Annotated in this window: 58 protein-coding genes and 1 tRNA gene (2 of these 59 running past the window's edge); 37 read left to right on the top strand and 22 right to left on the bottom strand. The window is 62.3% G+C overall.

What is annotated here, in order from left to right; genetic code table 11:
- The 6 genes from CHC01_RS28360 to CHC01_RS28335 form a co-directional block, all read left to right on the top strand.
- Positions 1-340 carry the final stretch of a tetratricopeptide repeat protein gene (locus CHC01_RS28360; RefSeq protein ID WP_089267685.1) on the top strand. Its footprint begins 662 nt before the window's first position, so only the last 340 of its 1,002 coding nucleotides appear in the window; the start codon falls outside the window, past its left edge; it ends in the stop codon at positions 338-340.
- Between the two features lie 72 nt (positions 341-412).
- Positions 413-877: a tetratricopeptide repeat protein gene (locus CHC01_RS28355; RefSeq protein WP_176454732.1), complete on the top strand. Its 465-nt coding sequence runs from the start codon at positions 413-415 to the stop codon at positions 875-877.
- 65 nt (positions 878-942) lie between these two features.
- Positions 943-2,853 carry a propionyl-CoA synthetase gene (locus CHC01_RS28350; protein WP_089267683.1) on the top strand — a complete coding sequence of 637 codons (1,911 nt, stop codon included), beginning with the start codon at positions 943-945 and terminating at the stop codon, positions 2,851-2,853.
- A gap of 149 nt (positions 2,854-3,002) precedes the next feature.
- On the top strand, positions 3,003-3,269 hold the full coding sequence (locus CHC01_RS28345) for a hypothetical protein (protein WP_089267682.1): 267 nt from the start codon (positions 3,003-3,005) through the stop codon (positions 3,267-3,269).
- A gap of 180 nt (positions 3,270-3,449) precedes the next feature.
- Positions 3,450-4,142: an OmpW/AlkL family protein gene (locus CHC01_RS28340; protein ID WP_089267845.1), complete on the top strand. Its 693-nt coding sequence runs from the start codon at positions 3,450-3,452 to the stop codon at positions 4,140-4,142.
- A gap of 144 nt (positions 4,143-4,286) precedes the next feature.
- A complete protein-coding gene (locus CHC01_RS28335; RefSeq protein WP_011665834.1) occupies positions 4,287-4,505 on the top strand; it encodes an alkylphosphonate utilization protein in 219 nt (72 codons plus the stop codon).
- A gap of 12 nt (positions 4,506-4,517) precedes the next feature.
- Here CHC01_RS28335 and CHC01_RS28330 read toward each other — a convergent pair whose 3' ends face one another.
- From CHC01_RS28330 to CHC01_RS28320, 3 genes are all read right to left on the bottom strand, one after another.
- The gene (locus CHC01_RS28330) at positions 4,518-4,724 is read right to left on the bottom strand and encodes a type II toxin-antitoxin system HicB family antitoxin (protein ID WP_089267681.1); all 207 of its coding nucleotides are present in this window, start codon (positions 4,722-4,724) and stop codon (positions 4,518-4,520) included.
- A complete protein-coding gene (locus tag CHC01_RS28325) occupies positions 4,724-4,918 on the bottom strand; it encodes a type II toxin-antitoxin system HicA family toxin (protein ID WP_089267680.1) in 195 nt (64 codons plus the stop codon). Before CHC01_RS28325 ends, CHC01_RS28330 begins: the two co-directional genes overlap by 1 nt.
- A gap of 91 nt (positions 4,919-5,009) precedes the next feature.
- The gene (locus CHC01_RS28320; RefSeq protein ID WP_089267679.1) at positions 5,010-5,339 is read right to left on the bottom strand and encodes a potassium channel family protein; all 330 of its coding nucleotides are present in this window, start codon (positions 5,337-5,339) and stop codon (positions 5,010-5,012) included.
- 166 nt (positions 5,340-5,505) lie between these two features.
- Between CHC01_RS28320 and CHC01_RS28315 the strand changes: the two genes are divergently transcribed.
- Positions 5,506-6,096: an SMI1/KNR4 family protein gene (locus CHC01_RS28315; RefSeq protein ID WP_170849602.1), complete on the top strand. Its 591-nt coding sequence runs from the start codon at positions 5,506-5,508 to the stop codon at positions 6,094-6,096.
- Between the two features lie 100 nt (positions 6,097-6,196).
- Here the strand turns inward: CHC01_RS28315 and CHC01_RS28310 are convergent, their stop codons facing one another.
- Positions 6,197-6,892 carry a DUF1013 domain-containing protein gene (locus CHC01_RS28310; RefSeq protein ID WP_089267677.1) on the bottom strand — a complete coding sequence of 232 codons (696 nt, stop codon included), beginning with the start codon at positions 6,890-6,892 and terminating at the stop codon, positions 6,197-6,199.
- A 245-nt stretch (positions 6,893-7,137) separates the two neighbouring features.
- On the opposite strand from CHC01_RS28310, the gene ispH reads away from it, so the two are divergent.
- Genes ispH through rnhA form a run of 3 tightly spaced genes read left to right on the top strand, consistent with a single transcriptional unit; the run spans position 7,138 to position 9,535 of the window.
- Positions 7,138-8,103 carry a 4-hydroxy-3-methylbut-2-enyl diphosphate reductase gene (ispH, locus tag CHC01_RS28305; protein ID WP_089267676.1) on the top strand — a complete coding sequence of 322 codons (966 nt, stop codon included), beginning with the start codon at positions 7,138-7,140 and terminating at the stop codon, positions 8,101-8,103.
- Between the two features lie 5 nt (positions 8,104-8,108).
- Positions 8,109-9,089: a homoserine kinase gene (locus CHC01_RS28300; protein WP_089267675.1), complete on the top strand. Its 981-nt coding sequence runs from the start codon at positions 8,109-8,111 to the stop codon at positions 9,087-9,089.
- Positions 9,086-9,535 (top strand): ribonuclease HI, encoded by a 450-nt coding sequence (gene rnhA / locus CHC01_RS28295; protein WP_089267674.1) that lies wholly within the window; start codon positions 9,086-9,088, stop codon positions 9,533-9,535. Before CHC01_RS28300 ends, rnhA begins: the two co-directional genes overlap by 4 nt.
- Positions 9,536-9,788: 253 nt before the next feature.
- Here rnhA and CHC01_RS28290 read toward each other — a convergent pair whose 3' ends face one another.
- The 6 genes from CHC01_RS28290 to CHC01_RS28265 form a co-directional block, all read right to left on the bottom strand.
- Positions 9,789-10,274, bottom strand: a complete 486-nt coding sequence (locus CHC01_RS28290; RefSeq protein ID WP_089267673.1) for a peroxiredoxin — start codon at positions 10,272-10,274, stop codon at positions 9,789-9,791.
- Between the two features lie 205 nt (positions 10,275-10,479).
- On the bottom strand, positions 10,480-11,025 hold the full coding sequence (locus CHC01_RS28285; RefSeq protein WP_244558552.1) for a DUF924 family protein: 546 nt from the start codon (positions 11,023-11,025) through the stop codon (positions 10,480-10,482).
- A gap of 54 nt (positions 11,026-11,079) precedes the next feature.
- A complete protein-coding gene (locus tag CHC01_RS28280) occupies positions 11,080-12,768 on the bottom strand; it encodes a long-chain fatty acid--CoA ligase (protein WP_089267671.1) in 1,689 nt (562 codons plus the stop codon).
- 135 nt (positions 12,769-12,903) lie between these two features.
- Complete coding sequence (locus CHC01_RS28275; RefSeq protein WP_089267670.1) at positions 12,904-14,400, bottom strand: D-alanyl-D-alanine carboxypeptidase family protein; 1,497 nt, start codon at positions 14,398-14,400, stop codon at positions 12,904-12,906.
- 207 nt (positions 14,401-14,607) lie between these two features.
- Entirely contained in the window at positions 14,608-16,404 is a 1,797-nt protein-coding gene (locus tag CHC01_RS28270) for a glucan ABC transporter ATP-binding protein/ permease (RefSeq protein ID WP_089267669.1), read from the bottom strand.
- 105 nt (positions 16,405-16,509) lie between these two features.
- The gene (locus CHC01_RS28265; protein WP_089267668.1) at positions 16,510-17,583 is read right to left on the bottom strand and encodes an ABC transporter substrate-binding protein; all 1,074 of its coding nucleotides are present in this window, start codon (positions 17,581-17,583) and stop codon (positions 16,510-16,512) included.
- A 235-nt stretch (positions 17,584-17,818) separates the two neighbouring features.
- Here CHC01_RS28265 and CHC01_RS28260 point away from each other — a divergent pair, with 235 nt between their 5' ends.
- The 4 genes from CHC01_RS28260 (at position 17,819) to CHC01_RS28245 (ending at position 20,082) form a co-directional block, all read left to right on the top strand.
- A complete protein-coding gene (locus CHC01_RS28260; RefSeq protein WP_089267667.1) occupies positions 17,819-18,250 on the top strand; it encodes a hypothetical protein in 432 nt (143 codons plus the stop codon).
- A gap of 150 nt (positions 18,251-18,400) precedes the next feature.
- Positions 18,401-18,799 carry a phosphoribosyl-ATP diphosphatase gene (hisE, locus tag CHC01_RS28255; protein ID WP_089267666.1) on the top strand — a complete coding sequence of 133 codons (399 nt, stop codon included), beginning with the start codon at positions 18,401-18,403 and terminating at the stop codon, positions 18,797-18,799.
- A gap of 67 nt (positions 18,800-18,866) precedes the next feature.
- Positions 18,867-19,448: a YqaA family protein gene (locus tag CHC01_RS28250; RefSeq protein WP_089267665.1), complete on the top strand. Its 582-nt coding sequence runs from the start codon at positions 18,867-18,869 to the stop codon at positions 19,446-19,448.
- Between the two features lie 46 nt (positions 19,449-19,494).
- Positions 19,495-20,082, top strand: a complete 588-nt coding sequence (locus CHC01_RS28245; RefSeq protein WP_244558551.1) for a hypothetical protein — start codon at positions 19,495-19,497, stop codon at positions 20,080-20,082.
- A 2-nt stretch (positions 20,083-20,084) separates the two neighbouring features.
- Here CHC01_RS28245 and CHC01_RS28240 read toward each other — a convergent pair whose 3' ends face one another.
- On the bottom strand, positions 20,085-20,648 hold the full coding sequence (locus CHC01_RS28240; RefSeq protein ID WP_089267664.1) for a TetR/AcrR family transcriptional regulator: 564 nt from the start codon (positions 20,646-20,648) through the stop codon (positions 20,085-20,087).
- Positions 20,649-20,803: 155 nt separating this feature from the next.
- Between CHC01_RS28240 and CHC01_RS28235 the strand changes: the two genes are divergently transcribed.
- The 8 genes from CHC01_RS28235 to CHC01_RS28200 all read left to right on the top strand — a co-directional run bounded on the left by CHC01_RS28235 (position 20,804) and on the right by CHC01_RS28200 (position 29,994).
- The gene (locus tag CHC01_RS28235) at positions 20,804-21,448 is read left to right on the top strand and encodes a glutathione S-transferase (RefSeq protein ID WP_089267843.1); all 645 of its coding nucleotides are present in this window, start codon (positions 20,804-20,806) and stop codon (positions 21,446-21,448) included.
- 235 nt (positions 21,449-21,683) lie between these two features.
- Positions 21,684-22,652, top strand: a complete 969-nt coding sequence (locus CHC01_RS28230) for an NAD(P)H-dependent flavin oxidoreductase (protein WP_068729293.1) — start codon at positions 21,684-21,686, stop codon at positions 22,650-22,652.
- Between the two features lie 24 nt (positions 22,653-22,676).
- Positions 22,677-23,450: a thioesterase family protein gene (locus tag CHC01_RS28225; protein WP_089267663.1), complete on the top strand. Its 774-nt coding sequence runs from the start codon at positions 22,677-22,679 to the stop codon at positions 23,448-23,450.
- An 82-nt stretch (positions 23,451-23,532) separates the two neighbouring features.
- The gene (locus tag CHC01_RS28220; protein ID WP_089267662.1) at positions 23,533-25,029 is read left to right on the top strand and encodes an ATPase domain-containing protein; all 1,497 of its coding nucleotides are present in this window, start codon (positions 23,533-23,535) and stop codon (positions 25,027-25,029) included.
- Positions 25,030-25,088: 59 nt separating this feature from the next.
- A complete protein-coding gene (locus tag CHC01_RS28215) occupies positions 25,089-27,083 on the top strand; it encodes a hybrid sensor histidine kinase/response regulator (protein WP_244558550.1) in 1,995 nt (664 codons plus the stop codon).
- Positions 27,084-27,199: 116 nt separating this feature from the next.
- Complete coding sequence (locus CHC01_RS28210) at positions 27,200-27,448, top strand: hypothetical protein (protein WP_068729285.1); 249 nt, start codon at positions 27,200-27,202, stop codon at positions 27,446-27,448.
- A gap of 103 nt (positions 27,449-27,551) precedes the next feature.
- Positions 27,552-28,229 carry a hypothetical protein gene (locus CHC01_RS28205; protein ID WP_089267660.1) on the top strand — a complete coding sequence of 226 codons (678 nt, stop codon included), beginning with the start codon at positions 27,552-27,554 and terminating at the stop codon, positions 28,227-28,229.
- Between the two features lie 136 nt (positions 28,230-28,365).
- A complete protein-coding gene (locus CHC01_RS28200; protein WP_089267659.1) occupies positions 28,366-29,994 on the top strand; it encodes an inorganic phosphate transporter in 1,629 nt (542 codons plus the stop codon).
- Between the two features lie 244 nt (positions 29,995-30,238).
- On the opposite strand, the gene CHC01_RS28195 is transcribed toward CHC01_RS28200, so the two are convergent.
- Positions 30,239-31,399 carry a patatin-like phospholipase family protein gene (locus CHC01_RS28195; protein WP_089267842.1) on the bottom strand — a complete coding sequence of 387 codons (1,161 nt, stop codon included), beginning with the start codon at positions 31,397-31,399 and terminating at the stop codon, positions 30,239-30,241.
- A gap of 205 nt (positions 31,400-31,604) precedes the next feature.
- Here CHC01_RS28195 and CHC01_RS28190 point away from each other — a divergent pair, with 205 nt between their 5' ends.
- The 4 genes from CHC01_RS28190 (at position 31,605) to CHC01_RS28175 (ending at position 35,830) form a co-directional block, all read left to right on the top strand.
- A complete protein-coding gene (locus CHC01_RS28190) occupies positions 31,605-32,387 on the top strand; it encodes a 3-hydroxybutyrate dehydrogenase (protein WP_089267658.1) in 783 nt (260 codons plus the stop codon).
- 36 nt (positions 32,388-32,423) lie between these two features.
- Positions 32,424-33,197 carry an acetoacetate decarboxylase gene (locus tag CHC01_RS28185; protein ID WP_089267657.1) on the top strand — a complete coding sequence of 258 codons (774 nt, stop codon included), beginning with the start codon at positions 32,424-32,426 and terminating at the stop codon, positions 33,195-33,197.
- Positions 33,198-33,431: 234 nt separating this feature from the next.
- Entirely contained in the window at positions 33,432-34,463 is a 1,032-nt protein-coding gene (locus tag CHC01_RS28180) for a transporter (protein WP_089267656.1), read from the top strand.
- A gap of 5 nt (positions 34,464-34,468) precedes the next feature.
- Positions 34,469-35,830: a carbohydrate porin gene (locus CHC01_RS28175; protein ID WP_244558549.1), complete on the top strand. Its 1,362-nt coding sequence runs from the start codon at positions 34,469-34,471 to the stop codon at positions 35,828-35,830.
- A gap of 5 nt (positions 35,831-35,835) precedes the next feature.
- Here the strand turns inward: CHC01_RS28175 and CHC01_RS28170 are convergent, their stop codons facing one another.
- The 3 genes from CHC01_RS28170 to CHC01_RS28160 all read right to left on the bottom strand — a co-directional run bounded on the left by CHC01_RS28170 (position 35,836) and on the right by CHC01_RS28160 (position 39,300).
- Entirely contained in the window at positions 35,836-36,849 is a 1,014-nt protein-coding gene (locus CHC01_RS28170; RefSeq protein ID WP_089267655.1) for an LLM class flavin-dependent oxidoreductase, read from the bottom strand.
- Between the two features lie 98 nt (positions 36,850-36,947).
- Positions 36,948-37,850, bottom strand: coding sequence for an alpha/beta fold hydrolase (locus tag CHC01_RS28165; protein ID WP_089267654.1), 903 nt, complete (start codon positions 37,848-37,850; stop codon positions 36,948-36,950).
- A 175-nt stretch (positions 37,851-38,025) separates the two neighbouring features.
- The gene (locus CHC01_RS28160; protein WP_244558548.1) at positions 38,026-39,300 is read right to left on the bottom strand and encodes a hypothetical protein; all 1,275 of its coding nucleotides are present in this window, start codon (positions 39,298-39,300) and stop codon (positions 38,026-38,028) included.
- Positions 39,301-39,559: 259 nt separating this feature from the next.
- Between CHC01_RS28160 and CHC01_RS28155 the strand changes: the two genes are divergently transcribed.
- Positions 39,560-40,777 carry an MFS transporter gene (locus tag CHC01_RS28155; RefSeq protein WP_089267653.1) on the top strand — a complete coding sequence of 406 codons (1,218 nt, stop codon included), beginning with the start codon at positions 39,560-39,562 and terminating at the stop codon, positions 40,775-40,777.
- 85 nt (positions 40,778-40,862) lie between these two features.
- On the opposite strand, the gene CHC01_RS28150 is transcribed toward CHC01_RS28155, so the two are convergent.
- Positions 40,863-40,947 (bottom strand) — tRNA-Leu (locus CHC01_RS28150).
- A gap of 177 nt (positions 40,948-41,124) precedes the next feature.
- Here CHC01_RS28150 and CHC01_RS28145 point away from each other — a divergent pair.
- The gene (locus CHC01_RS28145; RefSeq protein WP_089267652.1) at positions 41,125-41,664 is read left to right on the top strand and encodes a disulfide bond formation protein B; all 540 of its coding nucleotides are present in this window, start codon (positions 41,125-41,127) and stop codon (positions 41,662-41,664) included.
- A gap of 31 nt (positions 41,665-41,695) precedes the next feature.
- On the opposite strand, the gene CHC01_RS28140 is transcribed toward CHC01_RS28145, so the two are convergent.
- The 3 genes from CHC01_RS28140 to CHC01_RS28130 form a co-directional block, all read right to left on the bottom strand.
- Positions 41,696-43,963, bottom strand: coding sequence for a TonB-dependent siderophore receptor (locus CHC01_RS28140; RefSeq protein WP_089267651.1), 2,268 nt, complete (start codon positions 43,961-43,963; stop codon positions 41,696-41,698).
- A 189-nt stretch (positions 43,964-44,152) separates the two neighbouring features.
- Positions 44,153-45,217, bottom strand: a complete 1,065-nt coding sequence (locus CHC01_RS28135) for an AbrB family transcriptional regulator (RefSeq protein WP_089267650.1) — start codon at positions 45,215-45,217, stop codon at positions 44,153-44,155.
- Positions 45,218-45,332: 115 nt separating this feature from the next.
- Positions 45,333-45,608: a PsiF family protein gene (locus CHC01_RS28130; RefSeq protein ID WP_089267649.1), complete on the bottom strand. Its 276-nt coding sequence runs from the start codon at positions 45,606-45,608 to the stop codon at positions 45,333-45,335.
- Positions 45,609-45,809: 201 nt separating this feature from the next.
- Between CHC01_RS28130 and CHC01_RS28125 the strand changes: the two genes are divergently transcribed.
- The 5 genes from CHC01_RS28125 to CHC01_RS28105 all read left to right on the top strand — a co-directional run bounded on the left by CHC01_RS28125 (position 45,810) and on the right by CHC01_RS28105 (position 49,150).
- Positions 45,810-46,310 carry a hypothetical protein gene (locus CHC01_RS28125; RefSeq protein ID WP_244558564.1) on the top strand — a complete coding sequence of 167 codons (501 nt, stop codon included), beginning with the start codon at positions 45,810-45,812 and terminating at the stop codon, positions 46,308-46,310.
- 78 nt (positions 46,311-46,388) lie between these two features.
- Positions 46,389-46,772, top strand: a complete 384-nt coding sequence (locus CHC01_RS28120; protein WP_089267647.1) for a CidA/LrgA family protein — start codon at positions 46,389-46,391, stop codon at positions 46,770-46,772.
- On the top strand, positions 46,772-47,494 hold the full coding sequence (locus tag CHC01_RS28115; protein ID WP_089267646.1) for an LrgB family protein: 723 nt from the start codon (positions 46,772-46,774) through the stop codon (positions 47,492-47,494). Before CHC01_RS28120 ends, CHC01_RS28115 begins: the two co-directional genes overlap by 1 nt.
- A 165-nt stretch (positions 47,495-47,659) precedes the next feature.
- A complete protein-coding gene (locus tag CHC01_RS28110) occupies positions 47,660-48,439 on the top strand; it encodes a sulfite exporter TauE/SafE family protein (RefSeq protein ID WP_068729255.1) in 780 nt (259 codons plus the stop codon).
- A gap of 33 nt (positions 48,440-48,472) precedes the next feature.
- Entirely contained in the window at positions 48,473-49,150 is a 678-nt protein-coding gene (locus CHC01_RS28105) for a DsbA family protein (RefSeq protein WP_089267645.1), read from the top strand.
- 90 nt (positions 49,151-49,240) lie between these two features.
- Here the strand turns inward: CHC01_RS28105 and CHC01_RS28100 are convergent, their stop codons facing one another.
- Positions 49,241-49,456, bottom strand: coding sequence for a hypothetical protein (locus CHC01_RS28100; protein WP_089267839.1), 216 nt, complete (start codon positions 49,454-49,456; stop codon positions 49,241-49,243).
- Positions 49,457-49,590: 134 nt separating this feature from the next.
- Between CHC01_RS28100 and CHC01_RS28095 the strand changes: the two genes are divergently transcribed.
- The gene (locus CHC01_RS28095) at positions 49,591-50,247 is read left to right on the top strand and encodes a DNA-3-methyladenine glycosylase family protein (protein ID WP_089267644.1); all 657 of its coding nucleotides are present in this window, start codon (positions 49,591-49,593) and stop codon (positions 50,245-50,247) included.
- A 38-nt stretch (positions 50,248-50,285) separates the two neighbouring features.
- Here the strand turns inward: CHC01_RS28095 and CHC01_RS28090 are convergent, their stop codons facing one another.
- Entirely contained in the window at positions 50,286-50,705 is a 420-nt protein-coding gene (locus CHC01_RS28090; RefSeq protein WP_089267643.1) for a winged helix-turn-helix transcriptional regulator, read from the bottom strand.
- A 74-nt stretch (positions 50,706-50,779) separates the two neighbouring features.
- On the opposite strand from CHC01_RS28090, the gene CHC01_RS28085 reads away from it, so the two are divergent.
- Together CHC01_RS28085 and CHC01_RS28080 are read left to right on the top strand one after the other, a co-directional pair.
- On the top strand, positions 50,780-51,571 hold the full coding sequence (locus tag CHC01_RS28085; protein WP_089267838.1) for an SDR family oxidoreductase: 792 nt from the start codon (positions 50,780-50,782) through the stop codon (positions 51,569-51,571).
- A gap of 106 nt (positions 51,572-51,677) precedes the next feature.
- Positions 51,678-52,772, top strand: coding sequence for a DUF2855 family protein (locus CHC01_RS28080; RefSeq protein ID WP_089267837.1), 1,095 nt, complete (start codon positions 51,678-51,680; stop codon positions 52,770-52,772).
- A 10-nt stretch (positions 52,773-52,782) separates the two neighbouring features.
- Here CHC01_RS28080 and CHC01_RS28075 read toward each other — a convergent pair whose 3' ends face one another.
- Positions 52,783-54,537 (bottom strand): chloride channel protein, encoded by a 1,755-nt coding sequence (locus tag CHC01_RS28075; RefSeq protein WP_089267642.1) that lies wholly within the window; start codon positions 54,535-54,537, stop codon positions 52,783-52,785.
- A gap of 221 nt (positions 54,538-54,758) precedes the next feature.
- Between CHC01_RS28075 and CHC01_RS28070 the strand changes: the two genes are divergently transcribed.
- Positions 54,759-54,966, top strand: partial view of an HNH endonuclease gene (locus tag CHC01_RS28070; RefSeq protein WP_089267641.1) — the 5' portion only. It continues 350 nt past the right edge of the window; 208 of the gene's 558 nt are visible here — the first part of the coding sequence; its start codon is at positions 54,759-54,761; the stop codon falls past the right edge of the window.

Below are 54,966 nucleotides of genomic sequence, written 5' to 3'. Positions count from 1 at the left end.
GGATTTCGACGCGGCAATCAGGCTGGAGCCGAAGGCCAGCTATTTCGTGAATCGCGGAAATTCGTTCAGCCTCAGCGGCGCATATGATCGCGCTATCACCGACTACACGACGGCGCTGCAGCTTCAGCCCGAGCTGGCGATGGCCTACAACAATCGCGGCGTCGCCTGGCGCGATAAGGGTGACCCTGCGCGCGCTCTGGCCGATTTCGACGCAGCCGTTCAGATCGATTCAACGCTGGATATCGCTTTGCGACATCGCAAACAGCTTGAGAAATATCGGGTGGCGGCGCGCAAGCCGGCGATCGGATTGCATCCATCCGCCGATGCGAGCACGCGATAGACAATGACTTTTCGCAATTCATATGTGGGCAGCGGGCCATGCATCGTCAGCGTTCTGCTCGCACTATGTTGCGTGGCTCCCGACAGGGCATGGCCAGCGGTCAACGAGCCCGCAGCCACCGCGCCCGTCGATCCCGCGCTGTGCGTTGCAGCAGTTGTGTCAGGCGATGACGAGAAGATTCTCGCAGTTTGCAGTACGCTGATCGACAACGAAAAGACTGAGCGGGCCGACCGGCTGAAAGCGTTGATTGCGCGCGCGGGTGTTTACATACGCAAGGAGCAGACCGATCGCGCCATCGCCGATTATGACGCGGCGCTGCGGCTCGATCCGACGCAGGCCGTTCTGTTCAATGCGCGCGGCGAACTCTGGCGCAAGAAAGGTGATCGGCCGCGCGCAGTCCGCGATTTTGGCGCCGCGATCAAGCTCGATCCGCAACTGGACGTAGCGCGTGTCAATTACAAGGCGCTGGCGCAGGAGATCGAGCGGATCGGCGTCGAGATGTCAGTCAAGCCACAACCAAAGGCACCCTTGAAATAGCCGGCGATCCCGTGACAATCAGTGTGCAATGAACCCGGCGGTAAAGCTGGGGCGGGAGAGACGCCATGACAACCAACGCATCCAGCCGCTATCACGACGTCCACGCGCAGTCGCTGTCCGATCCGGAAGGCTTCTGGAGCGAAGCCGCGAAGGCGATCGACTGGATTGCGCCAGCGAAGAAGGTGTTCGATCCGTCCGTGGGTCTCTACGGCCGCTGGTTTGTCGGCGGCGTGCTGAACACCTGCTACAACGCGCTGGATCGCCATGTCGCCGGTGGCCGCGCCGATCAGGTCGCGCTGATTCACGACTCACCGCTGACGGGTGAGGTCCGGAAAATCACCTATGCACAGCTGCTGCATGAGGTGCAGGTGCTCGGCGCCATCCTGCAGGACCTTGGCGTCGGCAAGGGCGATCGCGTCATCCTCTATATGCCGATGGTACCTGAGGCTGTGGTCGCCATGCTCGCCTGCGCGCGCATCGGCGCGGTGCATTCGGTGGTGTTCGGTGGCTTCGCGGCGAAGGAACTCGCGACACGCATCGACGATGCGAGGCCGAGGCTGATCCTGTCCGCGAGCTGCGGCATCGAGCCCGGCCGCATCGTGCAATACAAGCCGCTGCTGGATGAAGCGATCGCGCTCGCCAGCGCGAAGCCCGATGCCTGCATCATCCTGCAGCGCCCGCAGCATGGCTGCGACCTGGTGGCCGGCCGCGATCATGACTGGGCCGAATTGCGCAGCAAGGCGATGGCGGCGAAGAAGTCCGCGGATTGCGTGCCAGTGCTGGCGACCGATCCGCTCTATATCCTCTATACGTCCGGCACGACCGGCAAACCGAAGGGCGTGGTGCGCGACAATGGCGGTCATGCCGTCGCGCTCGCCTGGTCGATGTGGAATCTCTACGGCGTGAAGCCGGGCGAAGTCTGGTGGTGCGGCTCCGACATCGGCTGGGTGGTCGGCCATAGCTATATCGTCTATGCGCCGCTGTTCCATGGCGCGACGTCGATCATGTATGAAGGCAAGCCGGTCGGCACGCCGGATGCCGGCGCGTTCTGGCGCGTCATCTCCGAACACAAGGCCGTTGCTTTCTTCACGGCGCCGACCGCCTTCCGCGCCATCCGCAAGGACGATCCGGACGGCAGTTTCATTCGCAAATATGATCTCTCGCATTTCCGCACGCTGTTCCTGGCCGGTGAGCGCGCCGATCCGCCGACGGTGGACTGGGCCGAGAAGCAGTTGAAGGTGCCGGTGATCGATCACTGGTGGCAGACCGAGACCGGCTGGTGCATCGCCGGCAATCCGGTGGGCCTTGGCCAGTTGCCGGTGAAGCACGGCTCGCCGACGGTGCCGATGCCCGGCTACAAGATCGAAGTGGTCGACGAAGCCGCGAGGCCGCTGCCTGCGGGGACCATGGGCTCCATCGTCATCAAGCTGCCGATGCCGCCGGCCTGTCTGCCGACATTGTGGGAGCAGGACGAGCGCTGCAAGGAAGCCTATTTCAACGAGTTTCCCGGCTACTACAAAACTTCCGATGCCGGCTATCTGGATGACGATGGCTATGTCTATGTGATGGGCCGCACCGACGACATCATCAATGTCGCCGGCCATCGCCTCTCCACCGGCGGCATGGAAGAGATTCTGGCCTCGCATCCGGACGTCGCCGAATGCGCCGTGCTGGGGATCAAGGATACCATCAAGGGCGAGGTGCCCTGCGGCTTCCTGGTGCTGAAGGCCGGCGTTGAGCGGCCGGTTGCTGACATCGAGAAGGAAGTGGTCGCGCTGGTGCGCGAAAAGCTCGGCCCCGTCGCGGCGTTCAAGCTCGCCATCGCTGTCGGCCGGCTGCCGAAGACGCGTTCGGGCAAAATCCTGCGCGGCACCATCAAGAAGATCGCGGACGGCGACAGCTGGACCATGCCCGCGACCATCGAGGATCCGAAGTCGCTGGACGAAATCGGCGCGGCGTTGAAGGGCAGGGTCTAAGCAGACCTTACAAATCCCGCATTTCGCGCTAAACACTCTCACGTCATGCCCGGGCTTGACCCGGGCATCCATCTTCCTTTCAAACGGCAAAGCTGGATTGCCGGGTCAAGCCCGGCAATGACAGAGAAGATCAAGTAACGGAACCATGCATGCGACTGACCTCGACCTCTCTCATCGCGCTTACGCTGGCCGCGACGCTGCTCAGCGCCTGCGCGCGCCGCACCGACATTCCCATGTCGAGCCTCGGCGATGACGATGACGCGATCTGCCGCGCTAATGGTGTCGCTGTCGGTTCGCCGGAATATGCGGCCTGCCGCAAGGACCGCGACGTTCAGCGCAGCAATGCCATCAATCGCGCCGACCGCGCGCAGCGCAATCTCGGCGAGTACATGCTGAACAATCCAAGCCGGCCGTAACGCCGCGGATTGATATTCCGCAACACTGTGTCTCCCAAAGGCAACGACCGCGCAGCGAGACGCTGTGCGGTCGTTTGCTTTTGATTGAGATCAACGTGTGAGCGCCGCGGCGAGCGTCTTTCGGATCTGATCGGGTGAGATCGTTCACCCCGAACGAATCGAAAGACAGGGCGCTTGGCGATGAAGAGAATCTTGACGACCATGTCGTTGCTGATGGCAGCAACGGCGATGACCAGCATGGCGACAACGGCGGACGCCGCCGATCTTCCGGCGGCGACGCCGTACACCAAGGCGCCGGTGGTTGAAGCGTGGAATCCCTGGATGATCCGTCTGCGCGTGCTCGGCGTCATTCCGGAGAATGGTGGTACGGTTCACCAGGTGCCGGGCTCCAGCCTGAAGACCTCCGATCAGGTCGTTCCCGAACTCGACATCTCGTATTTCTTCACGCCGAACCTCGCAGCCGAACTGATCCTTGGTGTCACCAAGCACCACGTCACCGGTGACGGCGCCATTGCCGGCCTCGACGTCGGCAAGGCGTGGCTGCTGCCGCCGACGCTGACCTTCCAATATCACTTCACGCAGTTCGGCGCCTTCAAGCCCTATATCGGCGCCGGCGTGAACTACACCTGGTTCTTCAACCAGAGTGCCAGCGGCGTGGGCGTGACGAGCAGCCGTCTGAAAGACACCGCGGCGCCGGTGCTGCAGTTCGGCTTCGACTACATGATCGACAAGCATTGGGGCTGGAACGTCGACGTGAAGAAGATGTGGATGCGCCCGGATTGGGAAGGCACGCTGGCCAGCGGCGCGGCGATCACCGGTCAGGTCAAGCTCGACCCGTGGCTGGTCGGCACCGGCATCACCTACAAGTTCTGATCCTTTCGATCTCTCACTGTGTGACGGAAGGGCCGATGTCAGTCGGCCCTTCTTTTTTGCGATTTTGCCGTGCCACTGTTGCTTTCGGCGCTCCCATCCTGTTGGGTGCCCCGCTCCACACCACCGCACCATCAGGACAACATCATGGACATCAAGGTCAGGGATTCGAACGGCGCGCTGCTCGCCGAAGGCGATACCGTCACGCTGATCAAGGACCTCAAGCTGAAAGGCTCGTCCACCGTGCTCAAGCGCGGCACCGTGATCAAGAACATCCATCTCACCGACAATGAAGACGAGATCGAAGGCCGCACCGACAAGGTGAAAGGCCTGGTGCTGCGCACGGAATTTCTGAAGAAGGCGTGACGGCTACGAGCTTCAAGTCTCGACGTAGTCTGCGATGCTGGTCGGCGCGGGCACCGGGAGCCCGTCTTCTCTGAGGCCTTCGATGTGAAAACGAATGGCCTCGCGGATTTCGCTCTCGACCATCTTCACGGTATCGCCGGTTGCAACGCAGCCGGGCAGATCCGGCACGTATGCGGAATAGTTGTCGTCGGTCTTCTCTATGACAACTGCATAACGCACTAGGGTCTCTCCGTCAGGACTGCCTGCTTCAAGATACTTCTAAATGTGCCGGGTGCAAGGTCGTCGGACGGCTTGCCGGCGATGGTGACGCGCCCGGGCTTGGTTGGATGTTTAAATTGCCGGTGGCTGCCGCGCGTCGCGACCTGAAACCAGCCGTCATCCTCGATGAGTTTGATGGCATCGCGGACTTTCATGGCACCAAACGCGTCCCCACAGCATTCAGAAGCGGCTATGATCGCTGTATTCTAAGTGCCGCCAGATCGGTAAGACAATCGATGTCTTCGGCTACTCCCGCCCTTCCTCATGCTCTCGGAACGTCGATAGCCGTGACAGAAATGCCAGCATCAGTCCGATGCCGCAGATCGAGAACAGCATCGTGAAGATCTTGGCAATGGCCGTGGTCGGCGACAGCGTGGCGTCGCCAACGGTGGTGAGCGCCATCGCGCTGAAATAGGCGGCGTCGATCCACGGCCAGCCTTCCACGGCGTGAAAGAACACGGCGCCGCCGGTCATGGCGATGGCCAGCAGAAACAGGATCGCGCGAAATTCCGGATCGCGCAGGCCGCGGCGAAAGCCGGCCAGCAAGCGCACCAGACCAAGCCAGAGAGATGCCATCGTCGCCACTCCATGCGTTGCCGTCCATGCGCGATGTCGCAGGATTCGATGGCGTTTGGAAAGTGAAGATTATGCGTCGGGCGCGGCCATGAACCTTGCCTTACCTCTGCAGCACCAAGGAAGGCACCGCTCAGGCGGGATCCCTTACGCATAAGCGGAGTACATGATGGCGAACGAGTTCAGGTTCGAAGACTATCCCGATGCGATGACATTCAAGCCGGTGATGGACAAAGCCATAGCGGCTTTTGCCGCGGAGCAGGGCATCGAATTCTCGTCCGATTATACGGCGTTTCTGAAAGCGCATAACGGCTTCTATTTCGATCTCGACACAGCCAGCCCGCTGGCCGATGGCGTCGAGACATTCGATTCGGTGCGCTACCTCCGCGGTCTCGACACCGGCTTCGAATACAACGACCTGCGCGTGTTCCTCGCCGACGCCGATCTCTGGGACAAGGCCTTCCGTGCCTTCTGCTATCCGGTGGCGGAAAGTCACGGCGGCGATCCGATCGTCGAAATCTACAAGGGTAAGGCGAAGGGCAAGATCTACTTCGTCGATCACGAGGTCATCCCGGACATCAGCGAACTGGCTGATGCAGGCGTGAACCTGGAGAATGCCGACGACGTCCTCGCTTACATGATCGACAGACAGGGCTGCTTCATCGAAGTCGCCACGTCGTTCTCGAATTTCATCGGCAAGCTGGTGGCATATGACGATGACGGCAGCATCAATGTCAGCATCCGTCGCCCGCTGGCGTAAGCGGGCGGCGCATCCCCTGAAACAAAAAAACGCGGCGGGATGAACCGCCGCGTTTTCAATTCTGTTATTACCGCCGCGCATCTGTGCGCAGCGCAGGCGCTTATTCGTCGTCGTCCTGCTTCTTGCTGCCGCCGATGCCCTTCAGCTTGGCGAACACGGCATCGACATTGAGGTCGCCGCTGCCGCTCTCGGCGGTCTCCAGCTCATCCTTGCGGGTGGTTTCCGAAGCGGGCAGCAGGGTCGCGCCGCCGTAAGCCTGGTCGGTCGGCTTTTCCTTGGCTGCGCGCTGCACTTCGAAATCGAGTTCGATCTGCGAGCACAGGCCGAGGGTCACCGGATCCATCGGGGTGAGAGTTGAGGCGTTCCAGTGGGTGCGGTCGCGGATCGAGGCGATGGTGGTTTTGGTGGTGCCGACCAAGCGCATGATCTGGCTGTCTTTCAGCTCGGCATGGTTACGCACCAGCCACAGGATCGCGCTCGGGCGCTCATGGCGGCGCGACACCGGGGTGTAGCGCGGGCCCTTCTTCTTGGCGGCCGGCGGCAGGATCACCTTGCTCTCTTCGAGCTTGAGCCGATAATTCTTGTCCTTCTCGCCCTTTTCGATCTCATCGCGGGTCAGCTGCCCGTTGGAAATCGGGTCCATGCCCTTGATGCCCTGGGCGGCGTCGCCGTCGGCAATGGCGCGGATCTCGAGCGGGTGCATCTTGGTGAAATCGGCGACCTGATCGAAGGTCAGCGCCGTATTGTCGACCAGCCACACGGCCGTCGCCTTTGGCATCAGCGGGGCATTGCTCATGGCACATCTCCTTTGCGCTTCGCCCACCTCTTTCGGAGGCGAAGCCGTCTGGTCATCGGTGATGACGGGAATTAAGGCTCTATATAATCTGTCAGAGGGCAACCGCGCAATGCCCGGCAGTTCGGCCTTGACAGCGCCGCAAACCGGCCCCAAGTCCTTATTCAGACAAGCTCTTTGGCTGAATTTTGCCAATCTGACCCATCGCACCTGCCATTTTGGTGCCCAGGCCCCTGGATCGCCCCGATATGACGACCAAACCGTCCCTGAAAATCGTTCTTTGTTCGCCGCGCGGCTTCTGCGCAGGCGTCGTCCGGGCGATCGATACGGTCGAACGCGCACTCGCCATCCATGGCGCGCCGGTCTATGTCCGCCACGAGATCGTCCATAACAAGTATGTGGTGGACAGCCTCAAGACCAAGGGCGCGATTTTCGTCGAGGAACTCGCCGAAATCCCGGACAACACCTCCGCGCCGGTAGTATTTTCCGCCCACGGCGTGCCGAAATCGGTTCCCGAGGATGCCCGTCAGCGCAATTTCTTCTCGCTGGACGCAACGTGCCCGCTGGTCACCAAGGTGCACCGCGAGGCGGCGATCCACTTCAAGCGCGGCCGTGAGATCCTGCTGATCGGGCATTCGCATCACCCGGAAGTTGTCGGCACCGTCGGCCAGCTGCCGCCAGGCGCCGTCCAGCTCATCGAGACCGCTGGAGACGCCCAGACCTTCCAGCCGAAGGATCCGAACAATCTCGCTTTCGTGACCCAGACGACGTTGTCGATCGACGACACCGCCGAGATCGTCGAAGTGCTGAAGAGCCGCTTCCCCACGATCAATGGGCCGCACAAGGAAGACATCTGCTACGCCACCACCAATCGCCAGCTTGCCGTGAAGAAGGTGGCGCCGGTGGTCGATGCGCTGATCGTGGTTGGCGCGCCGAACTCGTCGAACTCGCAGCGTCTGCGCGAAGTGGCCGAGCGCGAGGGCTGCAGGGTTTCGGTGCTGGCGCAGCGCGCCAGCGATCTCGACTGGAGCATGTTCGAAGGCATCACCAGCCTCGGCATCACCGCAGGCGCCTCGGCGCCGGAAGTGATTGTCGAAGAAATCATGGATGCCTTCGCGCAGCGTTATGAGCTGCATGTGGAGACGGTGTCGGCTGCTGAAGAAAACGAATTCTTCCCGCTGCCGCGTTCGCTGCGTCCCGAGGCCGCGGCGTAACCGCGATGGCGGTCTATACCGATGTTGCCGCCGATGATCTCGCGGACTTCCTGAAGAGCTACGATGTCGGCGAATTGCTCTCCTACAAGGGCATCGCCGAAGGCGTCGAGAATTCCAACTTCCTGATGCACACCTCCAAGGGCGCGTATATCCTCACGCTCTATGAGAAGCGCGTCGAAGCGGACGACCTGCCTTACTTCCTCGGTCTGATGGCACATCTCTGCGCGCGCGGCGTGAATTGCCCGCAGCCGCAGAAGAATCGCGACGGTGCGGTCTATGCATCGCTCGCCGGCCGGCCCGCCGCGATCATCAACTTCCTCGAAGGCATGTGGCCGCGTCGTCCCAACGCGATGCATTGCGCCGGTGTCGGCGAAGCGCTGGCGAGGATGCATGTCGCCGGGCGCGATTTCCCGCTGGTGCGCAAGAACAACCTGTCGGTCGATGGTTGGCGCGGTTTGCTCGACCTCGCAGCACCGCGCGCCGATACGGTTCAGCCCGGGCTGCGCGCTTTCCTGCAGACCGAACTCGACTATCTTGCCGCGCATTGGCCGAGCGATCTGCCTGAAGGCGTGATCCATGCGGATCTGTTTCCGGACAACGTGTTCTTTCTTGGCGACAAGCTCTCCGGCCTGATCGACTTCCCGTTCGCCTGCAATGACATGCTGGCCTACGACGTGGCGATCTGCCTGAACGCCTGGTGCTTCGAGCCGGATCTGTCGTTCAATGCCACCAAGGCGCGCGCTTTCCTCAATGCCTATGAGGCGGTGCGTCCGTTGACCGGTGCCGAGCGCGCGGCGTTTCCGCTATTGGCGCGGGGTGCGTCGATCCGCTTCCTGCTGACACGGCTGGTGGATTTCCTCAATGTGCCGGAAGGCGCCTTCGTGAAGCCGAAGGATCCGGTCGAGTATGTTCGCAAGCTGCGCTTCCACCAGTCGGTGACGTCGATGGCCGACTACGGCGTCGAAGCGGCGAGGCAGCCCGCGTGACCACTGCGACGCCTGTGACGATCTATACCGACGGCGCCTGCTCGGGAAATCCCGGCCCCGGCGGCTGGGGTGCGATCCTTCGTTTCGGCGATGCCGAGAAGGAATTGAAGGGCGGCGAGGCCCACACCACCAATAATCGCATGGAGCTGATGGCGGCGATCTCGGCGCTGGAAGCGTTGAAAAAGCCGTGCTCGGTGGATCTGCACACCGACAGCCAGTATCTGCGCAACGGCATCATGAGCTGGATTCACGGCTGGAAGAAAAACGGCTGGAAGACGTCGGACAAGAAGCCGGTGAAGAATGTCGACCTGTGGCAGCGGCTCGATGCTGCGCTGAAGACCCATGATGTGCGCTGGCACTGGGTCAAGGGCCATGCCGGCCATGCCGAGAACGAACGCGCCGATCAGCTGTCGCGCGACGGGCTGGCGGAGAACCGGGGCAGGTAGTTCTTTTCTTCCCCTCTCCCCCAGCGCAGCGGAGCTGCGCGCCGCGGGAGAGGGTGGATTGAACGCACGGAGTGCGTTCAAGACGGGAGAGGGGTAGCCGCAAGCGCTGTACTTTGTGGCTACCCCTCTCCCGCCTTCGCTTCGCCATAGCCGATGCTTTGCATCGGCGTCTCTTTTCAAGAACGGCGGCCAAAGGCCGCCTACGCACCCTCCCCCCCCCCCCCCGCAAGGGGGGGGGGGAAACCAGATCAGCTCAGAGCTGGCCGAGCAGCGTGTCGCCGCCGGAGACTTCGACCTTGCCCGGTGCCGGCTCGAGGTTGAGCTTGGTCACCTTGCCGTCTTCGACCAGCATCGAATAGCGATGCGAGCGGATGCCGAGGCCGTTGCCGGATGCGTCGAGCTCCATGCCGATCGCCTTGGTGAAGTCGGCATTGCCGTCGGCGAGGAACACCGCTTCGTCGCGCAGGTCGGTGTCTTTCTTCCAGGCGTTCATCACGAACACGTCGTTGACGGAGATGATCGCGATGGTGTCGACGCCCTTGTCCTTGATGGCGTAGGCGTTGAGGAAGATGCTCGGCAGATGCATCTTGTGGCAGGTGCCGGTATAGGCGCCGGGCACCGCGAACAGCGCCACTTTCTTGCCCTTGAAGATGTCGTCGGTGGTCTTCACGGCCGGACCTTCGGAGGTCATGACACGGAGCTTGGACTCGGGCAGCTTGTCGCCAACTTGAATGGTCATCGTCGATCTCTCCTGAAAGTAAGGGTAAGTGTGTTTAGACCGGCTGCATGACGCGGGCAATATTGAGGGGCGCTCAAAGGCAAGGCAGGGGCTTCTCATCTTCGTCATTGCGATCGTAGCGAAGCAATCCAGAAAGCAACAAGGGAAGACTGGATTGCCGCGTCGCTTCGCTCCTCGAAATGACGAAGAGGGTCGGAGGCCAATTTTACCCGCCGAAGCCGCCGGCATCCAGAAACGCCTGTTCCTCCGGCGTGGTGCTGCGCCCCAGCACCCGGTTACGGTGGGGGAAACGGCCGAAGCGTCGGATGATGTCGGCGTGCTCGTCGGCGAATTTCAGATTGTCGGTCTCGCCGGTTGCGCGAAACAGCGCGCAGCAGCGCTCCTGATCGGCGAGGTCTTCCGAATGCATCAGCGGCATATAGACGAACTGCTGCATCTGCTGGTCGACGCGCTGATCGACGCCGCGCGCGACGGCCCTGATCGTGAGGTCGCAAGCGAGGCGATCGCTGGAAAAAGCGCGCGGGTCGTTGCGGAACATGTTGCGGGGAAACTGGTCGAGCACGAGGATCAAAGCGAGCGTGCCCTCGTCACTGGCCTCCCATGACGCAAGGTTGCCTGCGACGGCCTCGTCCCACAGTGCGCGAAAGCGACGGGTGATCTCGGCATCGAAATCGTCGTTTTTGGCGTACCAGCGGTCCCAGCCGGCGTCTGTCCAGAAGGCGATGATGTCGGCGGGAATCGTTGCAGTCATGCTGAAATCCATAGGGTGGGCCATGCGAAAGCGGGCCCACCCTATAGCAGTGCGTCAGGCCGCTGAGGCCTGCTTCTTCTCGTCGCGGAGTTCGCGGCGCAGGATCTTGCCGACATTGGTCTTCGGCAGAGCGGTGCGGAATTCGATCTGTTTCGGCACCTTGTAATTGGTGAGCTGGGTGCCGCAGAACTTGATGATGTCCTCGGCGGTGACGTTCGGGTCCTTCTTGACGACGAAGGCCTTCACCGCCTCGGTGGTCTTCGGATCGGGCACGCCGATCACGGCGCATTCCAGCACGCCGGGATGGCTGGCGATGACGTCCTCGACCTCGTTCGGATAGACGTTGAAGCCCGAGACCAGCACCATGTCCTTCTTGCGATCGACGATCTTGGTGAAGCCATCGGGGCTCATGATGCCGATGTCACCGGTGCGGAAGAAACCGTCCGCGGTCATCACCTTGGCGGTCTCGTCGGGCCGGTTCCAGTAGCCCGACATGATCTGCGGACCCTTGGCGCAAATCTCGCCGGGCTCGCCGAGCGGCACTTCGTTGCCGTCGTCGTCGCGGATCGAGATCCAGGTCGATGGCACCGGCACGCCGATGGAGCCGTTGAACTGATCGACATCGGCCGGGTTGCAGGTCAGCGTCGGCGAGGTTTCCGACAGGCCGTAGCCTTCAGCGACGAAGCAGCCGGTCGTCTTCAGCCAGCGCTCGGCCACCGCCTTCTGCACCGCCATGCCGCCGCCGTTGGAAATCTTCAGCTTGGAGAAATCCACCTGGTCGAAACCGGGCGTATTCAGCAGGCCGTTATAGAGCGTGTTGACCGCCGGGAAGCTGTTGACCTGATACTTCATCAGCTCCTTCACGAAGCCTGGCATATCGCGCGGGTTCGGGATCAGGAGGTTGACGCCGCCGGCGCGCACGGCCAGCAGGAAGCAGGCTGTCAGTGCGAAGATATGATAGAGCGGCAGCGCGCAGACGATGAACAGCTGGTCCACATGCGGCGGCTTGCGCAGCGCCGGCTGCAGCCAGGCATCGTTCTGCAGCACATTGGCCAGGATGTTGCGATGGCGCAGCGTCGCGCCCTTGGAAACGCCGGTGGTGCCGCCGGTATATTGCAGGAAGGCGACGTCGTCGGGCCCGAGCACCGGCTTCTTCATCTTCATGCTGCGGCCGGCAGAGACTGCATCGTTGAACCAGACGGCGCCCGGCAATTCATAGGCCGGCACCATCTTTTTCACGCGGCGGACCACGAGATTGACGATCACGCCCTTGAAGCCGAGCATGTCGCCCATGCTGCCAAGGATGACGTGTTTCACATTGGTCTTGGCGATCACCTGCTGTACCGTAGAGGCGAAGTTCTCCAGCACGATGATGGCTTCGGCGCCGGAATCCTTGAGCTGATGCTCGAGCTCGCGCGGCGTGTAGAGCGGGTTGACGTTGACCACGGCATAGCCGGCGCGCAGCACCGCGGAGGTGGCGATCGGATATTGCAGCACGTTCGGCATCATCAGCGCGACACGGGCGCCCTTGGCGAGGCCCTTGCTCTGCAGATAGGCGCCGAGCGCCAGGGACATTTCGTCGAGCTCACGATAGGTGATCGACTTGTCCATGCAGATGAAGGCTTTGCGATCGCGGAATTTGGCAAAGCTCTCTTCGAGCAGATCAACCAGCGACGGATACAGGCTGACGTCGATGTCGGCTGGCACGCCTGCCGGATATTGTTTGAGCCAGATACGCTCCATGACACTTCCCCCTCGATTTGATTATTTCGTCGAAGTATTGAGCAAAGCTGCCCTTGATAGCAAGGCGCGGCGCAACATGACGCAGCCGGAAACCGGCCGCGTTAACGATGATAGTTGAGCCTTGTCGACGAAGGTCTAAGTGCGCGGAGCTGCCGCAGCCGGCTTGGCTTCGCCGGTGGTAGCCTTCGGTGCGGGTTTGGCCGCTGCCTTCGGCTTGGCCGGCGTTGTGGCCGGAGCGGCGGTGGCTGCCGTGGCAGGCTTGGCAGCTGCGGGCTTGGCGGCGGCTGGCTTAGCTGCAGCGGCCGGTTTCGGCGCGACTGCATCCGGTTTCACCGCTGCCTGTTTTGCAGCCGGTTTGGCCGCAGGTTTCGCGGCTGGTTTCGCCTCGGCCGATGCTGCGGTTTTGGCGTCCTTGCTGTCGGCGGCCGCATCAGGCTTCTTGGCGGCGGTCTTGGTGCCCTTCTTGGCCTTGGGCTTCGGCGTCTGCCGGGCTTCTTCCACCGCATTGGCGGCGATCAGGTCGGCACCGGTCTTCTTCGGCCCAATATAAACGATCACCGGCTCGACCGGTGCGGCGGCTGCGGCGATCATGTCGACCGGGCGCAGCGTTGGCGGCTGCAGGCCGGCGGTGAAGAACGACATGGCCTGGCTGCTGGCTTCGTTGCTGGCGACGACTTCATCATCGGCGTCGCTGGCCGGGCGCTTGCGTTTCGGTCCGCACATCTCGTCGCGCAGGTTGGGCGGCGCGGCGTCGATCGGTGCGAGGGCATCCACGGTGCCGAGCGCCGGCTGCAGCCAGGTCAGGCCGCCTGTGCCGGTGTTGAAGCCGCGTTCCAGCAGCTGCGCGGCCTTGACGGCGCGCGCCTGGCCGGACGAGGCGCCGAGCACCACCGCGATCAGCCGCTTGTTGCCACGGGTGGCGGTGGCGACAAGATTGTAGCCGGAGGCGCAGATGAAACCGGTCTTCATGCCGTCGGCGCCGGGATAGCGGCCGATCAGCTTGTTGAAGTTCGGCGTGATGCGGCGGCCGAATTTGATCGCGGGAATATGGACGAAATATTCGTATTCCGGCAGGTCGCGAATGATCGCACGCGCAAGGATCGCGAGGTCGCGCGCCGAGGTCACCTGTTCGTCGGCAGGCAGGCCGTTCGGATTGACATAGTGGGTCTGCGTCATGCCGAGCTTCTGAGCCGTGGCATTCATCATCGCGGAAAATCCGTCGACGGAGCCGCCGACGCCTTCGGCGAGCACGACGGCCATGTCGTTGGCTGACTTCACCATCATCATCTTCAGCGCGTTATCGATCGTGACCTGCGTGCCGGCCTTGAAGCCCATCTTCGATGGCGACTGTGCGGAGGCGATCGGCGACACTGTCACCACCGTGTCGAGGTTGATGCGTCCCTGCTTCACCGCCTGCAGCGTGACATAGGTGGTCATCAGCTTGGTGACGGAGGCGGGATGCCACGGATAGGTCGCGTTCTCGGCCTGCAGGACCTTGCCGGTATCGGCTTCGACGAGCAGAAGCGCTTCAGCACTGGCCGTACGCGGCGCGGTCACGCCCAGCGCAAGTGCCGCGGCGAGAATGAACCAGTTGAATGATAGCAGGCGGCGCGATGCGAAGTGAAACTGCACTATCCGATTCCGGTCCTTTGCGGCCCGCCTGCAGTGCTCCAGCACCGCGCGCAGCAATTCTTGGATTTGAGGTTCGGGGCTCTCATGTCGGTCTGCCGTCACGCGGTGACGGCTGCAAACCTATACCGGCCGAGAGCATCAGAACAGTGGCGAGCCGGTTAAATCGGTGATGAAAGGGGCCAAATTTCGACCGGTTCTCCAAAGACATCAAAGGGGTTCGGCGACATCGGGCAGGGCCATGCTGGCGCGTGCGTCCTCCTGAACCATGAACTGGGCGGCGGCCAGACTGGCGAAATAGCCGCCCTGCATCACGAGTTCATCGAAAGTTCCCGCTTCGATCACGCGGCCGTTCTCAAATACGAGGATGCGCGTGGCGTTGCGGATGGTGGACAGCCTGTGCGCGATCACGAAGGTGGTGCGGCCCTTCATCACTTCATCGAGAGCGACGTTGAGCTTGGCCTCGGTCACGGCATCGAGCGCGCTGGTGGCCTCGTCGAGGATCAGGATCGGCGGATCCTTCAGCAGAGCTCGCGCGATCGACAGCCGCTGCCGCTCGCCGCCGGATAGCATGCGACCACGCTCGCCGGCATTGGTGTTGAAACCGTTATCGCTGCGTTCGATGAAATCGAGCGCCTGGGCGCGGGCAGCGGCAATGCGCAACTCTTCGTCCGTCGCATCCGGCTTGCCGACGCGCAGGTTGTCGGCGATGGAGCGATTGAACAGCAGCGCCTCCTGGAACACGACGCCGATGTTTCGGCGCAGGCCCGACAGGGTGAGTGCACGGACATCCATACCGTCGATCGAGATGATGCCGGATTGCGGGTCGAAGGCCCGGTGCAGCAGTGCGATAGCGGTGGATTTGCCGGCGCCGGTGGCGCCGACGAGCGCGATGGTCTCGCCGGGCAGCGCCGTGAAGGACAGATCCGCGATGGCCGGCCGCTTACCGTCATAGGAGAACGACACGTCGTTGAATTCGACCATGCCCTGCAGCCGGCCGGGATCCATGGCGTCGATACGGTCGCGCACGGCAGGCACGGCATCGAGCACATTCATGAAATCGCGCAGCCGCGGCGCTTCCATGAAGATGGTGTTGATGAAAGAAACCACCTGTTCGAGCTTCTGGATCAGCATCGTCGCAAAACTGACGAACATCACGATCTCGCCGACGGTGGTGAGACCCTGCTGATGCAGCGCGATGCCGACGGTGAAGATCGCCAGCACGGTGATGGTGGTGGAGGCGCGCGTCATCACCGAGACCACTGCCCACCACGACAGTACCGGCATCTGCTTTTCGAGCAACTGGCTGGAGACGCCACGCAGGCCCTGCACCTCGGCATCGATGCGCGTGAAGCTCTGCACCAGCGCGACATTGCCCAGCGCGTCGGACGCGCGCGCGGAAAGGTCGCCGTAATGCTCCTCGACGTCGCTCTGCATGCCGGATGTCTTGCGCACGACCATCGTGGTCAGCACCGTGAACACGACGCACAGGATCACGAGCAGCATCGCCAGCCGCCAGTTGAGATAGATCGACAGCGGCAGCAGCACGAACAGCGAGACGATGGAGGCGAAGTGCTCGCGGAAGAAGCCGAGCCAGACGCGCCACAGGGCATCGGTGCCCGCCAGCATCACTTTCATCAGGCGCCCTGAATGCGTACCGGTGTGGAAGGTCAGCGGCAATTGCATGATGTGTTCGAAATAATCGGTCAGCACCGCCTGGCGCTGGCGATGCGCGAGGCGATCCGCATGAAGCGCCACCACCGCGCCGCAGACGATGGTGAACAGGCCGAACGCAACCCAGGCCGCCAATAGCGGCCAGGGCGATGCGCTGTCCGTCTGCATCGCGGCCGTCGAGAGATTGCCGGAGAGCACGTCGATGATCCGGCCGAACAGCACCGGTTCGGCGAATTGCGCGCCGGCCAGCAGCAGGTTGGCGCCCGCCAGGATCCAGCCAAGGCGCCTCTCCTTGCCGAGCAGCTCCAGCACACGGGTGTAAAGACGGATCATGGGAGGTCACTCAGCGCAGCGCGAACGGGATAACCGATTGCACACAGTCTAGGCGGGGATGGCAGCCGAATACAGCTTCGGGAAAAGTTGTTCAGTTGAACTTCTTCAGTTCATCTTGCGGCCGACCGAGCCCGGCAGGAAGCTGTCGTCGAAGATGTCCGCGGCTGAGGGCCGCTTCTTGAAGGTAAAATCTTCGGCGATCTCGTTGAGCGACGCCTCAAAGCGTGCGGCGTCGATGCCACCCAGCCCGTCGCGGCGGACGTCGTCGGTCAGGATATTGTCGGTAATGGCAATGTGGAGCCGCGTCAGTTCGAGCTCGCGCGAACCATTCTCCATCTGGGTCATGACGTCGGTGATCGCCTTGGCCGGGTCCTGGATCGCCAACTGCGTCCCGGCGGTGACGGCACGAATGAATGCTTTCACGGCCTCAGGTCTGGCGGCAGCGAATTTCGGATTGACGATCAGCGCGAGGCCATAGGCGGCGGAGCCGAACTCGGCGAAACGAAACACTGCCAGGTCATCCGCGGGGACGCCGCGGTCGCGCAGGTTGACCGCCGAGAGATAGGAGAAGCCGGTGACCGCATCGACCTGACCGGCCGAGAGCATCGGTTCGCGCACCGCGGCGCTGATCCTCTCCAGCTTCACGGCTGCAAGCTTGATGTTGTTGCGCTTGGCCAGTGCCGGCCATAGCCGGATCGCGAGATCGCGATCAGCGACCCCAAGCACTTTTCCTTCAAGGCTACCGAGCGAGATCACGCCGCGGCTCTTGCGGGCGACGATGGCGTAGGGTGCTACATTGAGCAGCACGAAGACGGCTTTCACTGTCGCGGCGTCGGTGTCGCCGCGATAGCGGATCAACGCATTGAGATCGGCCAGCGCCATGTCGCAGGCGCCGGAAGCGATCCGCGCGATGGCCTCCTTCGATCCCGCGGCCACGGTGGTGGTTACATTCAAGTTCTCGGCCCGGTACAGGCCGCGGGCATCGGCGAGCACGAAAGGTGCGGCAATCGCATCGACTGCGCGATCGAGCGCAAACTGGATATTGGTCGGTGCTTTGTCGTCAGGCGCCTTGTCGTCAGCAGCGGCGTGTCCCGATGATGCGCAAAAAGCGACGGAGCCCAGCGCACTCAGCGAGAGGAGGACATGCCGCCGGGAAATGTTGGTCGCGTTTCTGGGCATCAAGATACTTAACGACTGACGGACCGGCAGTTACCCCGCCGGGCATGTCTGATTGATGGCGCCATGGTGCGACATCTTGCGCGTCGTTTCTAACCGTAAAAGGCTGAACGGGAGATGACTGCCCCGATTTGGACACCGATCGTTCAGCTGCCGTTGGGGTTGGGGAACTCATAGTGGCCGAAGTGGTTGGCTATACAGAGGCCCACAGGGCCAGACGACCACGGAGGACATTGAGATGTTCGTACGAAATGGATTGTTTAATAAGACCGGCCGCGCCGCCATCGTGGCGACCGTCGCGGCCATGACGATCTCGGCAATTGCGCCGACCGGAGCATTTGCGGCGCCTGTCGCCAAGAACACGAGCCAGGCTGTGGCAACTCACGGCACCAGCGATGCGACTGATTTCAGCAGCGCGCGCCGTCGCCATTATCGCGGTGGCGGCAATGCCGCCGGCCTTGCGGCCTTTGGCGCCATCGTCGGTACCATTGGCGCAATCGCTGCCACGCAGAGCCGTCGCGACTATTACTACGATAATGGCCCGGGCTACGGCTACTACGGTGGTGGCCCGGCCTATTATGATGGCGGTCCTGCCTATTACGGTGGCGTGCCGTATCGCGGCTATGGCGGTGGTCATGGTTATGATAATTCGCGTCGTATGACCTGGTAGTTCGCGATCGGTCACAACTTATTTCGTCATGCAACTGTCACTTAACTATCAAACGCCGGTCGCGCTTGCGGCCGGCGTTTTGACGTCGTTGCAGACACTTGAAAGCCAGGCGTTAACGCGCTGGCCACGGCTTTGGGATAGTGTAGTTGCATGAGTGATTCGCTCGACCGGCTTTATCAGGCGGTGATCGCGGCCAAGGATCTCGATCCCTCGGTCTCGCGAACGGCCCGGCTTTATCAGCAGGGGCCGGAAAAGATGGCGAAGAAGCTCGCCGAAGAAGCCATCGAGGTCGTCATCGATGCGATCAACCGCAAACCGGACGCCGTGATCCGCGAAAGCGCCGATCTTCTCTACAATTTGACTGTATTGTGGGCGGCCGCGGGCGTGCGTCCTGAGCAGGTCTGGGCCGAGATGAGCCGGCGTGAAGACATGCTCGGTATCGCCGAAAAGCTCCCGAAACCGCCGAAACGGCCCAAATCCATCGAGCAAAGCGCTGCGCGGCGGCCAATTGTCGCGCTCGAAGGTCGTCGCCTTCGCAAATTGAGTTAAGCTTTTCGTCTCACGCGTGTCAGCCCAGCCATAGACAAATCGGCGTCAGGATGGTTCATCGCGAACCATGCTCAGACGAATGTATGACTGGTGTATCGACGCCGCCCACAAGCCCTATGCCCTCTGGATTTTGGGCATCGTGTCCTTCGCGGAAAGTTCGTTCTTTCCGGTGCCGCCGGATGTGATGTTGATTCCGATGGCGCTGGCCCGGCCACAGAAGGCCTGGCTCTATGCGGGCATTTGCACCATTACCTCAGTGCTCGGCGGCGTGGTGGGATATCTCATCGGCGCGGTGCTGTATGACTCCGTCGGCCAATGGGTCATTCATTTCTATGGCTATGGCGACAAGGTCGAGGCATTCCGCGCCGGCTATGCCGAATATGGCGCATGGATCATCCTGCTGAAGGGGCTGACGCCGATCCCCTACAAGCTTGTCACCATCACGTCAGGTTTCGCCAACTATAATATCTGGATGTTCATCGCGCTGTCGGTGGTTGCCCGTGGCGTGCGCTTCTATGTCGTCGCCATCCTGCTCAACCGGTACGGCGTATGGATTCGCGAGACCATCGAGAAGCGTCTGGGTCTGTGGGTTGCGCTGGGTGTCGGCGTTCTGGTGCTCGGCTTCATCATCGCATTCCGGCTGTTCTAGATCTGAATGCTTCCCCCGGCGCAGGTGCCGGGATACGTTCCGCATCATGTTCGATTTGACCCGTCTGTTGGCTCCGGTAACCCGCAACTGCGTCGTCGCTGCGATCGCGGTGCTGACCGTGGGCGCAGCTACGATGTGCGCCTGGTCGCAGGCGATGCAGCAGCAGCCGGCTCCGCAGAAGTCGATCACGATTCAGGTTGTCCCGGCTCCCTCGGCCGCACCCCCGCCTGCCGCGGCTTTCGCGCCGGCTCCGATGGCTGAACAGGCGCCGCCGCCGTCACCGCCCCCGGCGCCCGAGAATCCCGGCCTGTTCAACGAGATCGGCAAGCTGTTCAAGAATTCCACCTCGCTGCTGCCGTCGCTGCCCACCATGCCGTCGCTCGGCACCGACAGCCTGACCAAGCTGAACACGGTGGTGAAGGGACGGGTGGCTTGTCCGGTCGCTGCCAATGGCGCACCCGACTGCAAGGCGGCCTCAGACAAACTGTGTCAGAGCAAGGGCTTCAAGGACGGCAAGAGCCTCGACACCGACGCCGCGCAAAGCTGCTCGCCCAGGGCTATGATCCCCGGCCGCGCGCCGGAGCCGGGTGACTGCAAGACGGAAAATTACGTCACCCAGGCGCTCTGCCAGTAGGTCTATGCCGGCAACAGACCCGCTGCGCGATAACTCTCGATGAGCGTGTCATAGAGCGAGACATCCGCGCGGCTTCTTGCCATCAGCTGGGCGCCGGTGATGGCGGCGAAGATAGCGCGCGCGCGCGGTTCGCTCTTCTCAGGGCTCGCGGCGGTCACAGCGGCGAGAACCTTGCTCAGCCATGCCACGTTGATATCGGTGAAGGTCCGGATCTCTTTCTTCACCGGCTCCGGAAGGTCGTCATATTCGGCGGCCATGAAGCTGCAGAGGCACATGCGGTTGCCGCTCTCCAGCGCCTTGCGGAACGTGCCGGGATATAGGCGGAGACAGGCGGCCGGATCCGTGGACTCGGCGAGCAGTGCCTCCAGATAGGCGGCCGAGTCCTCCCAATAGCGCCTGGCGACGGCGGCGCCGAGATCGGCCTTGCTCGGGAAGTGATGGTAGATGCTCGCGGCCTTGATGCCCACATCTGCCGCGAGATCGCGGAAATTCAGGCCGCTATAGCCATGGGCCTGCGCGGTCAGTTTCGCGGCCGCCAAGATGGCTTCTCTGGAGTTCGAACTCATATCCCGGTCTCACAACCCCGTGTTTGCGGCCTACCAAGTGATAGATAGGCGTTGACGCCTGTAAATCAAAGCCGTAAATCGACCTACCAACTGATAGGTAGGATGAATTGATGAATACTCAGATCTCCAATGGCGACGCAACAAAGCTCCCGATGATGACGATTCACGATTGGAGCACAGGGCCTTACCCGGCGCGCGTCCGGATCGCTGTGGCCGAGAAGAACCTCCGATCGCGTATCAATTTTGTGTCGGTCGATCTCACCAAAGGCGAACACAAGAAGCCCGAATTCCTCGTCAAGAATTACTCAGGCACGTTGCCGGTGCTCGAACTCGACGACGGCACTTTCATTGCCGAATGCACGGCCATTACCGAGTATCTCGACGGACTTGAGGGCTCACCCACACTCACCGGCGGCACGCCGCGCGAGACGGGCTTGATTCACATGATGAGCAAGCGTGCCGAGCTGGAGCTGCTCGACGCTATCAGTGTCTATTTCCATCACGCGACACCGGGGCTCGGACCCCACGTCGAGATCTATCAAAATGCCGAGTGGGGTTTCCGCCAGCGCGACAAGGCGCTCAGGGGAATGGTGTACTTTGACGGGGTGTTGAAAAAGCAGCCATTCATCGCCGGCAATTTTTTCTCGATGGCCGATATCACGGTAATTGGCGGTTTGATCTTCGCCGGTCTCGTGAAACTCGAGGTGCCTGCGGAGTACGAGGCTCTCCACGCCTGGTACGCAAGGATGAACGAGCGTCCCAGCGTCAAGCACCGTGTGACGATGTCAGAACCCGCTTGATCGGGCGCTTGCCGACAATCGATCAGTCATCCCGATAATGGGGCGCCACCTCGATAATGTGGTGCCCCATTATTCCGCGTACCGGACGAACGCCGCTCGGGGTCCGGCTTTTTTCTCCCGCAGCGCAATTGCCATCCGCCCCACGCTTCTGGCATCGTCCGCCCGCACCCGGATCGACCGGGGGCAGGCGCGCAGGATCGCGCACAAATCAAGAAAAGAAGTCGAGGAATTTCCCATGTCGATGCCGGCTTTGTTCAAGAACCGCCTGTCGCTGCCCGTGATCGGTTCGCCGCTGTTCATCATTTCGGTGCCGGATCTCGTCATCGCGCAGTGCAAAGCGGGTATCGTCGGCGCGTTTCCCGCGCTGAATGCACGTCCGGCGGCGCTGCTCGACGAATGGCTGCACCGGATCAAGGAAGAACTCGCCGCGCATGACAAGGCGCATCCGGATCGGCTCTCCGCACCCTTCGCGGTCAACCAGATCGTGCACAAGTCCAACAACCGGCTCGAGCAGGACATGGCGCTTTGCGAAAAGCATAAAGTGCCGATGATGATCACCTCGCTTGGCGCGCGTGAAGAACTCAATCAGGCGGCCCATGCCTGGGGCGGCATCGTGTTTCATGACGTCATCAATCAGCGTTTCGCGCACAAGGCGATCGAGAAGGGGGCTGACGGCCTGATCCTCGTTGCGGCAGGCGCCGGCGGTCATGCTGGCGAGATTTCGCCGCTCGCGTTCGTCGCCGAGACCCGGCAGTGGTTCGACGGTCCGATCGCACTGTCGGGCGCCATCGCCAACGGCCGCGCCATTCGCGCCGCGCGTATCCTCGGTGCCGACTTCGCCTATATCGGTTCGGCCTTCATCGCCACTACCGAAGCGAATGCGGTGCCTGGCTACAAGGACATGATCGCGGCTTCCGGCTCGGAAGACATCGTCTATTCGAATCTCTTCACCGGCGTTCACGGCAACTACCTGAAGCCGTCCATCGTCGCCGCCGGCATGGATCCGGACAATCTGCCGGAGTCCGATCCGACCAAGATGAATTTCGGCACCGACGCCAGTGGCGAGCGTGCCAAGCCAAAGGCCTGGAAGGAGATCTGGGGCAGCGGCCAGGGCATCGGCAGCGTGTCGAAGGTCGTGCCGGTGGCCGAGCTCGTTGCGCGCTTCAAGAAGGAATATGACGAAGCGATCGATCCGCCGCTCTGATCCTGCAGTGAGAAGGCCGATCTGATGGACGCCATCTATCGCGTCGACGGCAATCATGTCGTCACCAGCCCGCATGCTGCGGGTCCGTGGAATGAGACGATGCAGCACGGCTCGGCGCCATCGGCGCTGGTGACGTGGTTGGCCGAACAGATGCCGACCGCAAGTCCGATGCATGTGACGCGCGTCACCATCGACTTGTTGCGGCCGGTGCCGGTAGCGCCGCTCACTTTCGAGACGGAAGTGCTGCGCGAGGGTCGCAAGATTCAGCTCGTTGGCGTCAGACTGATAGCGAACGGCACCGTCGTGGTGCGTGCGACGGTGCTGAAGATCAGGGCGGAGGCGCAGGCGCTTCCGTCGGAGATCGCCGATCCGCCGGTCACGGTGCCGCCGCCGGATCAGGGTGGATTGCTGGAGCCACGTTACGCCAGCAGTCCCTTCGTCACCGGCATGACCATTCGCGCTGTGCGCGGCGGCTTCCTCTCGCTCGGGCCGGGCGCGATCTGGTACCGGGCCAACCGGCCGATCGTCGAAGGCGCCGGCCTCTCGCAGGTGATGCGTGCCGTCATTGCGGCCGACTTCAGCAACGGCTCGTCACCGGTGCTGAGTTTCGACGACTGGACCTTCCTGAATGCGGACCTCACCGTGAGCCTGTCGCGTCCGCCGGTGGGCGACTGGATCCTGCTGGACGGGGAGAGCTGGATCGGACCGGATGGCGCCGGTCTTGCTGCGTCGAAGCTCGCCGATATCGATGGTTATTTCGGCCGGGCCGTTCAGAGCCTGGTCATTGAGAAACGTTGACGACCGCCGCGCTTTCTAGAATTTTTGGTCTGGACAGGGAACCGATTGATATTGCCCCGGTTATCGCGCGTCAGGGGGCAGTATGAGTTCGACGCACGTGCAGGACGACAAAGCCAGGACCGGCATCTGGGGATTGGATAATATCCTCTCCGGCGGATTCTCCCGAGGTCACATTTTTCTTGTCGAAGGCGCGCCGGGGACAGGCAAGACCACGGTCGCGTTGCAGTTCTTGCTGGAGGGCGCGCGGATCGGAGAGAAGGGTCTCTACATCACGCTATCCGAGACGGATAGTGAGTTGCGCGATGGCGCAGCGTCCCATGGCTGGACCCTCGACAAGAGCATTGAAGTTTTCGAGCTCCTGCCGCCGGAAAGCCTGCTTGACGAGGATCAGCAACAGAGCCTGCTCTATTCGTCCGACCTCGAACTCGGTGAAACCACCAAGCAGATATTCGAGGCCGTGGAACGCACCCAGCCGAGCAGGGTCGTCTTGGACAGCCTGTCGGAAATCCGATTGCTGGCGCAGAGCTCGTTGCGTTATCGCCGCCAGATACTGGCCATCAAGCATTACTTCGCAAAATTCGGCACGACGGTGATGTTGCTCGACGACCTCACGGCTGAAGTGGCCGACAAGACAGTGCACAGCGTCGCGCATGGCGTGCTGCGGCTCGAAGAACTGGCACCCTCCTATGGCGCAGAGCGTCGGCGTGCGCGGGTGATCAAATATCGCGGTGTCAAGTTTCGCGGCGGCTACCACGATGCCACCATCACCACGGGCGGGCTTAACGTTTTTCCTCGGCTGGTCGCATCCGAATTCCGCAACAGCATGGACCGCAAGACCAAGTCGAGCGGCATTGCGCAACTCGATCAACTGCTCGGTGGCGGGATCGAGACCGGCTCCAGCACATTGATTCTCGGGCCCGCGGGCACCGGCAAATCACTCACTGCGATCGTCAATGTAGTCGCAGCAGTGAAGCGCGGCGAGAAGGCTGCAATGTTTATCTTCGACGAGGAGCTTGGACTGCTGTTCGATCGCATGAAGGGGATCGGAATCGATCTGCCTGCCATGCAGGAAAGCGGGCATCTGTTTGTCGAACAGGTCGATGCCGCCGAATTGTCGCCCGGTGAATTTGCGCATCGCGTCCGTCGTCAGATCGACGAGCACAACATCAAGACCGTCGTGATCGACAGTCTGAATGGCTATCAGGCCTCGATGCCGGAAGAGAATTCGCTGATCCTGCACATGCATGAGCTGCTGCAATATCTCAATCGCAGGGGCGCCGCGACATTCATGACGGTGGCGCAGCATGGCCTCGTCGGCGATATGAAGGCGCCGGTGGACGTCACCTATCTCGCCGATACCGTGATCCTGCTCCGTTACTTCGAAGCAAGCGGCAGCGTTCGCCGTGCGATGTCCGTGATCAAGAAGCGAACCGGTGCGCATGAGTCGACCATTCGCGAGTACCGGATCGACGGGCGAGGTCTCACGATCGGCGCGCCGCTGAGCGAATTCCAGGGCGTGTTGCGTGGCGTACCCATTTACAACGGTCAAAATTCTCTGCTTGAGGGATCCTCGGCGTGAAACCGGGGCGTTCCTCCGAGCGCGCTGTCATCCTTGCTCCCACAGGGCGCGATTCTGCAGTGGCTGCGGCATTAATCCGCGAGGCCGGTTTTTACGCGCAACCCTGCGCGGATTTTCCGACGCTGCTCGACGAGATCAAGGGCGGCGCCGGCGTGGCTGTCATTGCTGACGAGGCGATCAAGACCGTTGATCTGCGCGGCCTCGGCAGCTGGCTGCATGATCAGCCGTCGTGGTCCGATTTCCCGATCATCCTGCTGACACGTCAGGGCGGCGGACCGGAGCGCAACCCGGATGCCGCGCGGCTCGGACAGTTACTCGGCAATGTGACGTTCATCGAGCGCCCGTTTCACCCGACAACCCTGATTTCGATCGTCGGTTCGGCCGTCCGCGCGCGCCGGCGTCAGTATCAGACGCGTGCCATTCTCGAAGATCTTGGCGACAGTCAGGGGCTGCTGCAGACGGCGCTCGATGCGGGACGGCTCGGGACGCTCGAATTGCATCTGCCCGAACTTGGGCTTGAGGTCTCGGATACGACCAAGGCATGCTTCGGCCGCCGGCCGGATCAGTCGTTCACGTTCAGGGAGTTGCAGGCCGCGGTTCATCCCGATGATCGCGAGCAACGCCAGCAGGCGCTCGATGCGACGCTGATGGCCGGCGCGGATTACAATGTCGAATACCGCAATATCTGGCCGGACGGCTCGGTGCATTGGGTCGAGACGCGCGCGCGCATGGTCCGTGGGCCTGACGGCAAGCCGAAAACGCTGGTCGGCGTCTCCGTCGATATCACGGCGCGAAAGTCTGCCGATATCGATCGCGACAACTTGCTGGAGCAGTTGACGGCGGAGCGGTCCGCGCTTGCCGAGCTTACGGCGACACTCGAACAGCGTGTCGAGGAACGCAGCAACGACCTGATGAAGGAAGTTGCGGCGCGCGAGAAGGCGCAGGACCAACTGCGCCAGGCGCAGAAGATGGAGACCATCGGCCAGCTCACCGGCGGCGTCGCGCATGACTTCAACAATCTGCTGATGGCGGTGATGGGTAATCTCGATCTGCTGCGCAAGCGCATGCCGGATGATCCGCGCCTGAAACGACTGGTCGATGGTGCCATGCAGGGCGCCGAACGCGGCGCATCACTGACGCAGCGGCTGCTGGCCTTTGCACGGCAGCAGGATCTGAAAGCGGTGGCTGTCGATCTCGGCGCGCTGGTCCGCGGCATGAGCGATCTGCTTGAGCGCTCGCTCGGGCCGCGCGTGGCGCTGCGTCTCGATATTCCCGACGATCTGCCGCGGGCGCAGATCGATCCCAATCAGCTCGAACTCGCCATCCTCAATCTCGCGATCAATGCGCGCGACGCCATGCAGGACGGCGGCTCCATCGATATCAAGGTGAAGAAGCATAGGGTCGGCAAGGGCGACCCGGCTCTGAAGCCCGGCGACTATCTCAAGGTGTCGATCATCGACAATGGCGCCGGCATGTCGCCGGAGACATTGAAGAAGGCGATCGAGCCGTTCTTCTCGACCAAGCCGGTCGGCAAGGGTACCGGTCTCGGTCTGTCCATGGTGCACGGTCTGGCTGTACAGCTCGGCGGCACGCTCGATCTCTCGAGCGTCGTCGGCAAGGGAACGACGGCGACCCTCGTGCTGCCGGTCACCGACAGGAAGCCGGAGGCCGCCGATACGGCCCATGTCATGCGCCACGCCGCGCGCTCTGCCGTGATCCTGTTTGTCGATGACGATCCTCTCATCGCGATGTCGACGACGGAGATGCTGGAGGATCTCGGCCATCGCGTGATCCCCGCGACTTCGGGGCGGCATGCGCTGGAGATTCTGAAAAGCGACGAGCCGCTCGATCTGATGATGACCGATCACATGATGCCCGGCATGACCGGCATCGAGCTTGCGGCTTATTCCCGCGAAATGCGGCCGTCGCTGCCGGTCCTGCTCGCCACTGGCTACGCGGATTTGCCCGAAGGCGCTCAGCTCGATCTGCCCCGGCTTGCCAAGCCGTATCATCAGGATCAGCTCCGGGATCGGCTCGATCAACTGCTGGGCTAAGCCCCCTCCGGCCGGGGTGGTATCAATCTGCCAGCGGCGCAGCGAAATTAACCATTCATTAAATCCTGTGGAACCAACAATGCCCCAGTCGGGAATCAACCGATTCAGGGGCCATCATGGATATCGAAGCCTATTTCGCGAAGACGCCGGCCACGATCGAGGAGATCAAGGCACGCGTGGCCGCAGCCTTCGGCCGTCATCCGCTGTGCCGCGAGGTGCAGTTCGACATCGTCAGCACGCCCCGCGCCGGAAAGGGCGCAAACTGGACCATCAGCATGCAATCGGTCGCTCCGGATGCGCTGTGGGAAGCTTCCGATATCGTGAGCGATATCCAGGAAGCCTATGTTCTCGCCAACGCCGCCTGAACCTATGTGAGTATTATCGCACCGTTCTGGTATGGTTAGGCCATAATTAATCTCCATTTGTGAGGACAGGTACCTCTGGTAGTCCTGAATTTCGGAGACTGGCTTGACGCGTGCGCTGACCCTTCTTGTGCTGGGCTGCCTGTTGCTGACCGGCGTGGCTGTTGCGAGCATCCTCGGTCGCGATAGCATCCCATCGCTGTCGCTGTCATATGACGACAGTGCCGCGCAAAATTCGGTCGCGGTGTCGCGCGGACCGGTTTCCAATACGCAAGGCAAGAAAGACAGGTTGCCATTGGCCGGCGCCATGATGGCGTCGCTCGATCCGCAGCAGGTCCCGAGCGTCGACGGCAGTCCGTTGCGCCAGGCCTTTGCATCCGACAGTCCGATCGAAGCACCCGGTTCGACGGTGCTTGCACCGATCGTGGTGCCGCAGCCGACCGCCAAGCCCAAGGCTGCTGCCAAGCCGGTGCAGAAGACCTATACGCTGCTCAGCGATGCGCAGATTTCGGCGATCAAGACCCGGCTCAATCTGACGGCGTCGCAGGAATCGTACTGGCCCGGCGTCGAAGCGGCGCTGCGCAACGTGGCGCGCAGGATCCACGAGACCAAACAGGCCAGTCCGTCAGCCGGCGCGCCGCCGATCGATCCCGATAGCGACGAGGTGCAGCAGCTCAAGTCCGCTGCGATGCCGTTGTTGTTCCAGTTGCGTGAGGATCAGAAGCGCGAAGTCCGTGCACTGGCGCGCATGATCGGACTTGAAAAGGTCGCGTCGGCGATCTGAGCGCCTGTCACATGCCGGCCCGTCGGCGACGCATGACTGTCACAACCCGCAACAGACAAATTGTCGCGCCTGTCATCCGGGCTTCGCATCCGTGGTGCAGAGATTAACGCCTCTTAACCTGTAACGGGGGCGTTTCATGACCGATTTCACTGCCAATCAATCGATTTCCGGAGGCGCGGCTGTTGAGCCGGCGTCGCGGCCCAATCTCGACAAGGGCTTTAACCCGCTGACGATGATCCTGTTTTTCGGGATCCTGGCCGCCGGCCTCCTGTTCGTCGCCTACAGCATTTATGTCGACGTCAATGCCACCGGCACCCGCGTTACCAGCTACCTGCCTTACCTCCTGCTGTTCGTGGCGCTGCTGATCGCGCTCGGCTTCGAATTCGTCAACGGCTTCCATGACACCGCCAATGCGGTTGCCACGGTCATCTACACCCACTCGCTGCCGGCGGAATTCGCCGTGATGTGGTCGGGCTTCTTCAACTTCCTCGGCGTGCTGTTCTCCACGGGCGCGGTGGCCTTCGGCATCGTCTCGCTGTTGCCGGTCGAATTGATCCTGCAGGTCTCCAGCGGCGCCGGCTTTGCCATGGTGTTCGCGCTGCTGATCGCAGCGATCATCTGGAATCTCGGCACCTGGTATCTCGGCCTGCCGGCCTCCAGCTCGCACACGCTGATCGGTTCGATCATCGGCGTCGGTATCGCCAATGCGCTGATGCGCGGCCGTGATGGCACCTCGGGTGTGGATTGGGGCAAGGCCACCGAAATCGGCTATGCGCTGCTACTGTCGCCGCTGTTCGGCTTCGCCTGCGCCGCCATCCTGCTGCTGGTGCTGAAGTTCCTCGTGCGTAACCCTGCTTTGTACGCAGCACCGGACGGCAACAAGGCGCCGCCGTTGTGGATCCGCGGCATCCTGATCGCGACCTGCACCGGCGTGTCCTTCGCACATGGTTCGAATGACGGTCAGAAGGGCATGGGCCTGATCATGCTGGTGCTGATCGGCACCGTGCCGACCGCCTATGCGCTCAACCGCGCATTGCCAGAATCCCGCGTCGCCCAGTTCCAGGTCAACTCCATCGCGGCCGCAAAGGTGATCGCAGCCAAGGGTGCCGGCCATAGCATCATCGGCGATCCCCGTCCGGCGGTGACCACCTATGTCTCGCAGCGCAAGATCAGCGAAGGCACCTATCCGTCGCTCGCCGTTCTCGTGCAGCAGGTCGGCGATCAGGTCCGCAGCTACGGCACGCTCGACAAGGTGCCCGCGGAATCCGTCGGCAACACCCGTAACGACATGTATCTCGCATCGGAAGCCATCCGCTTCCTGATGAAGGACAAGGAAAACGACCTCAACAAGGAAGATGTCGCGACGCTCAATGCCTATAAAGGCTCGCTCGATGCCGCGACCAAGTTCATCCCGGATTGGGTGAAGATCGCCGTGGCCATCGCACTCGGCCTCGGCACCATGGTCGGCTGGAAGCGCATCGTCGTCACCGTCGGTGAGAAGATCGGCAAGACGCATCTGACCTATGCGCAGGGCGCTTCGGCCGAACTCGTGGCTGCGGCCACCATCGGTGCCGCCGACGTGTTCGGTCTGCCGGTCTCGACCACCCACGTGCTGTCGTCCGGCGTCGCCGGCACCATGGCGGCGAACGGTTCGGGCCTGCAGATGGCCACCATCCGCAACCTGCTGATGGCCTGGGTGCTGACGCTGCCCTGCGCCATCATGCTCTCGGCCTCGCTCTACGTGCTGTTCAGCCAGTTGTTCTGAGAACAGACGAGGCCGCTGTGGAAGCGTAGCGGCCTCGCTCTTTCAGATCGCGAAAAGAAGAAGGCCCGCGCATCATCTGCGCGGGCTTTTTTATCGAACAACGCTGTCATTCCGGGGCGTGTGCGCATCTTCGCGCACGCGAACCCGGAATCCCAGAATGCTTTGCAAAACACTTCGGGATTCCGGGTTCGCATTTCAGCGGCTTCGCCGCCTTCATGCGCCCCGGAATGACGAATAATATGTCCTACGAACTGCTCTCGCGATGCACGTCGTGCACCACGATGCCCTTGCCTTGCTCCGGCAGCGCCAGCCAGTCGCGGCGCTTCAATGTGCGGCGGGTATCGTCGAGGCCGCTCTGCCAGTGCTCGCGCATCGAGGTTGCCGAGAACTCGTGGTCCTTGGAATCGCCCTCATAGGCCTTCTGCTGATAGATCATTTGCAGGATGGTGATCTCCGGCAGATCCGACAGGCTGTCACGCCGCGCGCGCTCCTCGTCGCTGAGCTGGTCGTCGGGAATGCGCTGCAAGACCTTGTAGAGCTCCGACTTCAGATTGTTCATGCGCCGGTAGATGTCGGTGTTGTGGCGGGTGCGGGACGAGTAGACGATGTCCTTGTGCCGGGCCAGGACCTCCTGAATATCGCGCGGCAGCACGCCGCGGGCGCTGAACAGGTCGACCTGGAAGACCAGCGAGTTCATCCTGTCTTCCTGGTCGAGCAGGTGCTGCAGCGGCGTGTTGGAGACGATGCCGCCATCCCAGAAATGATCGGTGCCGATCTTCACCATCGGCAAAGCTGGCGGCAGTGCGCCTGATGCCATCACGTGTTCGGGCGCGATGACTTCCTTCTTGTTGTCGAAATACAGGAAGTTGCCGGTGATGACGTTCACTGCGCCGACGGCGAAGTGCGTCTTGCGCGAATTGATCAGATCGAAATCGACCAGTTCGAGCAGCGTGTCGCGCAGCGGCGAGGTGTCGTAATAGCTCGTCGCCGTCTTTGCACCGGCCGGACTGAACCACGGATTGATCTCGTGCGGCTTGAAGAAGCCGGGCTGTCCGAGGGTCGTGGTCATGAGGGAGCTCGCGAGATTGCGGGCCTTGCGGTAGACGTCGCCGTCCGGTGTGTAGTGCCAGACCTTGCGGGCGGTGATGCGGTCCCAGAAGATCTGCAGCTTCTCCAGCCGGTCTTCCGGCGGATTGCCGGCGATGATCGCCGAATTGATCGCGCCGATCGATACGCCGCACACCCAGTCCGGCTCCATGCCTTGCTCATATAGCGCCTGATACACGCCGGCCTGATAGGCGCCGAGGGCGCCGCCGCCCTGCAGCACCAGTGCTACACGATCGCAGCGGTCAGGGCGCCAGCCGGTGTCGGCCGTCATGTCTGAATCGGGTGTCCGCGCATCCATCTGGGTCTTCTCCTCAACGATCACATGATGTTGGCGGCAGAATTTAGATGAGCAGTGACGGCGTTGTGACAAATAGCAAATTCAATCATTGCGCATCAGTCCATGAAGCGCGTCACGCGGCTGAAGGAAATTCCTCATACCGCCGTCAAACAGGATCGCTAGCAAAGAAGCAGATATTAACGTTTGCTTACGAAGGGTTGCGCGCATGCTGTCTGGAAAGTCCGCCATCATCACCGGCTCCACCAGCGGCATCGGCCTTGGCATCGCGCGCGGCCTCGCGGCCAGCGGCGTCAATATCGTGCTCAACGGCTTCGGCGATGCCAATGAGATCGAGGCCATCCGCAGCGAGCTTGCCGACAGCCATCAGGTCCGGGTGCTCTATAGCGGCGCCAACATGGCCGACGGCAATGACATCGCGGCGATGATGGCGCAGGCGGAGCAGGAGTTCGGCGGCGTCGATATCCTGGTCAACAATGCCGGCATTCAATATGTCGCGCCGCTCGAGGAATTCCCGGTCGAGAAGTGGGACGCGATCGTGGCGATCAATCTGTCGAGTGCGTTTCACACCACACGTCTCGCCATCCCCCACATGAAGGCGAAGTCCTGGGGCCGTATTGTCAACATTGCCTCGGCCCATGCGCTGGTCGCCTCGCCGTTCAAGTCGGCCTATGTCGCGGCCAAGCATGGCATTGCCGGGCTGACCAAGACGGCGGCGCTGGAAGTCGCCGAACACGGCATCACCGTGAATGCGGTATGCCCGGGCTATGTGATGACACCGCTGGTCGAGAAGCAGATCCCGGAGCAGGCCAAGGCGCGCGGCATCACTGAGCAGCAGGTGATCTCGGACGTGCTGCTCGCCGCCCAGCCGACCAAACGTTTCGTGACCGTCGAGGAACTGTCCTCGGTCGTCAATTTCCTCTGCACCGACCACGCCCGTTCGATCACCGGCATCACGCTGCCGGTCGATGGCGGGTGGACCGCGCACTGAGTTTAAACCAGCGACTTCACACCCAAGGAGTTTCCGATGCGCCAGGAAGACATCCTCCGTTTGCCGTCGATGCCGATGGCCGGCCCGAGCTATCCCGCCGGTCCCTATCGCTTCATCAATCGCGAATTCCTCGTCATCACCTATGAGACCGATCCGGACCTGATCCGGATGGGTCTTCCCGAGCCACTGGAGCCGATCGAACAGCCGATCGTGCATTATGAGTGGATCAAGATGCCGGATAGTTCAGGCTTCGGCAGCTACACCGAGACCGGCCTCGTGATCCCCGCACGCTTCAAGGGCGAGGACGTCAACTTCGTCTCGCAGATGTATCTGGACGATGATCCGCCGATCGCTGCCGGGCGCGAGATCTGGGGCTTCCCGAAGAAATACGCCCATCCGAAACTCGAAGTGGTCAAGGACACGCTGACCGGTACGCTGGAATATGCCGGGCAGCAGGTTGCCATGGGCACGATGGCCTACAAGCACGGCGCCATGGCCGGCAATGGCGAAGCGACGCACGCCACGCTCTCCAAGACCCAGATCAACCTGAAGCTGATCCCCGGCGTCGATGGCAGCGCGGAAGTCTGTCAGCTGGTGGCGATCAACCTGACTGATATCACCGTTAAGGGCTCATGGTTCGGCCCGGGCCGTCTGCATCTGATCCCGCACGTCAACGCGCCGGTCGCCGACTTTCCGGTGCGCCGCGTGATCGGTGCCCATCATTTCCTGGCCGATCTGACATTGCCCTATGGCCGCGTCGTCCATGACTACAACAAGCAGAGCGACGCACTCGCAGAAGCCGCCGAATAGAGCATGATCCGGAAAAGTGGAAACCGGTTTTCCGAAAGATCATGCTCAAAACAAAGAGATGAGATGATGGTCCGATTTTTCTAATCGGATCATCATCTCATCTCGGCTGACATACCCCTGTAACAAGGGTGTCATTAAGTGCCTGCGGCGGACTGACACAGTCGGAGAGCCGCAGGCAGATATTTTTCTGGTGGCGCATGCGTATTGCGTGGCGTGAAAAACGGTGGGTGTCCGATGCAGCTTGAAGTGCCGGTTACATCTGCAGAGGTGACGTCCATACCAGGCGTGCCTGATCTGATTCCGGGTCTGGTCTGGGCCTTCCGCATCCATTCCGACGGCAAGCCGGAGCCATTGCCGGTCGATGCCGGCATCGATCTCGTCCACGGCGGGCTGCTCTGGCTGCATTTCAACCTGACTGACGCGCGCGCGCTGCAATGGCTAGCGCAGATCCCATTGCATGCGCCGGAGCAGGCCCGTGCCTTGTTGCTGTCCAAGGACACATATCAGCAACTCCATGCCACCGATGACAGTATCTATGGCGTGATTTCGGACCTGTTGCGCGATATCGACGAGGCGACCGAAGACACCGGCTATCTGCGCTTCGTGATGACCGAACGCTTGTTGATCAGCGGCCGGCATCATGCGCTGTGCGCCGTCGATGCGACGCGCCGTTCGCTTGAGCAGGGCCAGCGGGTCGACAGCATGGCCGCGCTGCTTGAGACGATCGTGGAGAATGTTGCCGACACCATGGACGGCGTCGCCGACAGTTTGGCGATATCGCTCGACGAGATCGAGGAGCAGGTGGTCTCCGGCGACTCCCGTGACATGTTGCAGAAGCTCGGCCGTCTGCGCCGGACCTGCGTGCGGCTGCATCGGCAGCTCTCCGGGCTGCGGATCGTGTTTCAGCGGCTTGAGGCCAAAGGTCAGCGTGAATTGAAACCGTCGCTGCAACTGCGTGCCGGCAAGCTGGCGCAGCGCCTCGACGGGCTGGATCACAATGTGGTCGAGATGCGCGAGCGCAGCCGGCTGTTGCAGGAAGAGCTGCATCTGCAGATCGAGGAACGCGGCAATGAAAGCCTTCGCGTTCTTTCAGTGCTTACCGCGCTTCTGCTGCCGCCGACGCTCGTCACCGGCATCTTCGGTATGAACACCAAGGGACTGCCGCTGACCGATGTCGAAACCGGATTTCTCTGGGCGGGCGCACTGATATTGATTTCGTCAGCATCGGCCTATGCCGTGATGAAGCGCCTCAAGATCATCAGGTAGCTATCATGGTTGGTGTGTTTCCGTGCTGGATGGCCCGTGCGATGATGGCGCTCGCCGGCCTTGTCGCCTGTGGCACGGTCTCGCTGTCATCGGCTCATGCCGGCGATTGGCGCGATAGCGGCCTGAAGCCGATCAATGACCGGCTCGCCGAATGGGGTGTTGCACTGTCAGCCACCTATATCGGCGAGGCGCTCGGCAATGCCTCCGGCGGCATCCGGCGCGGCGCCATCTATGAAGGGCGTTTCGATTTTGGCGTCGATGTCGATCTCGACAAGGCGGTTGGCTGGAGCGGCGCGACCTTTCACGCCAATGTCTATCAGATCCACGGACCTGGCCTGTCGCGCGACTATATCGGCAATCTGATGCTGGTGAGCGGCATAGAAGCGCTGCCGGCGACGCGGCTCTATGAATTCTGGATCGAACAGTCGCTGTTCGGCGGCAGACTGCTGGTGAAGGTCGGTCAGCAGCCATCCGATATCGAGTTCATCGACAGCAAGTATGACGATATCTTCGTCAATTCGGCGCTGGGCTGGCCCGGCATTACCGGCGTGATCCTGCCGGCGGGCGGACCCTCGCCGCCACTCGCCGTGCCGGGCGTTCGTTTCAAGGTCAGTCTGTCGGATGCGTTCACGGCCTATCTGGCGGTGTTCAATGGCAGTGCGGCAGCGCCCGGTCCGAATGATCCGCAGATCGCCAACGCGCATGGTCTTGCATTTCGCGTCAACGATCCGCCGTGGATCATCGGGCAACTGAAATATGCCTACAAGCTCGGCCCGTCGGAGTTGCCCGGATCGATCACCGGCGGCGGCTGGGTGCATCTGGCCGAATTCGATGACGAGCGCTGGACCGCACAGGGCCTGTCGCAGGCCGATCCGGCCGGCACCGGCGAGCCGCTGATGCGGCGCGGCAATCGCGGCGTTTTCGCCGTTTACGAACAGCGGCTCGCTTTCAGTGCACTCGGCCCGGACAAGGGCATCGGCTTCTTTGCACGCACGTCGATCAGCCCGTCCGATCGTAATCTGATCAGCTTCTATCTCGATGGCGGCATTCAGGTGTCGGGTTTCTCGGCAGAGCGGCCGGATGACAGGTTCGGAATCGCGATGACTTATGCGCGCATTTCGGATGGCGCGCGCGGGCTCGATCGTGACGTGCAGCTTTTCACCGGAATTCAATCGCCCATCCGCGATTTCGAAGCCGTGCTGGAAGTAACCTATCTCGCCGCGGTTGCGCCGGGCGTGGCGGTGCAGCCGGTGTTTCAATATGTGATGCATCCCGCCGGAGGAGCCGTCGATCCCAACGACGCCACACAGACAAAGCGCATCAAGGACGCCGCGGTGTTCGGCGTCCGCACCACCATCAATTTCTGAAACGCTCAGCCGGTCGCTTGAGCCGGCGTCTTGGTGAGACCCGCAGCCGCCTCGGCGATCATCTCATAGGACTTGAGCCGCGTGGCGTGGTCGTAGACGTCGGAGACGATCATCAGCTCATCCGCGCCGGTCTCCTCGACTAGCGCGGCGATGCCGGCGCGAACCGTCTCCTTCGAGCCGATGATCGAACGCCGCAGCATGCCCATGGCCTGCATCTTCTCGGCTGGCGCCCAGTAGGTCTCGATATCGTCGATCGGCGGCGCGCTCAGCCCGCGGGTGCCGCGGAACATGTTGGTGAACGACATCTGCTGCGTGGTCCATAACCGCTTGGCTTCGGCATCGGTGTCGGCAGCGATGATGTTGACGCCGACCATCGCATGCGGCTTCGCCGACTGTTCGGAGGCTTCGAAGTGCTGGTGATAGATCTGCAGGGCCTGCAGCAATTGGTCGGGCGCGAAATGCGAGGCGAAAGCGTAGGGCAGGCCGAGCGCCGCGGCGAGCTGCGCGCCATAGGTCGAGGAGCCGAGAATCCATAGCGGCACGTTGGTGCCCGCGGCAGGCACCGCCTGCAGGCGCTGGTTGGGGCCGGCCGGGGCGAAATAGGCCTGCAGCTCCTGGATGTCCTGCGGGAAATTGTCTGAATTCTGCAGCGAGCGGCGCAGCGCCCGCATGGTCATCTGGTCGGTGCCGGGTGCGCGGCCGAGGCCGAGATCAATGCGGCCGGGAAACAGCCGCGCCAATGTGCCGAACTGTTCGGCGATGACGATGGGCGCATGGTTCGGCAGCATGATGCCGCCGGCACCGACGCGAATGGTTTTGGTCCCCGCTGCGATATGGCCGATCACCACCGATGTCGCGGCGCTGGCGATGCCGATCATGTTGTGATGTTCGGCGACCCAGAAGCGCTGATAGCCCCATTTCTCCGCATGGCCGGCGAGATCGCGGGAATTATCGAGCGCGCCGCGCGCATCGGTGTCCTGGGTAACGCGGACGAGGTCGAGGATCGAAAGTGCGGTCATGACGGGGCTCCCATTGCCCTTGCCATGTGGGCATGGCTGGGGCGGATTGCCAGCCGGTTGCGCGGCCGGCATGGCAGCCCGGCGTTACTCCCGAGCGGTCACGTCAGGCCCGCGTGGAAGGCGCGGACGATTGCGGCGCATTCGGCCGGCTTTTCCATTTGCATGAAATGCGAGGCATCGGGCACGGTGGTGAAGGCGAAGCCGCCATCGCGCGCGAAGGCACGCTCCATGTCGACAAACGGGCTGGTTCTCGTCTTTGGTTCACCGGCGACGAGTTGCACCGGCAGCCTGACCCTGCACATCCGCTCCCAGGCGCCCGGGAGATCCTGCATGGTGAAGATGCTGGCCTCGAATTCCCTGGCACAGGCGAGTTCATAGAGCTGCCTGTCGTCGTTCCAGCGCAGCGTGGATGCGGCGAGTGCTTGCAGTCCGGCGTCGTCGACGCCGGCAAATGCCGAGCTGCGGCGATAGGACTCGAACAGCTCCTGCACATTCGGAAAGGTGGTGCGACGCTGCGCGGCGCGTCCGGCAAGCCTGTCATTTTCCGTGCGAAAACTCTGGAACTCCGGATAGCTCGCCGGCGGCTCGAAGCCGACGATGCCGATCCACGGCGTCTCATATTCGGCGGCATGCAGCAGGGTCGTCAGTGCGCTCATCGAATGAAATGCACCGAGGCTCGGCGCCGCGCCGAGTTCGCGCGTGATCCCTTGCATGATCGCCTCATAGTCGCGGACGAGCTGCGGCCAGACATGCGGGATGGGCTGGCGATACGGACTGCTGCGGCCGTGATGACGGAAGTCGAACACCACGGTCTCATAGTCATCCGTGAAGAGGCGCCAGAAGCTTTGAAAAGCATCGATGGCGAGGCCATTGCCATGGCTGCAGATGATCCGTGGACCTTTTCCATAAACGCGTATGCTGGCTGTGGCGCCATCTTCGAGCAGAACCTGAAAAGCGTGCGTCTCGGCCGCAAGAGCCGGAGCGGAAGGCGCATAGTCCATATGGGGGAGAATCCGTTATATTTTGGAGCAGAAGGCGAAGCTGTCGCATGCTTGGCCGGACCGCAGAGTCTAAAAGACCTTGTCTGAAAGACTTTGCTGCTCACCGTCAGTTCGTACGCAGTTTCAGGATACAAAGCGCGGCGGGGCGGTTCAAGCCACAGCAGGTCATACCAGATCAGCTGGAACGCCGGACGATCGCCACGCGCCCGTCCAGCGGGATCGTCGCGTGCCCGTCGGTCACCGGCACGCGGCGCCACTCGGCATCGTCATTCGGACGGTTGAAGGAGAGCGAAGCGGCAGGGCCATCGACGGCGATGTCGATCGGCTCCGTGGGCACCGGGATGTCTTCAGCCTTCTCCACATTCCAGCAGCGCACCGCGCGCCATACCGCAAGCAGCGGTTGTTCATGCGCATCCTGAAACGCGATGTGCCGCAGGTCCGGTGCCGTGGATGCCACGCGTAGCGCCGGATCGTTGTTGGCGCGGCGTGCGCCTTTCAGTGCGGACAAGAGATTTCGGATCGCATGGTAGCCAGGCTTCGGCGAGCCGTCATTGCGGACGAGGCCCCAATGATGTTCTCCGTCGTTGGGATCGGTACCGCCATCGAAGAATTCGTAGAGGAATGTCCGGAGAATGCCGAGGCGGAAGTTGTTGAGCAGCAGCCGCGGCAGATAGAGCGCCGCTGCTGTCTCCGAAACGCCGGAGGTGCCGGGCTTCACGACATTGCAATAGCCGCATTCGGTTGCCAGCGCGGGCGCACCGGGTTTGAACGCGTCGCGCATATTGTGCAGATACCACGACACCGCGGCGTAATCGTCGGATGTCTCCGGCTCCTGCGCACGCTGCACATAGGAATGGATGGCGACGGCATCGCTGAACTGCGCGGCCGGGCGCAGCAGCGCCACGTCGGCGGGCTTCCAGTTGATGACGCTGGGCGACAGCAGCGGCAACTCCGCCGCCGCATATCGCGCGCGCAGCGCAGCGTGCACCTCGCGCTGATAGTTGACGACAACATTGCTCCAGCCCGGCTTCGCCAGCGGCAGCGACAGAAACCAGTCGCTGTTGCCCTCGTTCTGGCCCTCCATCGCTGAGACGCGCTCGATGCCCAATGCGGCGAGATAGGTCATCATCTCCGGCACGGTGTTGGTCGCCGGCGACACCACAGCATTGAACAGAATGTTCGAGCGTTTGTTCAGCGCGCGCCAGCGATCGAGATCGTTGCTAGGTCGCAACTCGTCGCGCAGATGGCGAATGCCTGATGCCGCAAGCAGCTCGTGAAACCGGTCGAAATTGCTCGCATATGGCTCGCTGCTGATATGCACGTTGACGCCGACACTGTCGGCGAAGGTGTCCGACGGGCCGGGAAGCGGCAGGGCAGCCAATGGATCGGAGCGCAGCATCATCGATGCCGCGCCTCCCATCAGGATGGCTCGTCTGCTCAGGCCGGGCATTTCGATCTCGCACGCTTGAAGCCCCAGTGACGCCTCGGGGCAGTCTGGGCCTGTTAGACTCAATAAACCGTCGATCGACAAGAGATGTTCTCGTCAGCGATCAACCGAAGGGGTCCGCTGGCCCGCAAGATCACTGTCATCGCGGCAACGAACAACTGTACGCGCTCGCAAAAACGTGAGCTGCGACGGCCCTCGGCCTGTCGGCTCCGGCCCGTCCCGTGCGTCTTCCACTCAGAGAGCGCTAACGTGGAGACCAGGAATGACCAATTCTCACTATCGCTGGGTAATCGTCGCCGCGGGCGGCCTTCTGGGCTGCGTCGCGATCGGCGGCATGTTTTCGTTGCCGGTGTTCCTGCAGCCGATCGCGCGGGATACCGGCTGGTCGGTCACCGGTATATCCAGCGCCATGACAATTGGCTTCCTCGCGATGGCTGTCACCAGCATGATTTGGGGTACCTTGTCCGACCGATTGGGGCCACTCCCGGTGGTGTTGACCGGGTCGGTCGTGCTCGCGTCAAGCCTGGTGCTGGCGAGCCTCGCGACATCTCTGGTCGCATTTCAATTTGTCTTCGGGCTGATGGTCGGCGGCGCCACCGCTGCGATCTTTGCGCCGATGATGGCGACGGTCACCGGCTGGTTCGATACGCATCGCAGCCTGGCCGTGTCGCTGGTTTCGGCGGGGATGGGCATGGCGCCCATGACCATGTCGCCGCTGGCGGCCTGGCTCGTTTCGAACCACGATTGGCGCACCTCGATGCAGGTCGTGGCCCTCGTCGTGGCCGCGATCATGATTCCAGTCTCGCTGCTGGTGCGCCGCGCGCCGGCGCTGGAGGGCGCGCCTTCCGCTCCATCCGCCGAGCCGGTGCAAGCAGAGATGTCGCGCGCGCAGGCGCTACGCTCGCCACAGTTCATCATCTTGCTGCTGACGAATTTCTTCTGCTGCGCCACGCATTCTGGGCCGATCATCCATACTGTGAGCTACGCGATCAGCTGCGGCATACCGCTTGTCGCTGCGGTCACGATTTATAGCGTCGAGGGTCTGGCAGGGATGGGCGGCCGTATCGCCTTCGGCCTGCTCGGCGACCGTTTTGGCGCCAAGCGTGTACTGGTCCTTGGCTTGCTCGCCCAGGCGTTCGGCGCGCTCGGTTTTGTCTTCGTGCATGAGCTCGGCGGGTTTTACACCGTGGCGGCGGTCTTTGGCTTCATCTACGCCGGCACCATGCCGCTCTACGCCGTTCTCGCGCGCGAAAACTTTCCGCTGCGGATGATGGGCACAGTGATCGGCGGAACGGCCATGGCCGGCAGCCTTGGCATGGCGACCGGACCTCTCGCCGGAGGTTTGATCTACGACACGTTCGCCAGCTACGCTTGGCTCTATATCGGCTCCTGGATCATGGGGCTCGGCGCTTTCCTGATTGCAATGACATTCAGGCCGATGCCGGTCGCGAAAGCGGAGCCCGCACCCCTGCCGGCGTGAGGACAAATCCTCCAGTCGTCATTTGCGGCTAACGCGCTTTTCGGAAAAATAGCCCGTCGTCAACGGATTATTGCTGATGAGCTTCTGGTGCCCCTGGCCGGAATCGAACCAGCACTCCTTGCGGAACTCGATTTTGAGTCGAGCGCGTCTACCAATTCCGCCACAGGGGCCTTCGGACGCCGGCCGGAGACCGGGGGCGCGAAGCGGGCGGAATATAGCGGGCGCGGGCGGCGGGTCAACCTGCGGTTTGGCCGATAGGGCCGCTGTGCACACTCCAGTGTGATCGGGGCTGTCTCGACAGGGTGGTGGCCCCGGGATAGGACGCAACGGCCACTCCGGAGAGCACCGTGACTGCCCAGACCGCCCCTGTACCCGCGCCCGTACATGCCTCATCCAACCCGGCGCTGATCGCCGCGCTGGCGGTCGGCCTGATTGCATTGGCGACGCTGGCGGGGGCCTGGTTCTTTCAGCTGGTACTGGATATCCGGCCGTGCCCGCTCTGCCTCGAACAGCGCTATGCCTATTATCTCGCGATTCCGCTGGCGGTGCTGGTGGCGATTGCTGCCGCCAGGGACGTGCCGCGCGGCCTGGTCGTGACCGGCCTCGTGCTGCTGGCGCTGGCGGCGCTCGCCAATGCGGCGCTCGGCGGTTATCACGCCGGGATCGAATGGACATTCTGGCAGGGTCCGACGGACTGTTCGGGGCCGGTGGTCGATCTCGGCAAGGCCGGTAGCCTGCTGGAGCGCCTCGACACCGTGAAGGTGATCCGCTGCGACGAGGTGCAGTGGCGCTTTTTGGGCCTGTCGCTGGCCGGCTACAATGTGCTGATCTCGCTGCTGATGGCGGCGATCGCACTGTGGGGCGCCGGCAAGACCGCACGGCGCTGATCCGCCGCCGGTCCTGCCCGCTGAGGCACCGCTACCAGCGATAGCGCAGCGTGCCGATCACCGTGCGTCCCTGGCTCAAATAGCAGTAGCCGGAATTGCAGACCGCAACCTGCTCGTCGGCGACGTTGTTGGCGTTGATCGAGGCCTGATAGCCCGCAAACTTCGGTCCAAGCTTGGCGAAATCGTAACGCGCGGCCAGATCGAACAGCGTATAGCCGTTGTTGCGTGAGGTGTTGTCGTTCGACGTCCAGGTCGCGTCGATATAACGGACACCTGCACCGAGACCGAGGCCTTCAAGCGAACCGTTCAGGAAGGTGTAGTTCATCCAGCTCGATGCGGTGTGCTTCGGCGTCACTGCAGGGGTCTTGCCGAGCTCGGTCGCGATCGAGCTCCTGGTGATCTCCGCGTCGGAATAAGTGTAGGCCGTCACCGTTTCGAGTTCCGGCGTGAGTCGTGCGCGTGCCTCGAATTCGAAGCCCTGCACGCGGATTTCGCCGACCGAGGCATAATAGGCGATGCCGTTGACATAGCCGGCGAGCTTGGCGGCGTTCTTCTCCTTGAGGTCGTAGATCGACGCCGTGAGCAGCACGTCGGGCCGTGGCTGATACTTCACGCCGCCTTCGATTTGTTCGCCTTCGGATGGCGCCAGCACGATGCCGTCGAGGCCGAGTGAGGTCTCCGGCTGGAATGAGGTCGCATAGCTCACATAGGGCGCGATGCCGTTCTCGAAGTGATAGAGCAGGCCGGCGCTGTAGGAGAACGCGTTGTCGTTGCGCGCGCCTGTGACGGCGCCCGTATAGGAATTGATTTGCGTGCGATCGGTCCAGTCCTGACGGCCGCTGACCGACAGGTGCCAGTTGCCGAGTCGCATCTGGTCCTGCAGATAGACGCCGACCTGTTCCTGCGTCGAACGCGAACCGGACGTATAACCCTGGGTTGGCCCGGCAATGCCGTAGACAGGATTCAAGATGTTGAGCGCATAGCCGGGATTCACGGCGCCCAGGCCGAGCTTGAAGTCCCAGGTATTGTGATCGTAATTCACGCCGAACAGTGTGCGGTGGACGACCGGGCCGGTGGCGAAGTCGGCCTGCAGCGCATTGTCGGTTTGCCAGCTCGTCTGGTCATCGCCGACGGCTACGGCACCGCGGTCATAGACGGTCGATGTTGGCGTCGCGAAGCTGCCACTGACATAGCGCGATTCCGCATGCAGCACGCCGAACCGCGTGTGCTGGCGGAACGTGAAGACGTCGTCGAAGCGGTGCTCGAGCTTGTAGCCGACCTGCGCCTGCTGCTGCCGCAGATAGTCGTATTTCGGATCGCTCGATCGCAGCTTGATGGTCGCGCCGTTGACGTTCACCAGCTGACCGTCGCGATTGAGCATGGCGACGCTGGCGTCGGTTTCGTCCTTCTGCAGGATGGCATAGGCGGTCAGCGTGGTGTCGATGGTCGGTCGCCAGGTGATCGATGGCGCCAGCATCAGCCGCTCGTCGGCGATATCGTAATTGGTCTCGCCGGCGCGGCCGAGGCCCACCAGGCGGTACAGCAGCGACTTGTCGGAACTGGCACCGCCGATGTCGAACGCCGTTTGCATGCGGCCATAGGTGCCGCCTTCCAGTGAAATTTCGTTGACCTGATTCTCGACCGGGAATTTCGATCGGCGATCGACGAGGCCGCCGGGGACGGACTGTCCATAGAGCACGGCAGCCGGGCCCTTGATCACCTCGACGCTATTAAGCTGATAGGGTTCGGTCCGGAATGTGGTGAAGCCGGAGGGGAACTGCTTCAGTCCGTCGCGGAAGTCGCCGAGCGTCGTCGTCGAGAAGCCGCGGACATAGATCTGATCGAAACGCGGATCGTAGCCGAAGCCGCCGGTGGTGACGCCGGCTGTGTAACGAACCGCCTCCGGAATGCTGGTGACGCCGCGATCATCGAGTTCCTTGCGGTCGATGACGCTCACCGAACGCGGCGTATCGATCAGCGGCGTATTCGTCTTCGACGCCGAACTAGCCTGACCTGCGACATAGCTGTTGTTGTCGGCGCTATAGATGCGCTCATTAACCGATGGCGCGGGTGAAATCTGCGGTGTCGTCGTGCGTGTGCGTCGCGTTGCGCGTGCCGATGTCTGTGATCTCGTTGCTGTCGTGCTGCGCGCGCGTTGCGGCTGTGGAGCATCCACCGTGACTGGCGGCAGGCTGGCCTGCGCGAATGCATCGCGCGGAAGATCCGTCGCCAATGCTATCACACTGACGGTGCAAAGCAGTGCAGTCTGCTTCGTCGATTTTCTTGTTCTCAATTTCATTTCAACGCCTCGATGATGCTGGTCACGCCAGCTTGATCGAGCGTCTAACTTGATTGGTTTCGTGGCGCACTACGATGCGCGGTAGAATACGTCTAGACCTTGCGACGCAAATGTCTGCAATCACTGCAAGGCGCTCATATTTGTTAGATCTATTCCATTGTTTCGATCGGTGTCTGCGACGACTGAAGATCAATCGTCGATATCGTCCTGCGCCTTGCCGAACAGATGCACGATTCCGGGCGTGACGATCGACACATAGATGAAGCGCGACAGATGATGCGCGCCGACGAACACCGGATCGATATGCAGCGTCAGCGCCAGTGCGAGCATGGCGTCCATGGCGCCGGGCGCGAAAGCGACGACGACATCGCTCAGTTTCACAGTCGTGGTCAGCGCGATGATCGTCACGAACACCGACGAGATCGCGATGGCCACCGTGAATGAGCCGAGCGCCGCCCAGACGTGGCTGAGAATAGTGCGCGGCGAGATCTTGCCGAAGCGCGAGCCGATCAGGCTGCCGATGCCGACGAGAGCCGTGATATAGGCCCATTGCGGCAGCGTGCCGTGGACCCAGCCGGTGCCGTGCAGGACCGACGAGGCCATCATCGCGCCGAACATCCAGCTCGCCGGAAATTTGATCCAGCGCATGAACAGCGAGACGGCGACGGCCGCGGCGGCGAGTTCGGCGAGCGCCAGCGGCGAGGCTTCCGGCCCGCGCGATGGCAGCGGGCCGTGGCCCATCAGGCCGGTGGCGGCGAGCAGCAGCGGGACCATGGCGGTGAGGATGATGACGCGAAAGATCTGCACGACCGCGATGCCCGGCACGTCGGCATTGCGCTCGGTGGCCAGCATGATGATCTGCGACAGCGCGCCGGGGCTGCCGGCCAGCAGCGCGGAGGTGCGGTCCCAGCCATGGACGCGCTGCAGATAGATGCTGCTGCCGAAGGTGGCGCAGAACGTGGCCAGCGCCAGCAGCGCGATGGTCACCGGATATGCGCTGAGATTGTGCACCATCTCCGGCGACACCATCGAGCCGAGCGACAGGCCGAGTGTCATCAGGATGACATGGGCCATCGGCTGCGGCAGGCCGACCGGGCGTCCGAGGATGCCGTAAGCGGCGACCGCGATCATCGCGCCGGAGATCAGCCCGCCCGGCAATTCCGCCCAATAGAATAGCGCGCCGCCGGTCGTGCCGATGACGAGGGTCTCAAGGGTGGTGCGGATCTGAAGGGAGCTGGGAAGAGCGATGGCCATTTGCACGGAAAGCTGAAGGAGCCCGCTTTATGGCAAAGTCCGCACCTGTCGACAAATGCAGTGTGGTCTACCTGTCCCTCGCTTTCCGGGCGAGGGACAGGCGGATGACGAGAGTTTAGTTCGGTTTCGTGGTCTTCTTGCATTCCGAGCGGAATTTGCGGCGCTCGGTGCCATGCAGGCCCTTGGCATCGGCCTGTTTCGAACATTCAAGTGACGCTGCGGTGCGGGGTTTCTCGGCTGTCTTGTCCGCAGGCGCCATCTTCTCGGCGGGGGCCGCCTTGGCGGGCGCAGTCTTGGTGGCCGCCGGCGCAGGTGTCTGAGCGGTGGCCGCGCCGACCAGGAGGAAGGAGGCGACGGCAGCGGTAGCTAGGCTGGAAGCGAATCGGATCATGGCAGCACCTCGAATTGAACAGGGAGGACAGGGTGGGCGCGCCGGGCTGAACGGCAGGTGAATGAGTTGAAATATATCTGATGGTGCGATCACGATAATTTTTCGCGGGGAGCTGCGATGTCGTTGCCACATGCAGCGGTAGCGATAGGATGCCGTCGTCTACTTTTACTTGGTGTAGCAAAGGGAGAGAATGCCATGACAATGCCTGTCAAATTCGCCTGCGCAATTGCAGTGTCCAGTTTTGCTTTACTTGCCTTCAGTCCGGCCCATGCACTCACCGCGACTGAATGCAGTGCAAAATATCAGGCGGCCAAGACCGCCGGCACGCTGAACGGCCAGAAATGGAATGACTTCCGCAAGGCCGAATGCGGGACCGATGCCGCTGCGACAACGCCCGCCGCTGCGCCTGCTGCAACCGCGGCGCCAAAGGCTGCCGAAGCCAAACCTGCGGCTGCGCCGAAACCTGCAGCAGCCCCCAAGCCGGCAGCGACGACAGCCGCGGCTCCGGCAGGCCCTGCCACCTTCCCGTCGGCGGTCGATCCGAAATACGCCAAGGAGACGGCTGGCAAGGCGCGGATGCACACCTGCGTGGATCAGTACAATGCCAACAAGGCCGCCAATGCCAATGGCGGCATGAAGTGGATCGAAAAAGGCGGCGGCTACTACAGCGAATGCACCAAGAAGCTGAAGGGTGCCGCCTGATCGGATCAGCCGCGCGCTGGGGTTGATCGACATCACTTGCTTCGCGGGCGATAACGATCCGTCACCCGCGGAGTCCCCATGATTGCCAGTCTTTCCCTGATCCTGCTGTGCCAACTCGCCGGCGAGATTGCCGTGCGCGCTTTTGCATGGCCGGTGCCCGGCCCGGTGCTCGGCATGCTGTTGCTGCTCGTCCTGTTGTTGCTGCGTGACCGTGCCGTGCTGTTCGCGCAGGGGCCGCTGCAGGGCGGCGGCGTGGAGAATGCCGCGAAGGGCCTGCTCGCGCATCTGTCGCTGATGTTCATTCCCGCCGGTGTCGGCGTGGTGCAGAAGCTCGATCTGCTGGCCGAACATGGCACGGCCATCGTCGGTGTTCTGGCGATCTCGGTCGTGATCACGTTGCTGGTGACGGTGGCGACGTTCCTCATCATCAGCCGGGTCATGACACGCGGGCGGAGCGCGTGATGACCGCCAATCCGTTCTCACTCTGGGTCTATCTCTCGCAGCAGCCTCTGCTCTGGCTGACCGTGACGCTGCTGGTCTATGCGACGGCGGATGCGCTGTCGCTGGCGACCGGCCGGCATCCGTTCGCCAATCCGGTGTTCCACTCGATGTGGATTATCGCCGTGTTTCTGCTGATGACCGGGACGTCCTACACGACCTATTTCAGCGGTGCGCAATTCGTGCACTTCCTGCTCGGTCCGGCGACCGTGGCGCTCGCGGTGCCACTCTATGAGAATCGCAAGGTCGTGGCGGCAGCGATCGTGCCGATGCTCGCTGCGCTGGTGGTCGGCTGTGCCACGGCAATCGTCTCGGTGGTGTTGCTGGCAAAGGCCTTCGGCCTGCCGCAAAATGTGGTGCTGTCGCTGGCGCCGAAATCGGTCACCGCCGGCGTCGCCATGGGCATCAGCGAGTCGCTCGGCGCTGACGCATCGCTGACCGCGGTGGCCGTGGTGCTGACCGGCATCATGGGGGCGATCATCGTCACGCCGATGATGAACCGCATGGGCATCAGCGACTATCGCGCCCGTGGCTTTGCCGTCGGATTGGCTTCGCATGGGATCGGCACCGCACGGGCCTTTCAGGTGGATGCCGTGGCCGGCGTCTTTGCTGGCATCGCCATGAGCCTGAATGCGCTGGTGACCTCTCTACTGGTTCCGCTTGCCGTCACCCTGCTGGTGCGCTGATGCTCACGACAGCGTTTTCCCGGCAGGCGGATTTGTGATGCTGACTGCATGGAGCCGGGCCGGAAAGGTCATTATGGTCACGCCGTTGCGCGCATGATCCGAACAAGTGGACACTGATTTTTTCGAAAGATCATGCTCAGATGAGAAGATGAGAATCAGCCGTTCATGATGACTGTGATGCAAGGGGCGCTCGGCCTGGCTTCGGGCGCACTGGTCGGCTTCTCGCTCGGCCTGGTCGGTGGCGGCGGCTCGATCCTCGCTGTGCCGCTGATGGTCTATGTTGTCGGCGTGCCTGAGCCGCATGTCGCGATCGGCACCAGCGCCATTGCGGTTGCGGCCAATGCGGCGGTCAATCTCGGCAATCATGCGCGTGGCGGCAATGTGCACTGGTCCTGCGCGCTGGTGTTTGCTGCTGCAGGAATCGCCGGTGCGCTCGGAGGCTCGATTCTCGGCAAGCAGGTGGACGGGCAGAATTTGCTGGCGCTGTTCGCGGTCCTGATGCTGGTGATCGCCGTGCTGATGCTGAAGACGCGCGCCCAAGTCGGCGAGCACCGCGTCGAGATCAGCATGTCGAACACGCCTTCGCTGCTTGCGCTGGGTCTTGTCACCGGTGCGCTGTCCGGCTTCTTCGGAATCGGTGGCGGCTTTCTGATCGTGCCGGCGCTGATGGCGGCCACGGGCATGTCGATCATGAGTGCGATCTCGTCGTCGTTGGTGGCGGTCACCGCATTCGGTCTCACCACGGCATCGAGCTATGCCTGGTCCGGGCTGATCTCCTGGAAGCTCGCGCTGGTATTCATTCTGGGTGGTCTGCTCGGAGGACTGTTGGGAACCAGCCTGGCGCGGCATCTGTCGCTGCGGCGGGGCGCGTTGAATACCGTTTTTGCGTCTATCATTATCGTCGTGGCGCTCTATATGTTGGCCCGCAACATCTACATCACTTGAGCGCTGGCGCATGATGCGTCTTCGGAGAACATCATGACCGCCGCAATCCGCGAGACCTCGAAGACCGCCACGACGCGCCGCGCTGCGCTCGGGCTTTTCGGTGGCGCCATGCTGCTCGGCGCGTCCGGCAAGGTCCTCGCGGCATCTGGTGCCGCCAAGGACGAAGACGCCCTTAACGAAGCCGCGGTACTCCGCGATCCGGACATCCCGGCCGCCGGCAACCCGAAGGGCGACATCACCATCGTCGAATATTTCGACTACCAATGCCCCTATTGCCGCAAGATCGCCCCCGACTTGCGCGCCTTGGTGAAGGAAGACGGCAAGGTTCGCCTGGTGTCGAAGGATTGGCCGATCCTTGGGCCGGTGTCGGTCTATGCGGCGCGCCTCGTGCTGGCGGCAAGATACCAGAACAAGTTCATCGAGGCGCAGGACGCCCTGATCAGCCTCGATACCAAACTGACCGAGGCGATCGCGCGCGACCGGCTCGCCAAGGCCGGTATCGATGTCGATCGCGCCGTCGCCGATCTGCAGAAAAATCAGGATGCGATCGTTGCCAAGCTGAAGCAGATCGATGAGCAGGCGACGGCTTTCGGCTTCAACGGAACGCCATCCTTTATCGTCGGCAAGTTCCGCATTCCCGGCCCGATCACCAAAGAACAATTCGTTCTCGCGATCGCCGATGCGCGTAAGGCCGCGGCTGCGAAGAAGTAAAAGTCGGCACGTTCAAGACAGAAAAATGCCCCCGCTCATCGGCGAGGGCATCTTTGATCGGCGTAACCAGTCTTCTCGTTGCTGATGTGCTTACGACTTCACCTGCGAGGTGAGCTTGGCCCAATCCTGCTTGGTGCGCGTCTTCAGTGCTGCCCACTCATTGGCAGCAACATCCCAGTTGACGATCGTCCGGCGCTCCTGCGCCGTCTGGCCGTTCGCCACTGACGAGGTCGACATCGAATCGTAGATGTAAACGCCGATGCCCAGGATCAGTGCACCCAGGATCATTCCAAAAAACGTCCGCATGGCGGTAGCCTCCATTGAACCCAAACAACGCGACGTCCGGGGCTTTGGTTCCCGGTTGCATCGTGCGCTATTGCCGCAGCGCATTCATTGGCAGCATTGATCTTGCGGTCACGCCGTGGTGATCCTTGGGGATCATGACCGTTCATCTTACCGATCAATCCGTGCTCGACGACGCCGTTATGGCGCTGGTGAAGCTCGACCCGCGGCTGAAACCGATCCTGGCCATGGCCGGGATGCCGGCACTTCGGCAACGTGCGCCGGGCTTCGAAGGGCTTGCGCAGATCGTCTGCGGGCAGCAGGTCTCGGTGGCGTCGGCTTCGGCGATCTGGGGTCGCGTCTCGGGCGCCTTCTCGCCATTCGATCATCATGCCATCCGCAAGGCACGCACCGATCGCCTGGGTCGGCTGGGCCTGTCGGCGGCAAAAATCAAGACGTTGAAGGCGCTGGCGCGTGAACTCGTCGAGGAGCGGTTGAATCTCGATGTGCTTGCCGAAGAAGACGCTGACGCCGCGCATAACACGCTGGTCGCATTGCACGGCATCGGACCATGGACGGCCGACGTCTATCTGCTGTTCTGTCTCGGCCATGGCGATGCATGGCCGGCGGGCGATGTCGCCATTCAGGAATCAATCAAGGTCGGGCTCGGTCTCAAGGAGCGGCCGACCGTGAAGCAGATGGCGCCGCTGGCAGAACCATGGCGTCCGCTGCGCGGTGCGGCGGCGCATCTGTGGTGGGCTTACTATCACGCCATCAAGAAGCGCGAAGGCGTGATCGGCAAACCGGCGAAGTGAACACGTCGCGGGCCGCAGCATCGACTGCGCGGGCTAGGCTATTCCTCGGCAGGAGGCGAGGTGGATGTCCCCATGGCAGATACTGCGGCGTCGGACGCTGGCTTCCATGCGAACCATGTGAGCAGTGCGTCGAGCGAAGGGCAAAGAGACTCGCCCCAATCCGTTAGCGCATATTCAACCTTCGGAGGCACCTGCGCATGCACGACGCGTCGAACAATGCCGTCGGCCTCGAGCTGCCGCAATTGCTGCGCGAGCATCTTCTGCGAGGCCGCTGGGATTGCGCGTTCGAGTTCAGAGAAGCGCAAAATTCGGCCGCCGAACAGACGAAACAGGATTTCCAGCTTCCAGCGTCCGCCGATCATCTTCAGCGACTGCTCGATCCCGTGCGATGCGGTCGTCGCAGTCCACGGTTCCTTACCTGGAGGTAAGCCCCCCACTTTCTCGTGCGTTCTTGTCATTCGGCAAACATATCCGCATTTCCCTCGCAGACAATGCGCCGCGCTGTGCGGATGTGAAAATGAGGAACTGGACGATGACAAATCATCAGGCGGGCGGCGAACTCGCTGGCAAGCGGGCGCTCGTGACCGGTGGGACCAAAGGTATTGGTGCAGCCGTCGTCGCGTGCCTGCTGGCACAGGGTGCAGTGGTGCTCACGACAGCGCGCAACAGGCCGGACGGCATGCCGGACTATGCCGGCTTCGTCGTTGCTGACGTTGCCACCGCCGACGGGTGCACGGCGCTCGCCGACGCGGTCCTGAAGCGCCTCGGCGGCATCGATATCATTGTCCACGTCGTTGGCGGGTCGTCCGCGTCTGCGGGCGGTTTCGCAAAGCTCGATGACGCCGCCTGGCAGCGCGCAATGGACCTGAATCTCTATGCTGCCGTCCGACTCGATCGCGCTCTGTTGCCGTCGATGCTGGAGCAGAAATCCGGCGTGATCATTCATGTCACTTCGATCCAGCGTGTGTTGCCGCTGCACGATGCCACGATGGCCTACGCGGCAGCGAAAGCGGCACTTGGAAACTACAGCAAGGCGCTATCAAAGGAAGTTAGCCCGAAAGGCATCCGCGTGGTGCGCGTCTCGCCGGGCTGGGTGGAAACCGAGGCCGCCGTCGGGCTGGTGCGGACGATCGCCGACGAGAACAGCATCGATTATGAGGGCGCGCAGAGAATGCTGATGGATTCGCTCGGCGGTATTCCGCTCGGACGCCCGGCCAGACCGCACGAAGTCGGGGACCTCGTGGCATTTCTGGCATCGCCGCGCGCGGCGTCAATCACCGGTGCAGAATTCGTGATCGACGGCGGCACGGTTCCCACGGTGTAGTCGAACAGCGTTTGAAACGGACGTTGTTTTAAACAACTCCGCTGTCGCAAAACAGACATTGGTGAAAGGAATGATCGCTGCAGGGAAAACGCAGCGGAGTTCGATCATGAACGCGTATACGCAATTCAACATAGCCAAGAATAATTTTCAGAACACCGCGCTGGTGCAGATGTCGCTGCCGCGACTGGACGAGCTGTCCGATGATTGCCTTCTGGTCGAGGTCGAACGCTTCGCTTTCACCGCGAACAACGTCACTTATGCGATGCTGGGTGACCGGATGAAATACTGGCAGTTATTCAAGGCGCCTGATGGCTTCGGCAACATTCCGGTCTGGGGTTTTGGCAGGGTGATCGCGTCGATGCACCCGCAGATCGCCGAAGGCGAGCGGCTGTTCGGCTATTTCCCGATGGCCTCGCATCTGGTGATCGAGGCCGCGGATGTCAGCAAGCGCGGCCTGCGCGACGGCGCGGCGCATCGGCAGGGCGTCGCGCCGGTCTACAATGCCTATGCGCGGGTGACGGATGACCCGGCCTTTGCCGGGCGCAATGGCGACTATCAGGCGCTGCTGCGGCCGCTCTTCATGCTCTCGTTCCTGGTCGATGATTTTCTCGCCGAGGAGGAATTCTTCGGTGCACGCACTGTCATTCTCTCCAGTGCCTCCAGCAAGACAGCCTTCGGTCTTGCGCATCTGCTGCACAGCAAGCGCAAGCCGGTTCGTGTGATCGGACTCACATCAACGGGCAACGCCGATTTCGTGCGGTCGCTCGGCTGCTACGACGATGTCGTGCTCTACGATCATATCGATACGCTGCCCGCCGATCAGCCGGTGGCCTTCGTCGATATGGCCGGGAATGCCGACCTGCGCGGCCGGCTGCATCGGCACCTCAAGGACAAACTCGTTTATAGCGGGCGCGTCGGGCTCACCCATCTGGATGCAGCGGTGGATGAAGAGCTTCCCGGCGCCAAGCCCTCATGGTTCTTCGCGCCGGACCAAATCCGCAAACGCGCCAAAGAATGGGGACCGGGCGGCATCGATACCCGCTTCAACGCGGCGTGGTCGGGCTTCTTGCCGCTGCTGGAACAGTCGCTCACGGTTGCCGAGAACCGTGGCCCTGTCGCCGTCGAGAATATCTATCGCGATACACTGGCCGGCCGGGTGCCGCCCGATCAGGGGCATATGCTGTCGCTCGCGGACGGCTAACGGCGGACCATCACATCTCGCCGAGGGCTTCGCGGCGGCGCTGCTCGGACTCTTCGGCATAGCGCCGTGTTGCGTGGGCTTCCGAGAGCGTGCCGAGCACGCGGTGGCTTTCGGCCTCGACCACCGCCAGCGATTCCGCTTCGGCGCCCTCGAATACCACCATGGCGTCGCGGATGTTCATGTCCGGATGCAGGACGACGTCGCGACAATGCAGCAGGCTGTCGAGCCGAAAGGCTGTCACGTCAGGCGAATGCGCTTCAGCGACGATGGCGAGGCCGACATAGCGGCCTTCGGGATCGACGGCGACGACCTGGGTCTTCGAGCCGAGCGGGAACTTCTCGCGGAATTCGTCGAGCGGCATGGTGGAGTCGACGGTCGGGACGTCCGGGCGCAGTAGACGCTTGACGGTGAGATCGCGGATCCAGCCCACGTCGGCGGCGCTGCGGATGGTCTCGCCGCGCAGATGCAGGCGCCACGTGGCGAAGGAGTAGCCGAACAGCTCGCGCGTCAGCTGGGTGGAGATGATGACGGCGACCAGCACCGCGGTGGTGAGCCAGAGATTGCCGGTGGATTCGAGCGCGATGAACGACATGGTGAGCGGCCCGCCGATCACCGAGGCCGACAGCGCGCTCATGCCGATGATGGTGTAGACGGCGGGGTCGATGGTGAAGCCGGCGCCGATCGCATTGAAGCCGACCGCGAACAGGTGGCCGCCGAGCGCGCCGAGAAACAGCGTGGCGAAAAACAGACCGCCACGAAAACCTGTCCCGAGCGAGATGATCGAGGCGAGCGTTTTCAGCGCCATCACGAAGGCGACCAATGCGACCGGATAGGCCGTCATGCCGCCGAAATGCAGCGCGCCGTGTCCGGAGGCCATAACTTGCGGCGTCAGCAGCGCCATCAAGCCGACCAGCAGCCCGCCCAGCGCCGGACGCAGCGGCGGCCACAGTTTGATTTTGGTGAGCAGCGCTTCGGTCCATGCGACGACACGCATGATGCCGATGCCGAAGGTCGCGGCGAAGACGCCGAGCAGGGCCGCCACCGCGAGATCATGACCGAGCACGTCGCCGAAGCGGCCGGCAACGACGCCAAGCGACAGCGGATCGAAGGCGTGGGCGACGAAATAGCCAATCACTGCGGCGATGCCGACCGGCATCAGGCTGGCGGACGTATAGCCGCCGATGACGAGCTCGAAGGCATAGAACGCGCCGGCCAGCGGCGCACCGAATGCGCCGGCAATGGCAGCTGCCGCACCGCAGCCGACCATCACGCGCTGGTCGCCGCGACGCAGGTGGAAGGCGCGCCCGATGGAGGCACCGAGCCCGCTGGCGAGCTGGGTGTAGCCGGCCTCGAGGCCGACCGAGGCTCCGACGCCGCTGGACCACACGGTTTGCAGCGCTACGATGATGCTGCCGCGGAACGACATCCGCCCGCCATGGAGCGCGTTGGCCTCGATGGGGTCGACCTCGCGGGCCGGTCGCCAGCGCAAAAGCCACAGGAAGGCGACGCCCAGCAGCAGCCCGCCAAAGGTGGGAACCAGAATCGCGCGCACCGGATCGATCCAGAACTGGCTGGAGAGCCGCTGGCCCCATTCCAAATTGAACAACACCGCGTGAAGAACGCTGACCGCAGCGCTCATGGCGGCCACCACGAGTCCCCCGATCACGCCGATCAGCGCTGCCAGAATCGCAAGGCTGGTTTCATGCGCGCGGACAAAGGCGCGCAGCCGTTGCGGGGCCTCGAGATAGCGAGAGGAAGGGACCATCGGGCAGCGTCCGGTATTTGCGGCCGCGAACCGGGCGCGCGCCACGGGGTTTAGCGGCAGGCGCTGCGACAGACCACCCGCAGTTCCCAGAAAAGCGACCCAACGCGGCGCTTTTGTGAGGGGATAAGGCCTGCCCTATGCCCTTCACAACCCTGTCACGCTGCCTGTAGTATGTGGAGACAGGTTGCTTCGCAGCCATATGTGGGGGTCAGGAGCGTTACTTGAACGCACATGTCTCGCAAGGCGGTTGGCCGGTTCTGGTCCTCAATGCGGACTTCCGGCCGCTGAGTTACTACCCACTGTCGCTGTGGTCGTGGCAAGACGCGATCAAGGCAGTGTTTCTCGACCGTGTGAATATCGTAGAGCACTACGATCACGCGGTGCGGAGTCCTTCGTTCGAATTTCAGCTGCCCAGCGTGGTGTCACTGA

The organism is Tardiphaga sp. OK246 (assembly GCF_900188215.1).
Taxonomy (GTDB): Bacteria; Pseudomonadota; Alphaproteobacteria; order Rhizobiales; family Xanthobacteraceae; genus Tardiphaga; species Tardiphaga robiniae.
The sequence above is the reverse complement of the archived record's forward strand: the minus strand, read 5'-3'. Positions and strand labels throughout refer to the sequence as shown.

Coding starts and splice junctions, on each gene's coding strand:
- CHC01_RS28350 (WP_089267683.1), top strand. CDS start 943: ATGACAACCAACGCATCCAGCCGCTATCACGACGTCCACGCGCAGTCG.
- CHC01_RS28345 (WP_089267682.1), top strand. CDS start 3,003: ATGCGACTGACCTCGACCTCTCTCATCGCGCTTACGCTGGCCGCGACG.
- CHC01_RS28340 (WP_089267845.1), top strand. CDS start 3,450: ATGAAGAGAATCTTGACGACCATGTCGTTGCTGATGGCAGCAACGGCG.
- CHC01_RS28335 (WP_011665834.1), top strand. CDS start 4,287: ATGGACATCAAGGTCAGGGATTCGAACGGCGCGCTGCTCGCCGAAGGC.
- CHC01_RS28325 (WP_089267680.1), bottom strand. CDS start 4,918: ATGAAAGTCCGCGATGCCATCAAACTCATCGAGGATGACGGCTGGTTT.
- CHC01_RS28320 (WP_089267679.1), bottom strand. CDS start 5,339: ATGGCATCTCTCTGGCTTGGTCTGGTGCGCTTGCTGGCCGGCTTTCGC.
- CHC01_RS28315 (WP_170849602.1), top strand. CDS start 5,506: ATGGCGAACGAGTTCAGGTTCGAAGACTATCCCGATGCGATGACATTC.
- CHC01_RS28310 (WP_089267677.1), bottom strand. CDS start 6,892: ATGAGCAATGCCCCGCTGATGCCAAAGGCGACGGCCGTGTGGCTGGTC.
- ispH (WP_089267676.1), top strand. CDS start 7,138: ATGACGACCAAACCGTCCCTGAAAATCGTTCTTTGTTCGCCGCGCGGC.
- CHC01_RS28300 (WP_089267675.1), top strand. CDS start 8,109: ATGGCGGTCTATACCGATGTTGCCGCCGATGATCTCGCGGACTTCCTG.
- CHC01_RS28290 (WP_089267673.1), bottom strand. CDS start 10,274: ATGACCATTCAAGTTGGCGACAAGCTGCCCGAGTCCAAGCTCCGTGTC.
- CHC01_RS28285 (WP_244558552.1), bottom strand. CDS start 11,025: ATGACTGCAACGATTCCCGCCGACATCATCGCCTTCTGGACAGACGCC.
- CHC01_RS28280 (WP_089267671.1), bottom strand. CDS start 12,768: ATGGAGCGTATCTGGCTCAAACAATATCCGGCAGGCGTGCCAGCCGAC.
- CHC01_RS28270 (WP_089267669.1), bottom strand. CDS start 16,404: ATGATCCGTCTTTACACCCGTGTGCTGGAGCTGCTCGGCAAGGAGAGG.
- CHC01_RS28265 (WP_089267668.1), bottom strand. CDS start 17,583: ATGCCCAGAAACGCGACCAACATTTCCCGGCGGCATGTCCTCCTCTCG.
- CHC01_RS28260 (WP_089267667.1), top strand. CDS start 17,819: ATGTTCGTACGAAATGGATTGTTTAATAAGACCGGCCGCGCCGCCATC.
- hisE (WP_089267666.1), top strand. CDS start 18,401: ATGAGTGATTCGCTCGACCGGCTTTATCAGGCGGTGATCGCGGCCAAG.
- CHC01_RS28250 (WP_089267665.1), top strand. CDS start 18,867: ATGCTCAGACGAATGTATGACTGGTGTATCGACGCCGCCCACAAGCCC.
- CHC01_RS28245 (WP_244558551.1), top strand. CDS start 19,495: ATGTTCGATTTGACCCGTCTGTTGGCTCCGGTAACCCGCAACTGCGTC.
- CHC01_RS28240 (WP_089267664.1), bottom strand. CDS start 20,648: ATGAGTTCGAACTCCAGAGAAGCCATCTTGGCGGCCGCGAAACTGACC.
- CHC01_RS28235 (WP_089267843.1), top strand. CDS start 20,804: ATGACGATTCACGATTGGAGCACAGGGCCTTACCCGGCGCGCGTCCGG.
- CHC01_RS28230 (WP_068729293.1), top strand. CDS start 21,684: ATGTCGATGCCGGCTTTGTTCAAGAACCGCCTGTCGCTGCCCGTGATC.
- CHC01_RS28225 (WP_089267663.1), top strand. CDS start 22,677: ATGGACGCCATCTATCGCGTCGACGGCAATCATGTCGTCACCAGCCCG.
- CHC01_RS28220 (WP_089267662.1), top strand. CDS start 23,533: ATGAGTTCGACGCACGTGCAGGACGACAAAGCCAGGACCGGCATCTGG.
- CHC01_RS28210 (WP_068729285.1), top strand. CDS start 27,200: ATGGATATCGAAGCCTATTTCGCGAAGACGCCGGCCACGATCGAGGAG.
- CHC01_RS28200 (WP_089267659.1), top strand. CDS start 28,366: ATGACCGATTTCACTGCCAATCAATCGATTTCCGGAGGCGCGGCTGTT.
- CHC01_RS28195 (WP_089267842.1), bottom strand. CDS start 31,399: ATGGATGCGCGGACACCCGATTCAGACATGACGGCCGACACCGGCTGG.
- CHC01_RS28190 (WP_089267658.1), top strand. CDS start 31,605: ATGCTGTCTGGAAAGTCCGCCATCATCACCGGCTCCACCAGCGGCATC.
- CHC01_RS28185 (WP_089267657.1), top strand. CDS start 32,424: ATGCGCCAGGAAGACATCCTCCGTTTGCCGTCGATGCCGATGGCCGGC.
- CHC01_RS28180 (WP_089267656.1), top strand. CDS start 33,432: ATGCAGCTTGAAGTGCCGGTTACATCTGCAGAGGTGACGTCCATACCA.
- CHC01_RS28175 (WP_244558549.1), top strand. CDS start 34,469: ATGGTTGGTGTGTTTCCGTGCTGGATGGCCCGTGCGATGATGGCGCTC.
- CHC01_RS28170 (WP_089267655.1), bottom strand. CDS start 36,849: ATGACCGCACTTTCGATCCTCGACCTCGTCCGCGTTACCCAGGACACC.
- CHC01_RS28165 (WP_089267654.1), bottom strand. CDS start 37,850: ATGGACTATGCGCCTTCCGCTCCGGCTCTTGCGGCCGAGACGCACGCT.
- CHC01_RS28160 (WP_244558548.1), bottom strand. CDS start 39,300: ATGCCCGGCCTGAGCAGACGAGCCATCCTGATGGGAGGCGCGGCATCG.
- CHC01_RS28155 (WP_089267653.1), top strand. CDS start 39,560: ATGACCAATTCTCACTATCGCTGGGTAATCGTCGCCGCGGGCGGCCTT.
- CHC01_RS28140 (WP_089267651.1), bottom strand. CDS start 43,963: ATGAAATTGAGAACAAGAAAATCGACGAAGCAGACTGCACTGCTTTGC.
- CHC01_RS28135 (WP_089267650.1), bottom strand. CDS start 45,217: ATGGCCATCGCTCTTCCCAGCTCCCTTCAGATCCGCACCACCCTTGAG.
- CHC01_RS28130 (WP_089267649.1), bottom strand. CDS start 45,608: ATGATCCGATTCGCTTCCAGCCTAGCTACCGCTGCCGTCGCCTCCTTC.
- CHC01_RS28125 (WP_244558564.1), top strand. CDS start 45,810: ATGCCTGTCAAATTCGCCTGCGCAATTGCAGTGTCCAGTTTTGCTTTA.
- CHC01_RS28120 (WP_089267647.1), top strand. CDS start 46,389: ATGATTGCCAGTCTTTCCCTGATCCTGCTGTGCCAACTCGCCGGCGAG.
- CHC01_RS28115 (WP_089267646.1), top strand. CDS start 46,772: ATGACCGCCAATCCGTTCTCACTCTGGGTCTATCTCTCGCAGCAGCCT.
- CHC01_RS28110 (WP_068729255.1), top strand. CDS start 47,660: ATGATGACTGTGATGCAAGGGGCGCTCGGCCTGGCTTCGGGCGCACTG.
- CHC01_RS28105 (WP_089267645.1), top strand. CDS start 48,473: ATGACCGCCGCAATCCGCGAGACCTCGAAGACCGCCACGACGCGCCGC.
- CHC01_RS28100 (WP_089267839.1), bottom strand. CDS start 49,456: ATGCGGACGTTTTTTGGAATGATCCTGGGTGCACTGATCCTGGGCATC.
- CHC01_RS28095 (WP_089267644.1), top strand. CDS start 49,591: ATGACCGTTCATCTTACCGATCAATCCGTGCTCGACGACGCCGTTATG.
- CHC01_RS28090 (WP_089267643.1), bottom strand. CDS start 50,705: ATGACAAGAACGCACGAGAAAGTGGGGGGCTTACCTCCAGGTAAGGAA.
- CHC01_RS28085 (WP_089267838.1), top strand. CDS start 50,780: ATGACAAATCATCAGGCGGGCGGCGAACTCGCTGGCAAGCGGGCGCTC.
- CHC01_RS28080 (WP_089267837.1), top strand. CDS start 51,678: ATGAACGCGTATACGCAATTCAACATAGCCAAGAATAATTTTCAGAAC.
- CHC01_RS28075 (WP_089267642.1), bottom strand. CDS start 54,537: ATGGTCCCTTCCTCTCGCTATCTCGAGGCCCCGCAACGGCTGCGCGCC.